General features: G+C 38.3%; 61 protein-coding genes (2 of these 61 running past the window's edge). 20 read left to right on the forward strand and 41 right to left on the reverse strand.

The genetic code is table 11. From position 1 onward, the window contains the following. From B1R93_RS08460 to ctaG, 12 genes are all read right to left on the reverse strand, one after another. Positions 1-2,895, reverse strand: partial view of a carbamoyl-phosphate synthase (glutamine-hydrolyzing) large subunit gene (locus B1R93_RS08460; RefSeq protein ID WP_088103549.1) — the 5' portion only. 261 nt of this gene lie to the left of the window's left edge; the window shows 2,895 of its 3,156 coding nt (coding positions 1-2,895); the start codon lies at positions 2,893-2,895; its stop codon lies beyond the left edge, outside the window. Next, a complete protein-coding gene (locus B1R93_RS08465; RefSeq protein WP_088103550.1) occupies positions 2,888-3,964 on the reverse strand; it encodes a carbamoyl phosphate synthase small subunit in 1,077 nt (358 codons plus the stop codon). The genes B1R93_RS08460 and B1R93_RS08465 overlap by 8 nt, the downstream gene beginning before the upstream one ends. A 138-nt stretch (positions 3,965-4,102) precedes the next feature. Then, entirely contained in the window at positions 4,103-5,272 is a 1,170-nt protein-coding gene (locus B1R93_RS08470) for an acetylornithine transaminase (RefSeq protein ID WP_088103551.1), read from the reverse strand. A 16-nt stretch (positions 5,273-5,288) separates the two neighbouring features. After that, the gene (argB, locus tag B1R93_RS08475) at positions 5,289-6,071 is read right to left on the reverse strand and encodes an acetylglutamate kinase (protein WP_207634139.1); all 783 of its coding nucleotides are present in this window, start codon (positions 6,069-6,071) and stop codon (positions 5,289-5,291) included. A gap of 29 nt (positions 6,072-6,100) precedes the next feature. After that, on the reverse strand, positions 6,101-7,333 hold the full coding sequence (gene argJ / locus B1R93_RS08480; RefSeq protein ID WP_088103552.1) for a bifunctional ornithine acetyltransferase/N-acetylglutamate synthase: 1,233 nt from the start codon (positions 7,331-7,333) through the stop codon (positions 6,101-6,103). A 16-nt stretch (positions 7,334-7,349) separates the two neighbouring features. Then, the gene (argC, locus tag B1R93_RS08485) at positions 7,350-8,387 is read right to left on the reverse strand and encodes an N-acetyl-gamma-glutamyl-phosphate reductase (RefSeq protein ID WP_088103553.1); all 1,038 of its coding nucleotides are present in this window, start codon (positions 8,385-8,387) and stop codon (positions 7,350-7,352) included. A gap of 516 nt (positions 8,388-8,903) precedes the next feature. Beyond that, positions 8,904-9,338 carry a hypothetical protein gene (locus B1R93_RS08490; protein ID WP_088103554.1) on the reverse strand — a complete coding sequence of 145 codons (435 nt, stop codon included), beginning with the start codon at positions 9,336-9,338 and terminating at the stop codon, positions 8,904-8,906. A 133-nt stretch (positions 9,339-9,471) separates the two neighbouring features. Further along, entirely contained in the window at positions 9,472-9,618 is a 147-nt protein-coding gene (locus B1R93_RS22970) for a hypothetical protein (RefSeq protein ID WP_165763772.1), read from the reverse strand. 313 nt (positions 9,619-9,931) lie between these two features. After that, positions 9,932-10,252: a redoxin domain-containing protein gene (locus B1R93_RS08495; protein WP_088103555.1), complete on the reverse strand. Its 321-nt coding sequence runs from the start codon at positions 10,250-10,252 to the stop codon at positions 9,932-9,934. A 12-nt stretch (positions 10,253-10,264) separates the two neighbouring features. Next, positions 10,265-10,459, reverse strand: a complete 195-nt coding sequence (locus B1R93_RS08500; RefSeq protein ID WP_088103556.1) for a hypothetical protein — start codon at positions 10,457-10,459, stop codon at positions 10,265-10,267. A 13-nt stretch (positions 10,460-10,472) separates the two neighbouring features. Continuing rightward, positions 10,473-11,066, reverse strand: coding sequence for an SCO family protein (locus B1R93_RS08505; protein WP_088103557.1), 594 nt, complete (start codon positions 11,064-11,066; stop codon positions 10,473-10,475). Between the two features lie 24 nt (positions 11,067-11,090). Beyond that, on the reverse strand, positions 11,091-11,984 hold the full coding sequence (gene ctaG, locus B1R93_RS08510) for a cytochrome c oxidase assembly factor CtaG (protein ID WP_088103558.1): 894 nt from the start codon (positions 11,982-11,984) through the stop codon (positions 11,091-11,093). 135 nt (positions 11,985-12,119) lie between these two features. Between ctaG and B1R93_RS08515 the strand changes: the two genes are divergently transcribed. The 5 genes from B1R93_RS08515 to B1R93_RS08530 all read left to right on the forward strand — a co-directional run bounded on the left by B1R93_RS08515 (position 12,120) and on the right by B1R93_RS08530 (position 14,893). Then, positions 12,120-12,932 (forward strand): Cof-type HAD-IIB family hydrolase, encoded by an 813-nt coding sequence (locus B1R93_RS08515; protein WP_088103559.1) that lies wholly within the window; start codon positions 12,120-12,122, stop codon positions 12,930-12,932. A 64-nt stretch (positions 12,933-12,996) separates the two neighbouring features. Next, complete coding sequence (locus tag B1R93_RS22975; protein WP_165763773.1) at positions 12,997-13,161, forward strand: hypothetical protein; 165 nt, start codon at positions 12,997-12,999, stop codon at positions 13,159-13,161. Beyond that, positions 13,158-13,382 carry a DUF3813 family protein gene (locus B1R93_RS08520; RefSeq protein ID WP_088103560.1) on the forward strand — a complete coding sequence of 75 codons (225 nt, stop codon included), beginning with the start codon at positions 13,158-13,160 and terminating at the stop codon, positions 13,380-13,382. The genes B1R93_RS22975 and B1R93_RS08520 overlap by 4 nt, the downstream gene beginning before the upstream one ends. A gap of 148 nt (positions 13,383-13,530) precedes the next feature. Next, entirely contained in the window at positions 13,531-13,986 is a 456-nt protein-coding gene (locus B1R93_RS08525) for a GNAT family N-acetyltransferase (protein WP_088103561.1), read from the forward strand. A gap of 307 nt (positions 13,987-14,293) precedes the next feature. Further along, a complete protein-coding gene (locus B1R93_RS08530) occupies positions 14,294-14,893 on the forward strand; it encodes a hypothetical protein (RefSeq protein ID WP_088103562.1) in 600 nt (199 codons plus the stop codon). 74 nt (positions 14,894-14,967) lie between these two features. On the opposite strand, the gene B1R93_RS08535 is transcribed toward B1R93_RS08530, so the two are convergent. The 4 genes from B1R93_RS08535 to B1R93_RS08550 all read right to left on the reverse strand — a co-directional run bounded on the left by B1R93_RS08535 (position 14,968) and on the right by B1R93_RS08550 (position 19,637). Next, positions 14,968-16,416, reverse strand: coding sequence for a carbon starvation CstA family protein (locus B1R93_RS08535; protein WP_088103563.1), 1,449 nt, complete (start codon positions 16,414-16,416; stop codon positions 14,968-14,970). 123 nt (positions 16,417-16,539) lie between these two features. Further along, positions 16,540-17,292, reverse strand: coding sequence for a LytR/AlgR family response regulator transcription factor (locus B1R93_RS08540; RefSeq protein WP_088103564.1), 753 nt, complete (start codon positions 17,290-17,292; stop codon positions 16,540-16,542). A 16-nt stretch (positions 17,293-17,308) separates the two neighbouring features. Continuing rightward, the gene (locus B1R93_RS08545; protein ID WP_088103565.1) at positions 17,309-19,042 is read right to left on the reverse strand and encodes a sensor histidine kinase; all 1,734 of its coding nucleotides are present in this window, start codon (positions 19,040-19,042) and stop codon (positions 17,309-17,311) included. Positions 19,043-19,061: 19 nt separating this feature from the next. Beyond that, complete coding sequence (locus tag B1R93_RS08550) at positions 19,062-19,637, reverse strand: helix-turn-helix domain-containing protein (RefSeq protein ID WP_088103566.1); 576 nt, start codon at positions 19,635-19,637, stop codon at positions 19,062-19,064. A 128-nt stretch (positions 19,638-19,765) separates the two neighbouring features. On the opposite strand from B1R93_RS08550, the gene B1R93_RS08555 reads away from it, so the two are divergent. The 3 genes from B1R93_RS08555 (at position 19,766) to B1R93_RS08565 (ending at position 21,014) form a co-directional block, all read left to right on the forward strand. Continuing rightward, on the forward strand, positions 19,766-20,467 hold the full coding sequence (locus B1R93_RS08555) for an AzlC family ABC transporter permease (protein ID WP_088103567.1): 702 nt from the start codon (positions 19,766-19,768) through the stop codon (positions 20,465-20,467). After that, positions 20,464-20,769 (forward strand): AzlD domain-containing protein, encoded by a 306-nt coding sequence (locus B1R93_RS08560; protein ID WP_088103568.1) that lies wholly within the window; start codon positions 20,464-20,466, stop codon positions 20,767-20,769. Before B1R93_RS08555 ends, B1R93_RS08560 begins: the two co-directional genes overlap by 4 nt. Positions 20,770-20,867: 98 nt before the next feature. Then, on the forward strand, positions 20,868-21,014 hold the full coding sequence (locus B1R93_RS08565) for a YfhD family protein (RefSeq protein WP_088103569.1): 147 nt from the start codon (positions 20,868-20,870) through the stop codon (positions 21,012-21,014). A 49-nt stretch (positions 21,015-21,063) separates the two neighbouring features. Here the strand turns inward: B1R93_RS08565 and B1R93_RS08570 are convergent, their stop codons facing one another. From B1R93_RS08570 to B1R93_RS08580, 4 genes are all read right to left on the reverse strand, one after another. Next, a complete protein-coding gene (locus B1R93_RS08570) occupies positions 21,064-21,261 on the reverse strand; it encodes a hypothetical protein (protein WP_088103570.1) in 198 nt (65 codons plus the stop codon). A 127-nt stretch (positions 21,262-21,388) separates the two neighbouring features. Then, positions 21,389-22,108, reverse strand: a complete 720-nt coding sequence (locus B1R93_RS08575) for a YebC/PmpR family DNA-binding transcriptional regulator (RefSeq protein WP_088103571.1) — start codon at positions 22,106-22,108, stop codon at positions 21,389-21,391. A gap of 215 nt (positions 22,109-22,323) precedes the next feature. Continuing rightward, positions 22,324-22,461, reverse strand: a complete 138-nt coding sequence (locus B1R93_RS22980) for a hypothetical protein (RefSeq protein WP_165763774.1) — start codon at positions 22,459-22,461, stop codon at positions 22,324-22,326. Positions 22,462-22,651: 190 nt separating this feature from the next. Next, positions 22,652-23,188: a Rossmann-fold NAD(P)-binding domain-containing protein gene (locus tag B1R93_RS08580; RefSeq protein ID WP_245308243.1), complete on the reverse strand. Its 537-nt coding sequence runs from the start codon at positions 23,186-23,188 to the stop codon at positions 22,652-22,654. 156 nt (positions 23,189-23,344) lie between these two features. Between B1R93_RS08580 and B1R93_RS08585 the strand changes: the two genes are divergently transcribed. The 3 genes from B1R93_RS08585 to B1R93_RS08595 all read left to right on the forward strand — a co-directional run bounded on the left by B1R93_RS08585 (position 23,345) and on the right by B1R93_RS08595 (position 26,494). After that, positions 23,345-24,367 (forward strand): ABC transporter substrate-binding protein, encoded by a 1,023-nt coding sequence (locus B1R93_RS08585; RefSeq protein WP_088103572.1) that lies wholly within the window; start codon positions 23,345-23,347, stop codon positions 24,365-24,367. 80 nt (positions 24,368-24,447) lie between these two features. Further along, complete coding sequence (locus tag B1R93_RS08590) at positions 24,448-25,461, forward strand: FecCD family ABC transporter permease (protein ID WP_088103573.1); 1,014 nt, start codon at positions 24,448-24,450, stop codon at positions 25,459-25,461. Then, positions 25,454-26,494: a FecCD family ABC transporter permease gene (locus tag B1R93_RS08595; protein ID WP_088103574.1), complete on the forward strand. Its 1,041-nt coding sequence runs from the start codon at positions 25,454-25,456 to the stop codon at positions 26,492-26,494. Before B1R93_RS08590 ends, B1R93_RS08595 begins: the two co-directional genes overlap by 8 nt. 79 nt (positions 26,495-26,573) lie before the next feature. Here B1R93_RS08595 and B1R93_RS08600 read toward each other — a convergent pair whose 3' ends face one another. From B1R93_RS08600 to B1R93_RS08640, 9 genes are all read right to left on the reverse strand, one after another. Continuing rightward, complete coding sequence (locus B1R93_RS08600) at positions 26,574-27,668, reverse strand: diguanylate cyclase (protein WP_088103575.1); 1,095 nt, start codon at positions 27,666-27,668, stop codon at positions 26,574-26,576. A gap of 105 nt (positions 27,669-27,773) precedes the next feature. Continuing rightward, a complete protein-coding gene (locus B1R93_RS08605) occupies positions 27,774-28,502 on the reverse strand; it encodes a nucleotidyltransferase domain-containing protein (protein WP_088103576.1) in 729 nt (242 codons plus the stop codon). Positions 28,503-28,530: 28 nt separating this feature from the next. Continuing rightward, the gene (locus B1R93_RS08610) at positions 28,531-28,959 is read right to left on the reverse strand and encodes a GNAT family N-acetyltransferase (protein ID WP_088103577.1); all 429 of its coding nucleotides are present in this window, start codon (positions 28,957-28,959) and stop codon (positions 28,531-28,533) included. Positions 28,960-29,020: 61 nt separating this feature from the next. Further along, positions 29,021-29,452: a DUF4871 domain-containing protein gene (locus B1R93_RS08615; RefSeq protein WP_088103578.1), complete on the reverse strand. Its 432-nt coding sequence runs from the start codon at positions 29,450-29,452 to the stop codon at positions 29,021-29,023. Between the two features lie 5 nt (positions 29,453-29,457). After that, positions 29,458-30,102 (reverse strand): hypothetical protein, encoded by a 645-nt coding sequence (locus tag B1R93_RS08620; protein ID WP_088103579.1) that lies wholly within the window; start codon positions 30,100-30,102, stop codon positions 29,458-29,460. Beyond that, a complete protein-coding gene (locus tag B1R93_RS08625) occupies positions 30,089-30,595 on the reverse strand; it encodes an RNA polymerase sigma factor (protein WP_088103580.1) in 507 nt (168 codons plus the stop codon). Before B1R93_RS08625 ends, B1R93_RS08620 begins: the two co-directional genes overlap by 14 nt. Positions 30,596-30,715: 120 nt before the next feature. Beyond that, a complete protein-coding gene (locus B1R93_RS08630) occupies positions 30,716-31,252 on the reverse strand; it encodes a P-loop NTPase family protein (RefSeq protein ID WP_088103581.1) in 537 nt (178 codons plus the stop codon). 590 nt (positions 31,253-31,842) lie between these two features. Further along, positions 31,843-34,788, reverse strand: coding sequence for an EAL domain-containing protein (locus B1R93_RS08635; RefSeq protein ID WP_165763775.1), 2,946 nt, complete (start codon positions 34,786-34,788; stop codon positions 31,843-31,845). Positions 34,789-35,154: 366 nt separating this feature from the next. Continuing rightward, on the reverse strand, positions 35,155-35,625 hold the full coding sequence (locus B1R93_RS08640; protein WP_088103583.1) for a GyrI-like domain-containing protein: 471 nt from the start codon (positions 35,623-35,625) through the stop codon (positions 35,155-35,157). A 332-nt stretch (positions 35,626-35,957) separates the two neighbouring features. Between B1R93_RS08640 and B1R93_RS08645 the strand changes: the two genes are divergently transcribed. From B1R93_RS08645 to B1R93_RS08670, 6 genes are all read left to right on the forward strand, one after another. Continuing rightward, entirely contained in the window at positions 35,958-37,220 is a 1,263-nt protein-coding gene (locus B1R93_RS08645; RefSeq protein WP_088103584.1) for an L-lactate MFS transporter, read from the forward strand. Between the two features lie 121 nt (positions 37,221-37,341). Next, positions 37,342-38,442, forward strand: coding sequence for a thermonuclease family protein (locus B1R93_RS08650; protein WP_245308244.1), 1,101 nt, complete (start codon positions 37,342-37,344; stop codon positions 38,440-38,442). A gap of 160 nt (positions 38,443-38,602) precedes the next feature. Further along, on the forward strand, positions 38,603-39,616 hold the full coding sequence (locus tag B1R93_RS08655) for a LacI family DNA-binding transcriptional regulator (RefSeq protein ID WP_088103585.1): 1,014 nt from the start codon (positions 38,603-38,605) through the stop codon (positions 39,614-39,616). A gap of 21 nt (positions 39,617-39,637) precedes the next feature. Then, positions 39,638-40,798 (forward strand): Gfo/Idh/MocA family protein, encoded by a 1,161-nt coding sequence (locus B1R93_RS08660; protein WP_088103586.1) that lies wholly within the window; start codon positions 39,638-39,640, stop codon positions 40,796-40,798. Positions 40,799-40,843: 45 nt separating this feature from the next. After that, entirely contained in the window at positions 40,844-41,593 is a 750-nt protein-coding gene (locus B1R93_RS08665) for a ThuA domain-containing protein (RefSeq protein WP_088103587.1), read from the forward strand. Positions 41,594-41,609: 16 nt separating this feature from the next. Further along, entirely contained in the window at positions 41,610-42,707 is a 1,098-nt protein-coding gene (locus B1R93_RS08670; RefSeq protein ID WP_207634140.1) for a Gfo/Idh/MocA family protein, read from the forward strand. A 255-nt stretch (positions 42,708-42,962) separates the two neighbouring features. On the opposite strand, the gene B1R93_RS08675 is transcribed toward B1R93_RS08670, so the two are convergent. Together B1R93_RS08675 and B1R93_RS08680 are read right to left on the reverse strand one after the other, a co-directional pair. Next, on the reverse strand, positions 42,963-43,511 hold the full coding sequence (locus B1R93_RS08675; protein ID WP_165763776.1) for a chloramphenicol phosphotransferase CPT family protein: 549 nt from the start codon (positions 43,509-43,511) through the stop codon (positions 42,963-42,965). 21 nt (positions 43,512-43,532) lie between these two features. Next, positions 43,533-43,937 carry a GNAT family N-acetyltransferase gene (locus B1R93_RS08680; protein WP_088103590.1) on the reverse strand — a complete coding sequence of 135 codons (405 nt, stop codon included), beginning with the start codon at positions 43,935-43,937 and terminating at the stop codon, positions 43,533-43,535. A gap of 396 nt (positions 43,938-44,333) precedes the next feature. Here B1R93_RS08680 and B1R93_RS23380 point away from each other — a divergent pair, with 396 nt between their 5' ends. Continuing rightward, entirely contained in the window at positions 44,334-44,594 is a 261-nt protein-coding gene (locus tag B1R93_RS23380; RefSeq protein WP_245308245.1) for a VOC family protein, read from the forward strand. A gap of 863 nt (positions 44,595-45,457) precedes the next feature. On the opposite strand, the gene B1R93_RS08690 is transcribed toward B1R93_RS23380, so the two are convergent. The 10 genes from B1R93_RS08690 to B1R93_RS08735 form a co-directional block, all read right to left on the reverse strand. Continuing rightward, positions 45,458-46,468, reverse strand: coding sequence for a DUF3231 family protein (locus B1R93_RS08690; RefSeq protein ID WP_088103591.1), 1,011 nt, complete (start codon positions 46,466-46,468; stop codon positions 45,458-45,460). Positions 46,469-46,663: 195 nt separating this feature from the next. Next, positions 46,664-47,764, reverse strand: coding sequence for an MBL fold metallo-hydrolase (locus B1R93_RS08695; RefSeq protein ID WP_088103592.1), 1,101 nt, complete (start codon positions 47,762-47,764; stop codon positions 46,664-46,666). Between the two features lie 223 nt (positions 47,765-47,987). Beyond that, positions 47,988-48,647 (reverse strand): DUF1801 domain-containing protein, encoded by a 660-nt coding sequence (locus B1R93_RS08700; protein ID WP_088103593.1) that lies wholly within the window; start codon positions 48,645-48,647, stop codon positions 47,988-47,990. Positions 48,648-49,117: 470 nt separating this feature from the next. After that, positions 49,118-49,858, reverse strand: a complete 741-nt coding sequence (locus B1R93_RS08705) for a sugar phosphate isomerase/epimerase family protein (protein WP_088103594.1) — start codon at positions 49,856-49,858, stop codon at positions 49,118-49,120. 12 nt (positions 49,859-49,870) lie between these two features. Then, positions 49,871-50,899, reverse strand: coding sequence for a Gfo/Idh/MocA family protein (locus B1R93_RS08710; protein ID WP_088103595.1), 1,029 nt, complete (start codon positions 50,897-50,899; stop codon positions 49,871-49,873). A 30-nt stretch (positions 50,900-50,929) separates the two neighbouring features. Further along, complete coding sequence (locus B1R93_RS08715) at positions 50,930-51,898, reverse strand: sugar phosphate isomerase/epimerase family protein (protein ID WP_088103596.1); 969 nt, start codon at positions 51,896-51,898, stop codon at positions 50,930-50,932. Next, positions 51,895-52,989 (reverse strand): Gfo/Idh/MocA family protein, encoded by a 1,095-nt coding sequence (locus B1R93_RS08720; protein WP_088103597.1) that lies wholly within the window; start codon positions 52,987-52,989, stop codon positions 51,895-51,897. The genes B1R93_RS08715 and B1R93_RS08720 overlap by 4 nt, the downstream gene beginning before the upstream one ends. A 109-nt stretch (positions 52,990-53,098) precedes the next feature. After that, positions 53,099-54,067 (reverse strand): LacI family DNA-binding transcriptional regulator, encoded by a 969-nt coding sequence (locus tag B1R93_RS08725; protein WP_088103598.1) that lies wholly within the window; start codon positions 54,065-54,067, stop codon positions 53,099-53,101. 163 nt (positions 54,068-54,230) lie between these two features. After that, entirely contained in the window at positions 54,231-55,253 is a 1,023-nt protein-coding gene (locus B1R93_RS08730; RefSeq protein WP_207634141.1) for a Gfo/Idh/MocA family protein, read from the reverse strand. A 37-nt stretch (positions 55,254-55,290) separates the two neighbouring features. After that, positions 55,291-55,806, reverse strand: coding sequence for an acyl-CoA thioesterase (locus B1R93_RS08735; protein ID WP_165763777.1), 516 nt, complete (start codon positions 55,804-55,806; stop codon positions 55,291-55,293). A 233-nt stretch (positions 55,807-56,039) separates the two neighbouring features. Here B1R93_RS08735 and B1R93_RS08740 point away from each other — a divergent pair, with 233 nt between their 5' ends. Together B1R93_RS08740 and B1R93_RS08745 are read left to right on the forward strand one after the other, a co-directional pair. Beyond that, positions 56,040-57,305, forward strand: a complete 1,266-nt coding sequence (locus tag B1R93_RS08740; protein ID WP_088103601.1) for a hypothetical protein — start codon at positions 56,040-56,042, stop codon at positions 57,303-57,305. After that, a protein-coding gene (locus B1R93_RS08745) for a DEAD/DEAH box helicase (RefSeq protein WP_088103602.1) crosses the window boundary here: on the forward strand, positions 57,295-57,671 show its beginning. The gene runs 2,617 nt beyond the window's last position; the window shows 377 of its 2,994 coding nt (coding positions 1-377); it begins with the start codon at positions 57,295-57,297; the stop codon falls past the right edge of the window. Before B1R93_RS08740 ends, B1R93_RS08745 begins: the two co-directional genes overlap by 11 nt.

The raw sequence follows: 57,671 nt of genomic DNA on the forward strand, positions 1-57,671 counted from the left end.
CTCTAGTGTCTTTGCATAAGAAGCAAATGCCTCTTTATGAGTAGGATCCACTTCAACGAAAATCGTTCCTGTCTCACGATACAGGGCTGGCTTTTGACCTTGAGACCAAGCAAACGCTTTGTAAAAACCTTCTGCTAAGTCATGACTAATACTAATTAACTCACCAGTTGATTTCATTTCTGCTTCTAGTAATGGATCTAATCCCGCAAGTTTTTGATGCGAGAAAACTGGTGCTTTAACAGTATAGAATGATGATTCTTTTGCAAAACCTGGAACAAGTCCGATCGACTCCATTGATGTACCTAATAACAATTGAACAGTATAATCGATAATCGGTTGATTCGTCACTTTACTGAAGATTGGAACTGTCCGTGATGCACGAGGGTTAATTTCAATAACAAAAAGCTCACCTTCATGTAAAACGAATTGAATATTAAAGACGCCACGGAAATCCATTCCTTTTGCGATACGCTCTGTATACTCAAGGACAAGATCCTTCACCTGTTGACTCAATGAAAACGGCGGGGTAACAGCCATACTATCGCCTGAGTGAACACCAGCCTTTTCAATGTGTTCAAACAAACCAGCAATAAATACGTTCTCACCATCTGTTAAAGCATCAACCTCAAGCTCTGTTCCCGGATAATACGCATCAATTAATAATGGGAACGCAACCTCATGCTCTTTATCGTTTAAATATTCAACAAGTTCCTCTTTCGATGAGAAAATCATCATTCCTTGCCCACCAATTACATAAGATGGACGAATCAAAATCGGAAAGCCAATTTCTTCGGCCTTTTCAACGGCATTTCCTTCATTCAAAGCTGTCACTCCTGGAATATGAGGGACATTTACGTTTTGCATAAAATCGTAAAAGCGGCCGCGGTCTTCTAGTTGGTCAATCGTATCTTGATTAGTTCCATACAATGTTACACCGGCTTTTTCTAATCCCTCTACTAATGAAATAGCCGTTTGACCACCTAATTGAACGATAACCCCTTCGACTTGCTCTAATTCAACAACGTTAAGAACGTCCTCCACTGTTAATGGCTCAAAATAAAGACGGTCTGCTGTCGCATAATCGGTACTAACCGTTTCAGGATTATTATTCATGATAATCGCTTCATAGCCTAAACGGTGCAAACTATGAGCACCATGCACAGAGCAGTAATCAAATTCAATTCCTTGACCGATACGAATAGGGCCTGAACCGACAATTAAAATCTTTTTCTTGCCACTCGTCGGGTCAACATCATTTTCCCCAGCCCAACTAGAATAATAGTAGGCAGTTGAAGCAGTAAATTCACCTGCACACGTATCAACCATCTTATACGAAGGCAAAATCCCAAATGCTTTACGCTTTTTACGAACATCCGCCTCTTTAACGTTCCAAGTTGATGCAAGCCAATTATCCGCAAATCCATATTTCTTTAGTTGATAAAAAGTCTCTTTCGAAATCGTCGAAAGCTCTTCTTCTTTCGCTACATTTTCTAAGTTTACTAGTTTTTCGAATGAAGACAGGAAGAAATCATTAATCTTCGTTTCTTCGTGAATGTCTTGACGATTGTAGCCTCGACGAAGTAATTCAATGATCGCAAAGAAACGACGATCCTCAGCCTTTTTAACAATTTTCCATAGCTCCTCATCCGTCCATGAAATGAGAGAAGTAAGGACTAGTCCGTCGGTTTTTAATTCTAAGGAACGGACAGCCTTTTGTAACCCGGCTTCTAGGTTCCGTTCAATCGCCATGACTTCACCAGTTGCCTTCATTTGTGTTCCAAGCTTCCGATCAGCATGCACGAATTTATCAAAAGGCCAACGAGGGAACTTTACAACAACATAGTCAAGGGCTGGTTCAAAGCTTGCATACGTGTGACCTGTTACCGGATTTAATAGTTCGTGTAAGTGATAGCCAAGACTTAATTTCGCAGCCATACGAGCAATTGGATAGCCCGTTGCTTTTGAAGCAAGTGCAGATGAACGACTAACCCGTGGATTTACTTCAATTAAGTAATATTGTTTACTATATGGGTCAAGCGCGAATTGAATATTACAACCACCGACAATTCCAAGTGCACGAATAATTTTTACTGAGACAGAACGTAGCATTTGATATTCAACATCGGTTAATGTTTGTGATGGCGCAACAACAATGGAATCCCCTGTATGAACACCTACTGGATCAATATTTTCCATATTACAAACGGTAATACATGTGTCATTGCTATCACGCATCACTTCATATTCCACTTCTTTATAGCCTGCAATGCTTTTCTCAATTAAACATTGGTTGATTGGACTAAGCTCAAGGCCACCTTTAATAATTGGAAGCAGCTCCTGCTCACTTTCTGCAATTCCGCCACCTGCTCCACCTAGCGTATAAGCCGGTCGAACAATAATCGGATAGCCAACCTCATTTGCAAACAAAACAGCCTGTTCTATCGAGTTCACGATTTCACTTTCTGGCACGGGCTCGTTTAATTCACTCATGAGCGCACGAAACAGCTCACGATCCTCGCCTTTTTTGATTGATTCGATTGGAGTACCAAGAAGTTCAACACCTAGCCGTTCTAAAACTCCCTCATCATGTAGAGCAAGAGCTAAATTTAAGCCAGTTTGACCACCAAGCGTCGCAAGGATTCCATCAGGTTTTTCTTTCTTGATGACTTTCTCGATGCTTTCAACAGTTAACGGTTCAAAATAAACGACATCTGCACACGCCTCGTCGGTCATAACGGTTGCCGGGTTATTATTCACAAGAATGACCTTAACCCCTTCTTCCCGAAGCGCTAAACAAGCCTGTGTTCCCGCATAGTCAAATTCGGCCGCTTGCCCGATAACGATTGGTCCTGAACCAATAACGAGCACTGTTGAAATTTTTTCATTCTTAGGCATATGCTTTTTCTCCTTTATTGCTTAACATTTCGACAAATAGCTTAAACATTTGTTCACTGTCACTTGGCCCTGGGTGAGCCTCTGGATGGAATTGAATCGATAATATCGGATACGTCGTATGGTGAAGACCTTCGATTGAACCATCATTAATATTAAAAAAGCGCGCAGTGAATCCCGTTCCTTCAAGCGAATCTTCTTTCACCACATAACTGTGATTTTGAGACGTCATATAAACACGATTCGTCACGTTATCAATCACAGGCTGGTTGGCACCACGATGCCCAAAACGAAGCTTCTCGGTATCTGCACCAAATGCTAATGCAAGAAGCTGATGTCCTAAGCAAATTCCTAAAGTCGGATACGCCGTTGCAAGCTGCTTCACAGTTGGTAAGACCTGCTCAAGCTGCTTAGGATTTCCTGGTCCATTAGAAAGTAATATTCCATTTGGTTCAAGTTTTTCAATTTCAGCAAACGATGAATTATGAGGAACTACGGTTACTTTACAGCCCTCATTTACAAGAGAATCGACAATCGATTTCTTATAGCCGAAATCAACAAGAACAACGTGGTGATCACCCTTTCCAAACTCTTCTACCTTCTTAACAGATACGGCAGAAACAACTTCCTGCTCTCCAAGTGGTGTCGTTGCATTAAAATCTACCTGTTCTGGATTCTTTGTTAATATGGCACGCATATCTCCATGCTCTCGGATTCGTTTTACGATCGCTCTCGTATCAACTCCACTCAGTAATGGCAGGTCATTTGATTCACAGCAAGCCGCTAATGGAGAATGCGATTCATAATGATACCCTTCACCACTTAATTCACTGACGATAAGAGCTGATGCTTGTGGCTTGATACTCTCAAAATCACCTTCATTTATTCCATAGTTACCGATTAACGGATACGTAAAAACAACCATTTGTCCTTTAAATGATGGGTCACTTAACACCTCTTGATACCCTGTCATTCCTGTAAAAAAGACAATTTCCCCGTGAACCTCTTTACTATCTCCGCTTAACGTTCCTTCGAAGATCTCCCCTGTTTCTAGTACGACGTAGCCTTTCATCATATACCCTCCATCCAATGGCGAATCTTTATTCTATCTAAAGCATTTTTATGCATTCAATGCATTTTTGAAACTCGTCTTTCAACGAGTTTCTTTCTTCTTTTATCGTAATAAATTGGTAAAGGTTTAACCTTCTTTTTATTGTATTTGTGCCCCATTTATTACTAGCTTTTCAGCCATTACTTCTTTAATGATATCCACTGCTTGTTGAAGCTGTTCCTTAGTTGCAATAAGAGGTGGAAGGATACGAATAACTTTTGGACCAGCCTGTAAAATAAGCAACCCTTTTTCGCGACAAGCTTGAATCAGTGAAGCGACTTCTTCCTTGCATTCAATTCCGACCATTAATCCGAGTCCTCTAACTTCCTCAATAAGGTCGCAATCCTTGAGTGCTTCCTCTAGCTGGGTGAGGAATAGTTGCCCCTTCACTTTTACATCTTGCAAAAATGAATCTTGAAAAACCTCGTCAAGAACTGCTTTTGCTGCAGCCATCGCAAGTGGGTTCCCGCCGAATGTTGATCCATGACTTCCTGCTTCAAAGGAAGACTTCAAATGTGCCTTTCCAATAACGGCACCAACAGGGAATCCATTACCTAACCCTTTTGCTAACGTAATAATGTCTGGTGATAATTGATATTGCTCATGGGCAAAACGTGTACCAGTGCGTCCAATTCCTGTTTGAATTTCGTCAATTATTAATAAACAATTCATTTCCTTACAAAGAGCTGCTAATGCATCTGCATACTCTTGATTCATTAAACGAACGCCACCCTCGCCTTGGACGACCTCTACAAAGACAGCTGCAGTTTCTTCTGTTACAGCTTCTTTTAACGCTGCACTATCATTTAAAGGTACATAAGTGAATTCTGAGAGTAGTGGACCGAAGCCTTGATGAATTTTATCCTGGCCTGTTGCTGACATACTGCCAAGTGTCCGACCGTGAAACGAATTTGTTAAGCTTACCATTTTATGTTTTCCCGTTGCTTTACGAGCAAGCTTAATCGCAGCCTCATTCGCCTCAGCTCCACTGTTACAGAAGAACACATAATCTCCTACACTTTGCTCGGTAAGCAGCTGTGCAACCTGCTCTTGACCCTCTAAATGGAAAAGGTTTGAAGCGTGCCAAAGTGTATCTACCTGAGCTTTCAGTGCTTCATTTACTTTTGGATGGCAATGCCCTAAATTACAAACTGCAATTCCTGAGACGAAATCTAGGTATTGCTTGCCATGTTCATCTATCAAAAGGGCGCCTTCCCCCTTTAATGCTTTTACATCCCACTTGGCATACGTTGGAAATAATGCACTCATCCTATTCACTCCTTTCTTATACCTTTGTTGCAACTGGTGCTTTCATGATTTTCGTGCCAACTAATTGACCATTTTCAGATAAAGAGCTTCCTTTTCCGTTCATAATTAATACAGATTGAAGCGTACCTGACAAGCTTTTAATAGCTCCCTTAACCTTTGGAATCATGCCACCATAAATTGTTCCGTCTTCAATATAGTTTTCAATCTCTACCGTTGTTACTTCATCGAGTCGAACGCCATCCTTTAAGATTCCATCAACGTCTGTGACAAAGACTAATTCTTGAGCCCCAAGTGCAAACGCAATCCAAGCAGCAGCACTATCCGCGTTAACATTAAAATGCGTTCCTTCGTTATTCACACCAACTGGAGCAATAACCGGAATATAGGTCTGAGAAATTAGTGAATGTAATAATGCCTCATTAATCTTCACAGGTTCACCAACAAAGCCTAGCTTTGCTTCATCAACGGCTTTTACCTCGATTAACTTCCCATCACAGCCAGATAAACCAATCGCCTGACCGCCTACCTTTTGTATACTTGTGACAAGCTGCTTATTTACTTTCCCACAAAGGACCATCTCGACTGTATTTAAGACATCTGTTGTCGTTTTACGTAAGCCATCAACAAAAACAGACTTAATGTTTAGTTGTTGTAATAACTGATTAATGTCAGGACCGCCACCATGGACAAGAATTGGGTGCTTGCCAGATTTCTTTAGATCAACAATGCTTTGAAAAAAAGAATCAGAAAGCTCTGCTATTGTACTTCCGCCACACTTTATGACTACAATTTCACTCATTTTGTTCCCCTCTCTCCATTCTCTTTAGATCACGTACGGTATCCTGCATTAATCCGAACATAGTCGTACGTCAAGTCACATCCCCATGCTTTACCGAAGCCTTCTCCAACGTGAAGGTCTACTGAAATAAGAACATGCTCTTCTTTCATATAATTCGTCGCTTCCTCCTCAGAAAAAGGAAGAGGACGGCTATTTTCTAATGTTTGAACTGGACCAATCGCAATATCAATTGTATCTGGGTTAATGTCACAGCCACTATAACCAATGGCACAAATGATTCGTCCCCAATTCGCATCTGTACCAAATACGGCTGATTTGACAAGGTCTGAGCCAACAATTTTTTTCGCAATCATACCTGCCTGCTCGTCGTTTTTTGCTCCATTTACTTGTACTTCAATTAATTTCGTTGCACCTTCTCCGTCACGCGCTATTTGTTTTGCTAAAGACTCACATGTTAGCGTTAAAGCTTCATAAAAACGTGACCAATCTGGATGCTTAGGGGTTAATGACTCATGCTCTGCTAATCCAGAGGCCATCACAACAACCATATCATTCGTAGAAGTATCCCCATCAACGGTGATACGGTTAAATGTTTTATTCGTAATTGACGAAAGGGCTTCTTGTAATACGTTTGGTTCAATGACCGCATCAGTCGTCACAAATGAAAGCATCGTTCCCATATTCGGATGAATCATTCCCGATCCTTTAGCTACCCCTGCAACCGAGACACTCTTACCATTTATCTCAACAGTATGACATACACGCTTTTGTGTTGTATCTGTTGTCAAAATTGCTTCATTGAACGCCGTAGCGCCTTCAATCGTTTTTTCGGGCTTGAGCATATCAATACCAGCACGGATTTTATCCATCTGAAGAAATTCACCAATGACCCCAGTAGACGTTACAGCCACATAATGATCCGGAACATTAAAATGCTTCGCACTTAAATGTCTCATTTCATATGCATCTGCCATTCCTTGTTCTCCAGTACATGCATTGGCATTCCCACTATTAACAACAACCGCTTGAACCTTACCTTCTTTCTGAATGCTTTCCTGTGTTACCTTTAATGGAGCTGCTTGTATTTGATTTCTAGTATAAACAGCAGCTGCACTTGCCGGTACGTCACAAATAATGGCTCCAAGGTCTAATCGTTTTCGTTTTACACCTGTATATACACCTATGGCAGAAAACCCTTTTGGTGTCGTAATGCTGCCATCCTCAATTTCTACTACTTGGTTTTCTTCACTTACTATCTTCACTAAAAGACACCTCTCTCTATGGATACACAGGTGAAAAAGTTAGCCCTGCCTCTTCATTCAATCCATTCATAATGTTTAAATTTTGAATCGCTTGCCCTGCTGCCCCTTTTACAACATTATCAATGACTGATACAACCGTAATCCGACCTGTACGCTCATCATAGGTCACACCAATGTCACAGTAGTTACTTCCGAACACTTCTTTTGTTGCTGGATATGCGCCTTCTGGTCGAATCCGCACAAACGTTTCATTCTGATAACTTTCCTTATATAAAGAACGAAGCTTTTCCTCTGTTAGTGGTTGTTTGGCTTTCGCATAAATCGTTGCCATTATCCCTCGTACCATTGGCACAAGATGGGGCTGGAACGTAATTGTCTCTATTGATGAATCCCATGATTGAAGCATTTGTTCAATTTCAGGAATATGTTTGTGTTTATTAATTTGATAGATTTTGAAATTCTCATTCATTTCACTAAAATGAGTAATCGGTGTTGCACTTCTTCCAGCACCCGATGTTCCTGATTTCGCATCAACGATGATGGAGTCGACCTCAATAAGTTGTTCTCTTACGAGTGGTGCTAACCCTAGTAACGTCGCCGTTGGATAACAGCCAGGATTTGAAATAATTTTAGCATTCTTGATTTCCGCCCGATTCCATTCACTTAATCCATATACAGCTTGATTAATAATCGATTGACTAGCTGCTGGTCGTTGATACCAGTTTTCATATACATCGCGATTTCCAAGTCGTAAATCTCCGGATAAATCAATAACTTGACAACCTGCTTTAGCAATGGTCTCTGACCACTCTGCTGATACCCCTGGTGGTGTAGCTAAAAAGACTGCATCAACCTGCTCACCTATTTTTGATGCATTAATCTCCTCAAGGCGCTGCTCATAAATGTTTGTTAAATGTGGATAAGACTCATGAATATGCACACCTTGTTTTGAAGATGAATAAAGAATAACTTCATTCACCTCTGGATGTCCGTTTAGTAAGCGTAATAGCTCAGCTCCGCCGTATCCAGTTGCCCCAACAATACCAATCTTCATTACAATTCCTCTCCATTTCTTGCTCGCTCTAAATTGATCTTGGTTTTCATTATAAAGATGAATAAAAATAAATTCAACTGTATTTTTATTTTATTTTTCTTATTTATATTATTTCTGAAATAAACCTTCCAGAAACGAGCTTTATCGACTGTTTCGAAAGCATTTACGATTATGTAGCCTATTTATTCAAACAAGGACATTCACCCATTTATGCATCTCCCTGTTATCATAAGCGAAGCATTTGTCCGAAGTGAAAAAAAACTTTTTGCAATAGCACAATGTTATATAGGCCACTAACTCATGACTAAAATAGGGTGAGAATATATTATTTGAATACACATTCATAAAAATGTATATGTATAGCTTTAACAATTTCAGAAGCCGATGATGCTTCTAAAAATAAATGGATAAGGTTCGTAAACAATAGCATAAAAATAAAAGGTTGTTCCAAAGGTCAATTTTTCCCTGTTGGAACAACCTACTATAAACTTCTGCATTCATATCTACCTGCTACTATTAAGCTTCAAATGAATGATTGTGATTGTCCTCTTCGTACATTAAAAAGTGGTCGGCAACCGCGTAGATAAAACCTACAATCCCATATAGGATCATCGCCATTCCTACATTTAAATTGTATCCTTCAATAAACCAGTCCACATACATTGCATCGAAAATAAGTGTCCCCCCCCATGCAGCAAGTGTCGTAAACATGACTAGCTTAACAGCTAATATATTTAAAAACTTTTGGATGAAGAGAGTGAGAGGAAAGAAGGTAAGAAAAAACAGAAAAAAACCGAATAGTGCACCTAATCCGACAAGGAACAGACCAAAGTCAAGATGTTCACTTGTTGTGATTTTACTTCCTTCAATGATTTCTAGTAGCCAAAGTGCTAGACCAAATAGAATCGTGAAAAGAATACAAAGCCATACGTAACGTTTAGCATAATCCATTTCGTTCTCCTCCTTTGTTACTAAAACCATTATAGAATTCCTAATTACTTCTCACTTTACACTTCGATAGACTAGAAATAAAACCTCCTACAATTTCATAAGAGTGAGGTGGGCCACCTTTGGAATTACCCTTCTATTTTTTTTGCGCCTTCTCTTGTATCGCTATTAAAGTATAGTAATGTTTAACTGACAATATGTCCTTCATTCGTCTTTTCATTGCATGATTAGTCATTCGATACCCAAGCTCACCAATTAAAATTAACTCGTTTTCCACAGTCAAACATCGTCTCTTTTCGAATTATCAATGCTTCACACCCTACTATGTTCATTATTGCCAAACTAAAATACAGTTCATACATTAGGATGTTATGTCTCTATATCCACAGTGGAGGGCAGGACGTATAATCTTCTTCAAATGGCTTTATTACAGTTTATACATGTTCGTTTTCCAACCTTATAGTGCCGTTTTATCATTTCATTTTTTCGCTGTAACTCAGTCATAATCGTTTCTTGGTTATCGAGTATTTTTGCAAAAATTATGGATTTGGGAGAACGAAAACAAAGAGCACAACATTAGCTGTGCTCTTCATCGATTATTCACTTAGTTCCTTTAGATGTTCATGAATCTTTGAAGAGGTTTCCTCAATCTGTTCTCCCCAATGATCATTAATTTCATGATGAACATAATGCCCATTTTGATCTAGGATACTAAATCCTCGATAAGACAGGTCATCATTTTTCATATTTACGTACTCAATTACCTCCAAGTTTGGATCAGATAATAAAGAGAATGTTAACCCTAATCCGTTCTTCAAAGCTTGACTATCGGAAGAAGATTCCTTACTTATCGCATAAATATCCGCATCTATATCATCAAATAATGCGAGATTCTCTTGCAGCTCAACTAGCTGCATTTGACAAAGTCCTCAGCCAACCTCCGTAAAATGAAATAACACCGTTGCCCGCTCCTTATTCGTTAGCGTAACCTCTTCACCTAAATCGTTTTGAAGTGTTAAGTCTCCCTCTGGTTCTTCGCTTGATGAACCACAACCGGATAAAACGAAAAGAACAGAACAGACACTCAACAAAAGAATGAATAGTTGCTTCTTCATCGTATACATTGTTTCACCTCTCCTATTGAACTGTTTGTTTTAGATCTTTAATAATCCCTTCCTGGTTTGATTGCAGTCCATCATACTTGCGGATAATCTTACCTCCAGGATCTACTAAAAAAAAGCTTGTCGGATGGACAAAATCATCCTCTTCTTCTATATATTGAACCGTTGTTTTAAATGTCTCCATTGCAAAAGTTGCAATTTCTTCATTCGTATAACCGGTAATAAAATTCCAATATTTAAAATTTGCACCTACATTCGTTCCATACGCTTTTAATAGTTCAGGTGTATCTCTCTTAGGGTCGATTGTAAAGGTAACAAACTTCATATCAACTCCCTCATCAAGCATCGCATTTTGAAGGTTTCTCATATTAGGCGTCATAGTCGGACAAACTGAAGGGCAGTTCGTAAAAATCATGTTCGCTAGCCAGTAATGACCACTTAATTGCTCTGTTCCAAAAGCCTCTTCATTTTGATTCACATATTGAAAATCTGGCACTTCCATATCGGCTGCAGAAATATCGAATTCCGAGGAACTGTTGTTTCCCGTTTGGTAAAGCCAACCACAGCCTCCAAGTAATAGGATCGAAAATAAAACAAAAACTACCTTCATATAAAATTCCCTCTCCAATCAACGTTATTTCACAGTAGGGATGTCACTTATCGTAAGGTCCCCGTCCTGCTGCTTTTCCTTCGTTAACCATTGCTTGAATACATAGCCAATCGTTGCCCCATACATTAATTCCTGCATCACTTTCATAAGAACACCAGCAAGCTGTTGATCCATTTGTGGATTTAAAAAGGCAAAAGAGTTTGTGCCATTAAATAGCGACATCGGTACCTCGGCACCAGCTGGTAAGCAATAGGACATCACCGTTTCCCAAATTGTTGGGTCCGTATAGGTTTGATATAAGGGTTGTCCGGCAAAAATAATCAGTGCACAAGCAGGTGTAATTAAAATACCATTGGCAAAAATATAACCAATTCGACGTAAATCTGAGAGCTGAACTGTACTCGGTAGTGGTGCTAACATATGCCACCACATTAACGCGGCCGCAAACAGTAACAAATACTCATATAAGCTATGCAGCACAACAGATTGCATTAACGTATCAAACATAAATGGGACATGATAGAATGAAAACAAACCATTAAACAAAAATAAAGCAATAATCGGGTTCCAAATTACCTTTCCTGACTTCTTAATACTTGTTGGAAGACGCCTAAGAAGTGCTTCATAAACCCAAGTCGGAATCCCAAGTAACAGAAGTGGCGTTGCAACAAAATAAGCGAAAACCATTTGCGTCATATGAAAGGTAATCATCAAGTGACCAGCTACATATAATGGACTTCCCCACCCTAAATACAAAGCAATCAAACCAAAAGTAAAGAAAAGCTTTTGCCTAAGTGAAACGGGATTTCCTATTTTGTGTATCACATAAAAATAAAGCGCGCCAACTAAGACGAGCGGAATAATCAATTCTGGGGTCCACAATGTTCGAAAGCCAAAGCTTGAGAACAATGACTCCATACAAAACTACCTCCTTACAAAACTGTTTACGTATTTTTAGTTCAATACCCTTACTATACCACATCGAACGGTCAATTCTCTTGTTCGAATAAGGAGATTTTGTTACCTATTCTTAATCACGAAAGGATGTATCCAATGGCTGATCCATATTTAATTGCTCTAGACTTAGATGGAACACTATTAACTGATAACAAAACCATTTCCAACAGAACGAAAGAAACGATATCGAAAGCAAGGCAAGCAGGTCATATCGTTGTTATCTCAACTGGACGACCATATCGAGCAAGTATTCAATATTATCAAGAGCTTAACCTTAATACAGCGATTGTAAACTTTAACGGTGCCTTTGTTCATCACCCGTTTGATAGCAGCTTTGGAACCCATCACACACCGTTAGATCTTAAGACCGCGAAAACAATTATAGAGACATGTGAAGCCTTTCAGGTTAGTAATATCATGGTCGAGGTCATTGATGATTTTTACTTACGCTATTTTGACGAGGTCTTTGTTGATGCTTTTACAGCCGGACAAACTCCTGTTGAGCATGGTAATTTACTACATATCCTTAAGGATGACCCCACTTGTGTCCTTATCCATCCCCAAGACCACCATGTTAAAGAGTTAAGACAATTACTTGTTGACGCCCACGCATCGGTTATTGACCAACGTATATGGGGAGCCCCTTGGAATGTAATCGAAGTGATAAAAGCAGGAATGAATAAGGCAGTTGGTCTAAAGAAGGTTGCTGATTTTTACGGAATCCCCCGCGAGCGGATTATCGCTTTCGGTGATGAGGATAATGACTTTGAAATGATTGAATATGCGGGTCAAGGTGTTGCTATGGGAAATGGCATAGCTGAATTAAAAACGCTAGCGAACGCAGTAACAAAGACAAATGAAGAGGATGGAATTTCCATCTATTTAGAGGAAGCATTAAACTTATATTAAGTTGCATGTCCCGTGCAAGAAATGGACACCTTATCTGTGAATACTAAATCAGTGAGGTGCAATCATGAGTAAAAAATCACGTTCAAAGCGTGCAATCCAACAAGGAAAAGATGCAGTCCAGCCAGCTAATGAAACTGAAGGTTTAGAGTCGACATATGTAGAAGATCGTTCTTTAGAACAAGTGGAACGAATGAAGCATACGGAAAACCACCGAGGTGGACGTTCATGAATGATCTCTATCATCAAGCGCGAGAAGCAGTTGCTCGTGCTGAATTACTCTCTTTAGCTGCAGAAACAGACATTCAACGAGAGGCCGTTCAGAAGGAGATATCTCGTGCAAAAACACTCCTTTCCAATGCCTTTGACCAGTTAACGCCGGCAGAGCAAGACCAATTAATGGTTATGCAGGAACATCTACAGTCTATTGGCGATTTTGATTCATATTTATAAAAGCTATTTTAGTCTGAATCCCATTAATCGGGTTCAGACTATATTTTTTCAATTTTTCTAATTATAAAACCTACTACTCTCTTTTCGGCTTTTATGTTACGCTATGTTTATTAAAGTTAGGACGTTAGATTCATAGGAGGATGTAGGAATGGTAAAGGTTTTTGAAGTAACAAAGGATGCAGATGAGGCATTACTTTTGCGAATTGCAGACTTGCTAATGGGACAAATGGAACATATCGGACCACGTGATGCTCACTTGCAGGTTCTAAATACAATAAAATTGGCCATAGAAAATGATTCTCAAGCCTTTATCTATGTCGCGGAAAAAGATGGCCTTATTGTCGGTGCAGCCTTTTTTAATATCGGCATTAGCATCGAAAAAGGTGGTCATTACCTTTGGTTAAATGACTTATTTGTTCATAAAGAGCATCGTAACCAAGGGATCGCGAAAAAGATACTTCTGAAAATCATTTACTGGGCTGAACAGCAAGAGATAAAAGGTATAGAGTTAGAGACAGGGATTAACAATGAAGCGACAAAGTCACTTTATAACTCCCTCGGTTTTTACGACATTATCTCTAAGCGCTATGGCTTTCGCTTTTAGCTTTTCCCAGTACTCCTTATAACATATTTACGTTACGCCTGATGATGGAAACTACCGTTGTCGGGCTTTTTCATTTGAGCCGCCTATTAGCTCTAGGACAACACCGTCTGGCCCTTACAATGTTACCGCTTATAAAAAAAAGTGCCCATTTCACTGATAACTAGGCATTTTGCTTCTTTTTTCTGACTATTCTTCATATGATGTATTAAACCTAAATTTAGCCTTAACTAAAGATGAAACATTGTTTCAGTGTTACCTATCTTAAGAGCCTTCGGATGGTGGAGCAGACAAAGGAGTGAGCAAACTCATGAGGGATGCTTATGTAGAGGTGGAGTTTTCAGATGTTTATATTGAACTAACGAAACCAGCACTTCATCAGTTTATCAAGAGAATGATGAGTCACGATTACTCACTATTTTGGCGTTATGATGAGCAGACGATTTATTTAATGATTGAACTTGAGGATTCAGTACACGAACTCCCCTTCATTCGAAACGCCGAGTTTCTAACCTTAGCTGCTGAGAGCCTGCACATTTACGACGACATTCTTGCTAGTTCACTAGAAAAGCTACTGCAGCATGAGAAAGGCAATGGTATTGTTAAACGCGCAACGGATGGCCCTCTCTATATTACATCATACCAAGCGGGGGACATCGAATCTATGATTGAAATTGATGGGAGTGAAAAGGTCATGATGAACCGAAACGGATCGATGATTCAGTACAAGGATGATGGTAAGTCACTTGAGCCTCGCACCATTTTCAATATGATGAATCTTGAAATTGATTATGTGTTAATGGAATTGCATGAAGCCTTGCTAGATTCCGATGATTCTCAGATTGAAACCCATAAACGAAAACTAAAAAAGCTGATTTCCAGACGTGAACAAGTCAAACAGCTTCTTTAAAGCATCCATTTATTTCGTCGCATTAGACGACGAAAAAAGCAAGCACATGTTGTGCTTGCATTTTTTCGGGACTGTTACGCACTCTTTCGATAATCCCCTACTGATTCATCTACTTCAATTTCCAACTTCAACTTTTTCTTAGCCTCCAGTGTAAATAGGACAATAACAACCGCTGTTCCGACAGCAGCAACCGCATAGGATACTGGCATCGATAACCCAAACCCAATTTGAGCATTAGCGATATACGTAAAGGTTACCATTGTCATAAATGCAGCTGGAATACTTGAGATCCAGTGATTCTTTCGAGCAAGGATTAAATACATAGCTCCAACCCATAATGCAATCATTGCTGTAGATTGGTTTGCCCATGAGAAGTAACGCCATAATAAATTAAAATCAATCGTTGTTAAGAAAATTGAAATTGCAAACATCGGCAATGCAATATAGAAACGATTTTGAACCTTCTTTTGGGCAATGTTAAAGTAGTCAGCGATAATCATCCGTGCACTTCTAAATGCTGTATCACCAGACGTAATTGGAAGAACAATAACTCCGATAATCGCAAGCGTTCCACCAATTGCACCTAACATTGTTAGCGAGACATGAGACACAACTGCAGCCGGACCTCCTTCTGCAATCAGTGCATTTAAATCTGTACCATTAAATAAACTCATCGCAGCAGCTGCCCAGATCATAGCAATAATAGCCTCTGTAATCATCATTCCGTAAAAAATGCCTCGACCGCTTTTTTCACGCATTGTAGTACGAGAAATAATTGGTGACTGCGTTGCATGGAAGCCAGATAAAGCTCCACAAGAAATTGTTAAAAAGAGCAATGGGAAAATCGCCAAGCCCCCTGGATGCATATTTGTAAATGTTAGTTCAGGAATTGGTGCACCAGTAACAACTAAGCCACCTCCAACACCAATTGCACTGATTAATAAAAGCGCACCTAAAACCGGGTAAACCTTACCAATCACTTTATCAATTGGTAGCATTGTCGCTAAAATATAATAAACAAAAATAGCAAAAACAATCATTCCCATCGTAACCCAGCCAGGTGTTAAGCCTTGAATTAATGCAGCAGGTGCACTAACAAATACAGTACCTACAAGTAGAAGTAGTAAAACCGCGAATGCGTTTACAATATGTCTCATAGCGTTCCCGAGAAACTTTCCAGCAAGCTCAGGTAAATGGGCACCCTTGTTTCGAATTGAAATCATACCAGTTAAATAATCATGAACAGCACCGGCAAAAATAGCGCCAATAACAATCCAAATAAAAGCAACAGGGCCATACAAAGCTCCCATAATTGGACCGAAAATTGGGCCTACACCTGCAATATTTAAAAGCTGAATAAGTGAATTTCGTTTTTTCCCCATTGGGATATAGTCCACACCGTCCTGTTGAACGTAAGCTGGTGTTGGACGGTCTTCCTTTACACCAAAAACCTTTTCAACGAATTTGCCATACGTAAAATAACCGATAACTAAAAGGATAATCGCAACTGTAAACGTTATCATTTCTATCCACCTCTTTCGGTATTAGTCTTTTATCATTTTAACATCGTTAAAAAAGTGATAGGTTAAATGCTGTTTATCATGTTAATATTTATGATTTACATGCTCATTTAGAAGAGTAACATGCTATAATTCTAAACGCTCGCGCAGCTCCTTTACGTACATCCGACTAGCTGGGATTTCCTCTTCAATCCCTTTCATTTTAATTTGATAAGCTCCGTTAAACCATGGGATAAGCTCATCAATTTCAGCTACATTGACAAGATAGCTTTTATGCGTTTGAAAAAACGAATAGCCTTGAAGCTTTTGCTTCATCTCTTTTAATGGTGTCTTTACATGATAGCAATGCTCCCTCGTACAAATAACAGTTTCTCGCTCCTGCCGAAACAAATAAAGAATCGATTGCGGTTGAATATACCGTATTCGTCCCTCATCCTCAACTGCCAGTCTCGTCAGCTTCATTTCGGTTTGTTGACTACCTTCCTTCTCTCCCTGGTCCTTCATTAATCTAATTTGAGCTCTTACACGTTCAAGTGTTTCCCGAAGTTCCTGCTCCTCAAAAGGCTTTAGTAGATAGTCGATCGCTTTAATACGGAATGCTTTTGCAGCATAATCGGGATACGCAGTAGCAAAGACGATATTTGGAACATGCTTTCCTTTTGCTATAAGCTCCGCTAACTCCATCCCTGTCATTCTTGGCATATCGATGTCCAAAAATAACAAGTCCACTTCATGTTCGTACAATAATTTTAACGCTTTCTCACCTGAATCTGCCTCAGCAACTAATTCAATATCATTATGCTGTTCGAGCAAATGACGTAATTCATTACGACTATGAATCTCATCGTCGATAATGATCGTTCTTATCTTGAAGTTCAAAATCGCGATACCTCCTTTATCTTTCTAGATCAATCGTCCATACTGTTCCAACATCTTTTTCACTCGTTAATTCAAATGAATAGCGTTCACCATACATCATATCTAAGCGTCGTTTCACATTGTACAACCCTATTCCTGTACCTGTTTCAGATGTAACAGGTGATTCAAATAGCTGTTTTAATCGTTCTTGACTCATTCCAATACCATTATCAAGTATTTGAACACGAACCCCTTTCGGTTGTTTTTTTATTCTAATCCTTAATTGACACTCTCCTACATGATCCTTCAGCCCGTGCTTCATTGCATTTTCGACGATTGGCTGTAATGTCATCGGGGGAACAATCGCATCTAATACTAGCTGATCAACTTCATAAATAATTGATAGCCTGTCAGAAAATCGTGTTTCTTCAATAAGCAAATAGGCTTTTACGTGAGCTAACTCCTCTTCTAAACTAGCCTCCGTTTTATTCACACCACTTAAATTTTGCCTAAAGAAACGAGATAATGAAATTAATAATTGACGAGCTTTAGCCGGGTCTGTACGAATTAACGAAACAATCGTATTCAGAGCATTAAATAAGAAATGAGGGTGAACCTGGGCCTGTGGCGCTTTGATTTCGGCTTGTTTGGCTAGCTCTAAATGTCGATCCATTTCTGATAGCTCTAATTGGTGGCTAAGAAGTGTTGCAAGTCCTTTACTTAACTCAATTGTCGTCTCCGTCCTTTCCTTTTCCGTACGGAAATAAAACTTTAACGTCCCGATCGTCTCATGATTTTGCTTCAATGGTGCTATAACGGCGGCACGTAGCGGAAAGTTCTCTTCTTCGTTAAAGATATCATCCTCATTTGCTAGCTTTAATGTTCCTGTTTTCAACACTTCTTTCGTAGCCAATGTTTGGATGATTGGATTGTTTTGATGTCGCCACTTTCCTACCCCTACAAACGCTAACACCTCTTTACGATTGGTCATTGAAACCGCTGCTACATCAATCTCCTTTAGCAAGATCGAACAGGTTGCTTGCGCAGATTCTTTAGACAATCCTTTTCTCATATGCTTCAAAGTCTGATCAGCAAGTCGTAATGCTCGCTGAGCCTGGATCGTCCCCATCCTTTCCTCTTCAGATACGACGTTTCGAATGATTAAAATAAACAGCGCTGCTCCTATCCCATTGGCAAAAATCATCGGAAGACCTATACCTGAAACAAGTGACCATGCTTGTTCAAACGGTCTAGCGATCCCTAAAATAATAAACATTTGCACTGCCTCAGCTACCATTCCAACAACAAGGGCCGTTTGCCAAGAAATCATTCGTTGGTTTTCATTTCGCTTATAAAAATAACCTGCAATGGCGCCTGCAACAACGGTTGAAATTCCACAGGCTAAATCGGAGAAACCACCGAGAGTAAAGCGATGAAAGCCAGCTAATAAACCAGCCCCTATCCCTACCTTCCAACCACCTAAAAGTCCTGCTACAACAATTCCTACTACCCGTGAATTCGCAATCGCCTCATTATCTTGAAGGGTTAATGTCCAGCGACTATAGACACCTCCCTCTGTATCGACAGCAAGTCCCGTATACGTACCAATAATCCCAAAACAGCCAAATATAATCACAACAGCTAACCGCTGCCAAAAAGAAATATCCTTTTGTTCAATAATACTTCTCACAAAAGAAAACCGAGTCATTATAAACGCAACTGTCACAATAATCGCTAGGCGTTCAAGCATGACAAGCAACAGCTCCCACATCTCTTTAACCTCCTATCTACTATTCATGACTCGAATTTGGATAATAAATGAGCATCGTAAACGTACAAGCTTCTTTCTGATTATTTCCGTAGCGATGGTATGCTTGGTCTGTCACGAAATGGATCGCCTGACCCTTTTCAAGCGTGTAACTCTGTTCATTAATATATAATGTTAGCTCGCCCTCTTCTACAACAATGTATTCTTCAACCCCACGTGTATGAGGCTCTGAATGGTGTTCGCAACCAGGCTCTAATTGCACCGAAAAAATCTCAAATGGTTTGTTAAACGGTTTCAAAAATAGCGGATAAACCTTAAATGACTCTTGCTCCTCCGTAATTGGCTCAATGTTTCTACGATCAACAACTGTCACATTAGGCTTTTCCTCCTCTAAAAAGGCTGTAAATGAGACATTTAATCCTTTAGCTATTTTCCATAATGTACTTACAGTTGGATTGGATTCGCCTCGTTCAATTTGGCCAAGCATTGGTTTACTTACACCCGTTTGTTTAGCAAGCTGGTCCAAGCTCCAGTTTCGCTCAAAGCGAAGTTGTTTAAGTTTTTCACCAATCATTTGAGATAATTGTTCCTTATCCATAAAAAACTCCTTGTCGTTTTACTTGAAATGCAATACAATCGTATCATATAACATACATATGTATTATATGGAATCCAAAACGAACATTATTTTTCATTTTAACATAGTCAAAAAGGAGCGTTTCGAAAATGGCAACAACTGCTATCACTCAACATAAAACACCTTTTGTTTACGGCTTGCTTACAGGTAGTAGCATTGCAATAGGCTACCTCCCAGCAGCACTTACTTTTGGATTACTTGCAAAAAGTACAGGGTTGTCCTTTCTCGAGACCGTTGCCATGAGTTTGTTTGTTTATGCTGGAGCTGCACAATATATGGCTTTAAATTTAATTGCATTAGGTACAGGTGCATTTGAAATCATTTTTACTACTTTCATCGTAAACATTCGGCATCTACTTATGAGCGCCTCCGTCAGCGAACGGGTTGAACATGATCACCCAATCATTAAAGCGATCTATTCTTTCGGCATCACAGATGAAGTTTTTGCTGTGACAAGTACCCAAGAGGGAACCGTGAAAACAGGCTTTGTCTTTGGTGTTGCGAGTATTGCCTATGTCAGTTGGGTAATAAACTCAGCAATAGGCTATCTTGCTGGCAGCGCTCTTCCAGAGACATTGCAACAAAGTATGGCCATTGCATTATATGCCATGTTTATTGCTTTACTTATACCTTCATTAAAAAAACAGCGAAAAGTACTGTTCTTGGCAGCAAGTGCTGCACTTTTTAACAGCATCTTTTCATTTTTTATCCCGAGCGGGTGGTCGATTATTTTAGCAACATTATTATCATCGATCGGAATTGAACTCATTACAAGGAGGCGACACGAATGACGTTTACAATGATTTGGGTTATTGTAGGAATGGCTGTTGTTACTTATATTCCGCGAATGCTCCCCCTCGTTTTCATGAATGCCCAAACAATTCCTGTTTGGCTACAGGCCATTTTGAGAAACGTTCCTTATGCAGCACTTGGAGCGCTCATCTTCCCTGGAGTGTTAACTGTTCACGATAACCCCGCATTCGGTATCATTGGTGCGCTTGTCGCGATTACAGTTGCATTTTTAGGTGCTAATCTAATTATCGTTGTTTTGAGTAGCATCGTTGCCCTAAGCATTTTATCCCTTTTCATCTAACATACCAATCGTTTCCATTTATAATTTCCAAAAGGATGAGCCAAACTACTATTGATAAGTTTGGCTTATCATATTTTAATTAGAGGGGGCACCTTCACATGGGAAAAAAGAAGAAAAAGCAACTAGGCGCAAACGATGAAGTTGAATTCTCAAGAGAACTAGCCGACCAAGACGATCTTGAAGCAATGGAACGAATGGATGAAGCTGATAATCGTGCGGCAAAACGTAAAAAGAAAAAAAAATAGCCATTATTACAGACTCAGCTTGATAACTGCATATCTTGCTGAGTCTTTTTTATTTTTTTCTTTTCATTAATAAGCTTGGTAATACGATAATCCAAGCGAAAATAAACAGAAGATTATTTTTCCAATTTTCCTTTAATGTTTTTTTAATATCATCCCATCCATAATTCATTCTAGCTGCGGTTAAAATGGTAAAGGCCAACCATATGTTAAATCCAATTGAAAAATATACAATCAATAACTTGCTCATTATGCAAATCACCTTTCTGCTTTGTTAACTAAAAGAGAACAGACTAACAAAGCCTGTTCTCTCATTTTAACATCAATCGATATTAAAGGTAAAAAGCATAATAATCTTATTGAAGGTTAAACCTAAATTATTCACCTAAATCAACATTGTGGTACACTTGCTGAACATCCTCTAAATCCTCAAGTGCATCAATTAATTTCTCAAACTGCTCTTGTGCATCCTCAGGCAGAGCTACATCATTTTGTGCGAGCATCGTTAACTCAGCAACAGAAAAGTCCGTAATCCCAGCACTCTTAAACGCTTCCTGGACAGCATGAAATTGCTCAGGATCGGCATATACAATCACGGTCTCTTCTTCTTCGATAATATCACGTGCATCAACATCGGCCTCCATTAACAACTCAAGAACCTCATCTGCTGATTTCCCTTCAATGCCAATAACAGTCGTCGCATCAAACATATAAGCAACGGAACCACTTACTCCCATGTTGCCTCCGTTTTTATTAAAAGCGGAACGAACTTCGGCTGCAGTACGGTTAACATTGTTCGTTAAAGCATCTACGATAACCATAGACCCATTAGGGCCAAAGCCTTCATAGCGAAGCTCATCGTAGTTTTCTTCGGAACCACCCTTCGCTTTTTCAATGGCTCTATCAATAATTGTTTTCGGAACACTATATGTTTTTGCGCGCTCAAGTACTACTTTTAATGCGCGATTTGATTCAGGATCTGGTTCCCCTTGTTTTGCTGCAACATAGATCTCACGTCCAAATTTAGCATATATTCGACTCGTATTTGCGTCCTTTGATGCTTTCTTCTCTTTAATATTATTCCATTTACGTCCCATATAAACACTCACTCTCCATCAAACTCTTATAAAAATAAAGTAATCTGCTTACACAACCACTATTATACATTACTTCGGCATGTTGTTTCGAGTTTAACTATCTATCTCTTATGTATTTTTCATCAAAATAGGGGCAATCTCTAAAGCTTAAAGCGTGCAAGGCTGTGCCCAAAGGTTAAAAAACAACCTTTTGGCACAGCCTCTAAATGTATATTTTAACCTTTAATTCCTTCAAGCCAGTCTTTGTAGCAATCATAGCAAAGAGGCTTTTCAACATGCTCATTTTGTTGTATAAATTGTGCGTGATACACATCTTCAGTTGTGTCTTGGCAATAAAAGCATTGCTCATCCATCTTTCAATCCCCCTAAATGATAAGCTTGTTTATATCTTCTGCATTGTTTCGTAAAAATACGAAGGAAATTATATGACAAGCTTGTAAAATATTCATTTAAAAAAGATGAAGAGGGTGTTTTTTTATTCTTACTTTATGTTCAAAATAATCATGAATCATTGAACCGGCAGACTCACAAAAACGCGCAGAATTATGGTCTAAATTCTTCAGGAGAAATGGTTCCAACTATACTCTTTTTCTGACTCGAATAAATTGATTGAATTACACCTGCTACAATTTCCTGATGAGTTAACCATCTTGATGTTTGATTTTCAATTTTAAAACCAAGCTGCACTTGTTGATAATAACAATCACCTGGTAACAGAATGCTATTTTGGATTATCTCCATGTTTACTTGACTACTTAGCACATGAATAAGCGTCCAATTTTTCTCACAACAGAGCAAATGAAGCAAGCTATTTAAGGCACTAACTTCTGGATGAATCCACGCGACTACTAGCGAGAATCGACCATTATTGTTGACTGTATCGTCCAGTTCTTCCTTGAGCTTTTCCTTATCGTTATAATCAACTACAAGTGGTCTCAACTTCCCCGTTCCCCGTGAGATCAATTGCATCATTCTTTCCTTTCTCCGTCCAATTACGGACACTTTATAGCCGTTATTAACAAGCCATATTGACACATCGGCTAGCATTCCAGTTCCTCCAACAACTAATGCATGCTTCACTTTTATCACCTCAAAAAGTAAACCTCTTTTTCACCTAAATTTTACACAAGATGATAATTTTTAAAAATTATTGTTGCTTTTTTTTTATGTAGTATATACAATAACAAACGTAATATGATAATGAGAATCACAATCAATTAGAAGAGGGGATACTTTATGTCTACTACATACTTTTCAAAGAGAATGTTTTTTAGCCTTTTTGCAGCTGTAATGTTGCTCGCTCTAGTTCTTACTGGATGCGGTGGTAAAGAAACAAACGAACCTGTTGAGGAAGAAATAAGTTCAGAAGAAGAAACACAAGTTGAAGACAATGCAACTGAAGTCGAGTCAGAAACAAGAGAAGTTACACATGCTATGGGAACAGCAACCATTGAAGGCACACCAAAAACAATTGTTACCCTATATCAAGGGGCAACAGATGCCGCAGTTGCTTTGGGCGTTAAGCCTGCTGGTGTTGTTGAATCTTGGGTACAAGTACCAATATATGATTACTTAAAAGCCGACTTAGATGGTGTAACCATCGTAGGTCAAGAGACACAACCTAACTTAGAGGAAATTGCCAAGCTTAAGCCTGATTTAATCATTGCTTCCAAGCTACGTCATGAAGAAATTTACGAACAATTAGCTGAGATTGCTCCAACTGTTGCTCACGAAACAGTGTTTGAATTTAAGGGAACGGTTGAATTAATGGGGCAAGCTTTAAATATGGAAGAAGAAGCTACTGAATTATTAGCAAATTGGGACGAAAGAGTTGCTGACTTCCAAGCGAAGGCATCAGAAAAATTAGGCGATGAATGGCCTGTAAATGCGTCAATTCTTAACTTCAGAGCTGATCATGCTCGAATTTACTTTACTGGATTTGCTGGCTCTATATTAGAGGAGTTAGGCTTTACTCGTCCAGAAAATCAACAAAGCGACGAATGGGGCGTACAATTAACAGATAAAGAAAGCATTCCAGAAATGAATGCAGACGTCTTCTACATTTTTAACGAAGATGATGAAGCTGTTAAGAAATCATTTGAAGATTGGACGAATCACCCACTTTGGGCAAATCTTGATGCCGTTAAAAATGAGAAAGTATTCATGGTTGATGAAGTAACATGGAATATGGCCGGTGGAATTATTGCAGCAAACCTAATGTTAGATGATATCTATGATCGTTTTGAACTTGAAAAATAAACTTATAGTTGGGAGGGAGAAGCGTATATTCTTCTCCCTTTTCTTACTTTGTTACATTTTAAGGAATAGAGAGGAAAAACATGAAGAAGCTATTTTCTTACTTACCAAAAGGAATTGGATTAATAATCGTTTTTTTCCTATTCATCCTATCCTTCAGCCTAAGTGTATCTCTAGGGAAGACGTCAATCCCCCTTACCACTGTTATTGATGCATTTATTTATTATGATGAGACGAATACTGAGCACCTGATTATTACTACCTCTCGTTTAACTAGAGCTGTAATTGCTGCTGTGATTGGAGCAAGCCTAGCGATTGCAGGGGCACTCATGCAAGCATTGACAAGAAATCCCTTAGCTTCCCCTGATATTTTTGGGATTAATGCGGGCGCCCTATTTTTTATCGTCTGTTCTGCTACCTTTTTTTCATTAACCTCCCTTGTTCATTATATGTGGATTGGTTTTTTAGGAGCAGCAGTTGCAGGAATCTTAGTTTATATTCTTGGCTCATTTGGAAGAGACGGACTCTCTCCTATAAAAATTGTTTTAGCAGGAGCAGCCATTACCGCTCTATTTGTTTCATTTACTCAAGGATTACTAGTCATTGATGAACAAAATATGCAAAGTATTTTATTTTGGTTAGCAGGCTCGGTAGCTGGTCGCTCATTAGACATGCTTACTCCAATACTCCCGTTCATATTGGGAGCAGGAATCATCTCTTTATTTTTAGGTCGAGCTGTCAATATCCTCCTTACAGGTGATGATGTTGCCAAAAGCTTAGGACAACGAACGATTATAATAAAGATCATGATTGGAATTGTAACGGTTTTTCTAGCAGGAGGCTCCGTTGCAATTGGTGGCGCAATCGGTTTTATTGGCTTAATTGTTCCACATATCGTCCGCGGCCTAATCGGGATTGATTACCGCTGGGTCATACCGTACAGTGCATGTATTGGGGCTACGTTATTGCTATTAGCGGACATCGGTGCTCGCTTTGTCATCATGCCACAGGAAATGCCAATCGGTGTTATGACTGCTCTTATCGGTACACCATTTTTTATTTATATTGCGCGTAAAGGGGTGACGAAAGATGCATAGCCCTTTTGTATTTAGAACTAAATCAGGCAAAATCTCTTTTCAACTAGATTTGAAAATTGTCATCTTTACGCTACTTTTTCTATGTTTAACTGTCCTTCTCTTCTTTCTTGCAATATCGATTGGTAGCTCGTGGATTCACCCTATTACTGTTTTAAGCCATTTGCTTGGATTTGGAAATGGCGAGCATGATTATGTCATTAACACACTTCGGCTCCCTCGGGTTATCCTTTCACTTATGGTTGGTGCAGCATTAGGGGTATCTGGGTTAATTTTGCAGGGGATTGTTCGAAACCCACTTGCCTCCCCTGACATTCTAGGTATTACAGGGGGCGCATCGGTTGGTGCCATTATTTTTCTTGTTACGTTAGGTGGGGTTGTTAGTATTAGTTGGCTTCCAATTGCAGCTATTACCGGGGCAGGACTCGTTTCACTATTAATCTATGTTCTTTCTTGGAAAAGAGGGGTTACCCCAATACGTCTCGTGTTGATCGGTATTGGAGTTGCAGCTGGAATGAGTGCACTCACAACGATGATGATCGTTTTAAGTGAAATGACCGTGGCAACAAAGGCCTATATTTGGATGACCGGCAGTATTTATGGAGCTAACTGGACGGATGTGTATGGTTTACTTCCTTGGCTCTTAATCCTCCTTCCTATTTCGTACTTTTTCTCGAGAACGATGAACGTAAAAGAACTAGGTGATGAGATTGCTACTGGATTAGGAATCAAGGTTCAGCTTTGCCGAACACTTTTACTATTTTTAAGTGTGGCACTCGCTGGTTCAGCGGTTGCTTTTGCTGGCGGCATTGGCTTTGTTGGCTTAATTGCACCTCATATTGCAAAAAAGCTAATTGGACACTCGTTTTCTGGTTTAATTCCATTAACGGCCATAATTGGTGGGATAATCGTGTTAATAGCTGATGTTGTTGCTAGAACAGCCTTTTTACCGTTAGATATTCCAGCTGGAGTGTTTACAGCTGGAATTGGAGCTCCATTTTTCATTTATTTATTATTTAGTAAGAGGAACATATAGAAAAAGATGGTGTCCCAAAAAAGTCCTATTTTCGACGTTTTTTTGGGACACCATTTAATGAGCGAATTTACCTTTAGCTTTATGCGATTTCAATGCGGTTTCTTCCATTCGCTTTTGCCAAGTACAATGCTTTATCAGCTTGTTCAATGACTTCTTCTAATGTTCCATCACCATTAGCGTAACTAATCCCGATAGATATTGTCACTTTCTGATTCGGCTGAGTTTTTTCTCCGTAAAAAACAAACTCTTCTACCTTGCTCCTTAATTGTTCTGTCAATGTTAAAGTCATATCTGGAGACCGTGAAGTATCAAAGTAAATAATAAATTCCTCACCGCCATACCTTGCAAAAATTGCTTTGTCACTCATATTTTCTTCTAAAATCTGACCGATTATTTTTAACACGACATCACCAGCCTGGTGCCCGTTTGTGTCATTGTATTGTTTGAAATAATCAACATCGAACATGGCAATAGCTAGCTTTTTTTTTGAATTCATGCGTTTTCGAACCTGCTCTTTAAAGCAACGAATATTTGGTATTTGAGTTAAATCGTCGTTATTGGAGATAAACTCCAGCTCAATTTTCTGTTGAGACGCACGATTAAAATCATTAATCATTAAACACATTCCTAAAACAGCAAACGTATGAAATATCATCATTAGGAAAACGATGGGAAACGTAGCCGGTGTTGTCAAAAGGATTAACGTGCCTTGAATGATTTCGAATAACATAAGAACAGAAATGATTTTCTTCATATTAATAAGCGTTTCGCACGCTTTAAATTTTCCAATACTATGAATCATATGAAACAGTGAACCTATGAAGAAAGGGAGAAAAACCCCTTGTGTAATTCCTTGAATGACAGTAGGTCCGCCCAACGAAAAGCGATAAATCGTCGTCGGAATAATGGCAACCAACCCGACTTGCCATCCACCAATATATGATACTAATAATAAAGGAGCACTTCTTAAATCTAAACGAACACCTTCAAATTGAAATGGGATAAACATCATAACCCAAATCGATATAAAACAAAAAAATAGCGGAATGATTAGCTTATTAAAAAAAGATGCAGAAATTCTTCCTATTAAAAAAGATTGTAGTTTCAACCCTAAAAATACAAAAGTAACGATAAAAGCCATATTTTCAAAAAATGTATAAAACATCAAATGCATCAAAAATTACCCCTTAGGAAAATATCCTATTAACTATACCAAACTTATTTAATATGTCTAGGGGGAGAAATGTGAATGTTTCAAGAAAATATGACTTACCTCTAACTATTTCCACTCCCTCTTTCCTATCGAAAATCCCTCAAATAATCGACCTCCGTACGGATCTACTACTTTTTCTGTGAAGGAAATGACTTTATCTTTTCCACCAGTTTTGTAAAATTCATCAAACACCTCAATAAACCGAGTCGCAAACGAATCATCATATTCCTTTAATGCCCGGACGACCCATTTTGAATCGCCTCCCCATTGTTGATTCGTCCTTAAATAAAATTCGCTAAGTAACTCAGTTAATTTATTCGCTATAAATAGCTCTTCCCCTCTATTAGAACATCCTATTAAATCATCTAGTGCATCAGTAATAAAATAACGCTTCATATTAATTGTTTCATCCGACCAAGGCTCAGGACCTTTATTTAACAGATGAGCTGCTTCTTTTTTTATTGAAGAGATAATTCCTTCATCTTTTAACACAACTCCTTCAAGAACCATTCTTGGCAAACAAGGTCTTGCCCGCTTACAATCACTTTCAAAAAAAGACTTGTATGACTGTAAATTGTAGACAAACAATTCTACCGGCCACTCGTTTTCAAAAAAAGATTCTCGGTACGCAAAATGTAGGTCTTCTTCAAACACAACAATGTCTAAATCTGAGGTTGCGGTTTGTTCTCCTCTAATGACACTTCCCGCAAGTAAAGCCCCTTGGCAAGTGGGGAAACGCTTTGATATCAATGAACGAGCTGCTTCAATCGGAGGTTGTCTTTTTATCTCACTCACAAAATCACCTTTTCATCTTTAATAAGCCCTAGCTTTCTTTCGTTCTTAAAAATTCCGGCAGTCGTGTCATCACCTTTTCTGATTCGACAGAGAAGTCAAATTGTTCATAAAGCATATCAGCATCTTTCGTACCTAAATAACCGAATAAATCTTTCAATTCATCTGAATGAATAATTGTGTCCACTAACTTTTTTCCGATTCCATTTCCACGATACGCTTCATCTATGAAAACATCGCAAAGCCAATACATCGTAGCCCCATCAGTAATAACGCGAGCAAACCCGATTTGCTCATGACCGTAATAAACTCCGTAGCAAAGTGATTGTTCAATTGATTTTTTAATTTTCTCTTTTGAACGTTTATTTGCCCAATAACTTCTTTCCATAAACGCATATATTGTTTCTAGATTTAATCGAGATTTATCGGTGCTAATTGTTATAACATTAATAAGATTCATCTGAACTATCCTCTCCTACAAAAGATATTTACCACTATTGGAAATATAACACAAAATCAAATTATAGATTGTAACTCTTTACAGTTTTAACAATAATTGTTCCAAAATGCTGTTCACCAATATATGCTTTAAGTTCCCACTCACCACTTGTCGGCAATGCCATTAACGTTGGAAGATGGGCATCTGCTCGATTATTAGCAGGGCCTAATGAAGCCGCTTGCGTCACTACAACCTCTTGATTAGTCTCTATATTAGTGGCTCTTACTACAAAATGACCTTCTAGTTCATCCGGCTTTCCCCAAAAATGCCACATATATTTTTGTTTCTGATTCGGAACAAAAGGGCTATATATAAAACCGACTCGATTCTCCTCTCCGACCATCGTATAAGGACCAACCTCAAACATTGGACTAAGTATTGTATCTGTGCGTTTTTCGTTAGAAACACATGATGTTAAAACAATTAGCAACAAGCATAGAAGTATTTTTTTCATCCACTTTACTCCTTTATGTTAATTTTAAACGCTTCACTCTTTAAAATTTCCTCTTGATTTCCACTCGGTTCTATTCTAATCTCAATTGCATTTGCTCCAGCAAACACTCTACTAGGATGTTCCATGGAAATAGAAAGTTTCCCGTTTAAGCTAGGACGAAAACTCGTTTCTCCAATGATTTCTCCAGCAAAAATTTCAACATTTTCTTTAGGTCCAAAGGTGACGCCGCCTTCATTATCCCTTACGAAGGATACCGTATATAGTTCTTTTGGATTTAAATGATTAACTGTCACATGAATATCGACTACCTGTTTTTCATCAAAGGTAACCGCCACCTTGCCACTTTGGTTCATGAGCGGGACTTCTGCTTGAGATCGCTCTCCAATTACCGTTATCTCATTTTCTTCTCCTTGATTCGTACCACGATGTTCATCAAGTACGTTCACACTTAATAAAAGAATAAAAAGAAGTAAAACCATGCTCCCTGTTATTCCACTCATAATGAGCTTCATCGACATTCCGCTAGTCTTCCTCTCCTCTTCTTCATTAGCTTTTTGTAAAAGTGACATATGAATTCGATTGTATACTTGTCGTTTTAGCTTTTGTTCAGGTAAGGATTTAAGCTCACGTTCAATATCACGGTCTCTCATCCTGTAGTCCTCCTCGCTGTTTTTTTAATGCTTTTAATGCCCGAGAGTAAGTCGTACGTACCTTATCTTCATTCCAATTTAATACAGCTGCTGTTTCAGCCACCGTAAATTCTTTAATTCCCCTTAGTATAAGGACGTCTCGATAGCTTTGCCTCAGTGACATAATGGCTCCATATAGCGCTTTATGTATTTCATGTTCAGCCAAGATATGTTCCGGTGAAGGAACTACAGTTTCTTGAAAGATTAGCGAATTCTTGATATGTCTTATTTTTCTTTTTCTTCCATCGTCGATGGCAATGTTACGTGCGATACTAAATAACCATGTTTTCGGACTTGATTGATGGTGAAATGAATCAAGCCCTTTTAAAGCCTTCATAAACACCTCTTGGACAAGATCCTCCACGTCTTTATTACCTGTATAATAAACAAGAAACCGATAAACATCATCACTGTATTGCTTGAACCAATTTGAAATGATACGCGCTTTTGACATAATGTTTCCCCCGTATTGAACTCTTACTTATTAGACGGTTCCAATGGTTATTTATGACACTTATTGTTCCAATTTGATAAAAAAAAGAGTTGTCCACTAAATAACTACAGACCACCCTTCTTACTTAAGCTCTTTTTTGTTTTCAATCTTATCTAAAAACTCATTTATTTCACGTCTACCTTTTAAAGTGATGATTTTCTTTGGAAAACCAAGCTTCTGAAGATCTTTTAACCTATCATCAGCGGAATGCTTACGCCGGTAATAGGTTGTTAGAATAAATTTTATAAATGGCCAATCTAGCTTTTCCTTACACCCCTCCCCCATGTCTATCCGTGTTTTTCCAATATTCGTAAGCCACCTTTTAACAACCCTGTATAAACAAACTGGTAATGAACGTTCGAGATAAATAATGGTGTCAGCCTGTTCTACTCGAATTCGGACAGTACTTTGATAATTCCCTTCAATAATCCAGTTTTCTTTCTTCATGATTTCTTTTTGTTTGTCGGAGAATTCTTCTAATGATGCCTGTACCCATTCAGGCTTCCAAAAGAGTGTATCAAGGTGATACACTTCTATATGAAGGGCATTCCCAAGTCGGCGAGCAAAAGTAGATTTACCGACTCCAGCTGATACACCCATAACCATAATCCGGTTCATCCAACCTCCTCCTTTTCTTTAACGTTTTTTTGACTATGAAGATTACTTACTTAGGTTGAGATTAATTGCACCCCTTTGTTACATTTAAAAAAGGAGGTATATAAATGTACATTACGAAAGAGGCATGTGACTTTTTAAAAAAGCTAGCTCATATGCGGAACAAGAGCGGCATACGGATTGGATATAATGAAAAGAGTAAATGAGGATTATCTAAATTTAAGCTGACTCTGGATGAGTTACATTCAAATGACCATTTCGTGGAAATACATGGGTTAATGGTTTTTTACAAAAGTGACCTTTTCCAACATATTGAGCGTCTACATATCTCTTATCATAAAGGAAGATTATCGTTAAGGGATACGGGGATATCCGGATGAATCCCCAATTCCCAAACAGGTCATGCCTGTGATGTTAGCCCTGTTTCATCCGGTATATAATGAAACGTAACTATTTTTGTCTGTTTATCAGCAAGCTTTGAAATCGGTTATCACAATTTGTACACAATTGCAGCTCGCTCTTATAATCCTTATCATGTTATCTCTAATCGAATCTCTTCATTGAAGTTCTGTTTCAAAACTCAGTTAGGCAAACTACAATTCCTCATAAGGTACCGGTTTGCTAATGATAAAACCCTGTACATAATCGACTTCTAACTTTTTTAGAACTTCCATTTGTTCAGCCGTTTCAACACCTTCTGCCACAACTTTTAATGACATAATGTGAGACATGTGGATGATTGCCTGTACAATGGTACTGTTTTTAAGGTCCGTTGCGATATCATCAATAAATGATTTATCAATTTTTATCATTTGTACAGGTAAGTTTTTCAACACAGAAAATGATGAATAACCGGTCCCAAAGTCATCTATACAAATATTTACTCCCATTTCAACTAACTGTTGAAGGGTTTTCGTACTGTAGGTAATGTCCTCAAGCATCGTGGTTTCTGTAATTTCTAAACATAACACTCCCGGAAAACAATCTGTTTCCTTTAAAATATCCTTTACACACTCTACAAAATTCGTGTCGTTTAACTGTCTGGATGAAATGTTTACAAAGATTTTAAATGAAGGTAACCCTCTGTTTTCCCAAAGTTTGTTCAATAAGCAAGCCTCTTTAACCACCCACTCGCCAATTGGGATAATTAAGCCCGTTTCTTCGGCGAGGGGGATGAAATCCATTGGCTTTACCATTCCCAATTCTGGGGAATCCCAACGTAATAGTGCCTCAACACCTAGGATTTTACCGTTGCCCATTTCATATAGAGGTTGATAATGTAAGATTAGTTCATCCCGGTCTAATGCTTTTCGTAAGAGGGTTTCCATATTCAAACGTTCAATATTATATTCATTCATTTCTTCACTATACAATTGGAGACGATTTCTTCCTTGTGCTTTTGCACTATACATCGCCATATCAGCCTGGAGCATCATTGTTTCGGCATCTAAACTGTTATCTGGATAAACACTTAACCCAATACTACTTGAAATGTGATACTCTCTCCCCTGATCTAAGAACGATTTGCTCAAGCATTCCACTATTTCAGAGCCAAATTCATACGCCTCTTTCACACTACTAATAACAGGCATAACGACAACGAACTCATCTCCCCCAAGCCTTGCTATTAGATAATCTTCTTTTGCAATGGAACGAACTCTGGCTGCCACAAACTGGAGTAATCTATCACCCGCTTGATGCCCATAGCTATCATTCACTATTTTAAAGCGATCTAGATCAAACAACAGTAAGGCAACTTTATTATTATTATGTTTCGCTTCCTCAAGTAAAATGATTAACTGTTCCTCAAAGTACAATCGATTTGAAAGGCCTGTTAATGTATCTCGATAGGCAAGTTCGTTTATTCTCTCTTCTGCTTTTTTTCTAGTAGAAATATCCATTATCGAGCCTAATATTTTCGTCATTTCTCCATAGGAGTTATACTGTGCCTGTCCTGTAATGTACATCCAAATATAATGTCCTTTAGCATGGAGAAATCTACACTCTACTTCAAAAGGAGACTTATGACTGATATGCTCTTTTAAACTTATTTTAACTTTTGCTTGTTCTTTTGGATGAATCAGTTTTAAAATTTCAGAAATGTGTAGCTCATAAGCATTTATTGAATAACCGAGAATATTGTTAATGCCACCTTGGCTTGTGACTTTTTTTGTTTTCCAGTCTAACGTCCAAATGCCGTCGTACATAATACTGGAGATAATCTCCAACTGTTGAGAATATGATTTGATTTCCTCATGCATAGAGGCGCGATGTAGTGCTGCTGCAAAAAAGTTCGCCAATTGATAAGTAGTATTTAAAGGAGTCGCTTGAGTTGTAATATCCGCTAAGCCAACAAAAGCAATAACGCCTAATTCCTTCCCTTCTTGTATAATCGGGATAATCATTATTTCATTATCATCTTGCATAAATTCCTCATTGTAAAGAACTCTCTTCAATGGAAATTGACTAGGAATACAATTCTCAACTTGAATATTTTCTTTTTTATTATTTTCTAAATCTAGATTAAACTGATGTACTTTTAGCTCATTGTCATTTCTCGAGTCCCATAAACCTAGCAATCCTTTGCGAAACGGGGTATGAATTAACCAATTCATTTCAATAATGTCTTTATAATTGCTTGACTGCAACAGTTGTCCTAAATTAAAATTTCTAGCTACCATATTTGATAGGTAATCAATCGTTTCAGAAGGAGTATCAATGGGTTTATTAAAAGTATAGCTACACCCACAACTCTCTCGAAATATTGGATAAGCTGTAATAGTAGATGTTGAGTCTTGATTCATTTCCCCTGAAAAATAATCTATTAATACTGATACAGCCTGCTCACCTATATCCTTAATAGATAAATGGATTGTAGATAAAGAAGGATTACTTGATGTAGCAGCAGGACTATCGTCAAAGCCAATAATAGCTACGTCATCGGGAACACGGATGTTGTATTTTTCAAAATGATGAATTAACTCCACTGCAATAAAATCATTTACAGCAACAATAGCCGTACATGGCAAACTGTTTTCAACCATACTTTTTACAATGTCGTATGGAGATAACTGGAGAGTGTTATAAACCAAAGTTTCTTGGTACTTAATTTGATTATTTTTCAATGCTTTAACATAACTAGTAAAGCGCTGATTTGCATCATAAAAATAAGAATCTCCTACGTAGGCAATTCGGTCGTGACCATGCTTAACTAAATGATTTACAGCACAAGCGATCATTTCCTCATTATTAATTGAAATCTTATAATCGCAGTCTAATAATGTATTTATTCCAATAATAGGTGTTCCATTTTTTCGTATTTTTTTTATATATTTATCGTCAACGGCATCCATGATCACAATCCAGCCATCAATATAATCTGAAGCATATGTTTTTGAATAATTGCTAGCCGATGTTCCAATTATCACAACTTTAAAATTGTTGTCTTTCGCTTTATTCGAAATACTTGTTAATAAGTTACCGCAATAAAAGCCGTCTAAAACAGGTGTTAGCACACCGATCGTCTTATGTGTCTTCATTTGTATCCCCTCTAGGTTTGTATTAAAAGGATTAAGGTAATTTGTGTTAGCTCTAAACAAGCCCATACTTTCATATACTTTTTTCCATATTAGTTGTTATAGAGTAAGTTATTGTAATGTCACACTTAGATTATTATAAATTTCTCTCTATCATAACATTCTTCAAAAGCAGAATAAAACCGCTTTCACATTTTTTCATTAAAAGCGATTTCTCCCTAACGAACCAAGAGGATAATAAGATATCAAAAACTTTAGGACGTAACCATCAAAGGAAGACACTAAAAATCATAAAAATCTATTAGTATCCTCCTAAAAAAATCGTTCCTTATTCTCTTCTTTATGTGGACTTGCTTTCGTATAATAGCTTTATTTTACCGATATATATAGATCCACTTGGCTATTATTAGGGTCGATACAGCGATCATCATATACTTCAAAATCAGTGGTATAGGCTCGTTCGTTTGTTTTAGACCATTCCCAAACATCCTGCCAAGCTTCGACAACCACCTCTTGAACAGGTCCTCTCCTTGACGTAAATACAACATATTTCTGCTCAGGGATTAAATATCCTCTCATCTTTTCAGGTATAGTGGCTAGTGTACTTACTTGCGTTCCTATGGCTATGGTGTAATGACCTGTGTCATTAGATTGATATTCAGTATATAGTGCTAGAATATGAGAGTTTTGTTTATTGGGAATATGGTTAATGAGTGAATCACGATAAACAGTTTCCCATAAAGCTGATATTACTCCCTCTCCGTTCATTTCTGCTTTATTTGTCGTTGTTTTAGCTACTCCGATAAAAGTAAATGCCTCTTTTTTCATTCGATTTATCATGTACCCTTCCCCATTCTTCGATAATTTACTGTATTACAGCTAACTTATTTCATCTTTTAAACTGTAATAATATTACCATTTTTATATTTTTTTGTAATGTGAAAACAGAGAAAATCATGATTTTAAAAATTTTTTTAGAATTGAAATCCCCTTTTATAAAGGCATAAACCACTAAAACACCTTTAAACTCCAAACATTTTTGTTTGACAACATCGTTTCTGTTATACAATAATAATTAGTAAATTATGAAAATATATGAATTGTTATGAAACAGGAATATTTTTTTGGTGAACTTGATAGGTATAACTGTAAAATACGAAGGAGGAGACACAATGAAGACAAGTAAAAACAGGTGGTTCATTGCATTGTCAGCAATTGCTATTCATCTTTCAATCGGGGCAGCATACGCATATAGCGTTTACAAAAACCCTTTAGTTAACACAATGGGCTGGTCAGAAACGAATGTAACACTAGCATTTACAATTATGATGGCGCTTGCAGGGATGTCAGCAGCCGTCTTCGGAAAGTTTGTTGAAAGAAGTGGGCCCCGAAAATCAGCGATCGTTGCAGCTTTATTATTCGGTTTAGGGCAAGCTGGATCGGGTCTCGCTGTTACACTTGACTCCTCCATCATGTTCTTACTTACATATGGATTATTAAGTGGTTTAGGATTAGGTATAGGCTATATCTCTCCGGTTTCTACATTAGTAAAGTGGTTCCCTGACCGTAGAGGTTTAGCGACAGGAATGGCCGTACTTGGGTTTGGTTCAGGAGCCCTAGCTACCGCCCCACTGGCAGCAAGATTAATTGAGTCCGTTGGTATTTCAACAACCTTTTATATTCTAGGTGCCTGTTATATAACGCTTATGTTATTAGGAGCTTCCTATATTGCTCCACCGAAAGAGGGCTGGCTTCCTGAAGGAATGAAGCAAGCCATGGCTTCAGGCCAAAAAACAGTAAAAAAGGATTTGAGACAACTCACATCAAAGGAGGCTGTAAAGACAAAGCATTTCTGGATGCTTTGGGTTATGATGCTTATCAATACGAGTGCAGGTATCATGATGATTTCAGTCGCCTCTCCTATGGCCCAAGATGTTGTCGGTTTATCAGCGGCGGCGGCAGCGGCTATGGTTGGAATTATGGGGATTTTTAATGGTGGTGGTCGACTAGGATGGGCAGCAGCCTCAGATTACATTGGTCGCCACAATGTTTTTTTGATTTTCTTTGTCATCCAAATTATTGCCTTTGCAACCTTACCTTTTACGGTCAATGCCTTATTATTTCAAATCCTCATTTTGCTTGTAGTTAGCTGCTACGGTGGTGGATTCTCCAACCTACCAGCTTTTATCGGGGATTTATTTGGAACAAAACAATTAGGAGCAATACATGGATATCTTCTAACAACATGGTCCCTCGGTGGTATTATCGGTCCAATGCTTGTTAGTAATATTAAGGCGGCAACAGGTAGTTACATTCCAGTTTTCCATGTTTTTTTAGGCCTAATTGCATGTGCCTTTCTTGTTTCAATCTTGCTTCGTGCAGATATTAAAAGAATGCAAAATCAACAAAAACAGCAAGAACATAACGTCGCTTAATTGAATATTAATATACAAGGCTTTATCAAAGTTATTCCGTCAGGAGATTAACTTAAGATAAAGCTTTTTTTATTTCATGGTATGATAGGTTAAAAACATATAGCATCAGGAGGAGTTATCGTTGAATAAGTACTTTTTTCTTGGAATTATGACATCACTCATATTTTTACTATCACTTCCATCGTTCATTGAGGCCCACAATGGAAGTAGAGATGAACTAGGTGGTCATTTCCGTACTAATGATTGCTATTATTTATTACATGAACCAACCGAACTCGCGAAAAGCGCGAATAACAAACAAGAACTAGTTGAACTAATTAAAAAGTACAATAGCAATACAACCTGTAAATCTACGTTTAATGAGGAGAAACTCGATGTAGAAGGATATTCTTTTAACAATAGTTCGGAGCCTACACAATCTGAGGAGATTCAAGCACCAAATTCGGATGATACAAATGAACTCGAGCTAGGAAAAACGTATTCCGCTACATTAGAAAAATGTACAGATGGAGATACGGCCAATTTTATCATTAATGATACTACGTATAAAACGCGATTCCTCTATATTGATACACCCGAAAGCACAAACACAGTCGAACCTTTCGGTAAAGAAGCAAGCGAATTTACTTGTCAATTTCTCAAACAAGGTAAGATCACCATTGAAACCGATGGCCCCTCATTGTTTGATAAGTATGATCGACTATTGGCTTGGGTATGGGTCGATGAGCAATTGCATCAAGAAGTAATTACTGAAGCAGGACTTGTAGAGAAATTTTATGATTACGGCGACTATAAATACGAAGAACGTTTAATTGCGGCAATGGAAGAAGCAAAAGAGCAAGAAAAAGGATTGTATGCTTCCGAGCAGTCAGAGCAAGTCGAAAATGTAACCAAAAATCAACCTGACCATAACAGTGAATCTCCAAAGGACACGAAGTCAAATGATACGGAAGGGAACACAGAGGAAACCGAAGAACCTACGCAATCAGAAATAGGTCTCGTGATTTTCGCCGCTATTCTTTTACTATTATTCTTCTGGTTACCAACTTTAAAATCAAAAGCAGGCGTGAAGCTATTAATCGTGCATCGACTGCGAACAAAAAAAGTGTGGCTGAATCTTCTATTGGCTATTCTTTACTTAGCTTTTTGGTATTTACTGCTTATTGTTGTACTCATCGAGTTGATTCATCTAGTTATAAATTTAAAAATAAGAGCTAAGTAGTCAACAATCTCGTAAAGGGAAGTTGGATAGATTTATCCCAACTTCCCTTTAAAAATAGTTCATAAGGTAATTTATCATCTAAGTAAAAAAGGATTGACAAACGACCTAAAATCACACAAAATGAACACGTGTACATATATTAATTAAGGGAGAGAGCAGCTTGTCTAAACGTAAAGATGTTGCAAAGTTAGCAGGTGTATCAGAGGCTACGGTTTCACGTGTCTTTAATAATGTTGACCCTCTTCGTGAAGAAACTAAGCGAAAGGTACTTGAAGCAGCAAAACAATTAAATTATCAACCAAATGCAATTGCCCAAAGCTTCGCGAGAGGAAAAAGTGGAAATATCGGAGTCATTGTCCCCTATCTACCCAAGGTTCGTTTGCTCTCTACTCATTACTTTTCTGAAATTCTTAGTGGGATTGGTGTCAAACTAGCAGAACATCATTATAATCTGCTCCTACTGTTTCAATCACCTAATGAACCAAAAGATTATGTTCAGCTTTTCCATTCACAAAAAGTAGATGCCTGCATTATTTTAGGTTCAAGTGACACCCCTGGAGAAAAAGAAGAAATTCAAAGACTCCATGGCTTAGAGCATCCCTACTGCCTAGTGAATCAGACATTTTCGGGTGAACCCTTTCATTCGATTGATGCCAACCATTATGAAGGAAGTTATGAGGCTGTGTCTCTCCTTTTACAAAAAGGGTTTAAGCGAATTGGCTTTTTGAATGGACCTCCTGTTTTTTCCAATAGTTATGAACGTTTAGCAGGCTATCAGGCTGCCTTGATTCAAGCAGGTGTAACAGCAAAGCCTGAATGGATATTTCAAGGAAATTATAGCCGTACAAGTGGATTACAAAAAGCCAAGGAAATTGGTCCACTTATCGGAGGAGAAATCGACGCTATTTATGCAGCTAATGACCGAATGGCCATCGGTCTTATGCAAGGGTTACAGGAACAAGGTTTGATTGCCGGAAAGGATTATGCTCTTATTGGTTATGATGATTCCGATGTCGCAAAAATTGTTCATCCACAGCTAAGTTCAGTTCATGTACCTCTGTTTGAAATGGGACAATTGGCAGCAGATACGGTCTTAACAATGCTCAAACAAGGTGTGACTGACACGATTCACAAACGGCTTCCCGTTACAGTTATTGAGCGCACATCGATATAAAGCCCAAAGGAGATGATGACGATGAAGAAAATGAATGTTGGCATGATCGGCTATAAATTTATGGGAAAGGCACACAGTCATGCTTATCGTGACCTTCCGATGTTTTTCCCTAAAAGCATAAAACCAATAATGAAGGTCATTTGCGGGCGTGATCCATTAGGGGTTGCCGAAGCAGCAACACAATTTGGTTGGGAGGAATATACGACCGATTGGAAGCAGCTGATTGAACGAACCGATATCGATTTAATTGACATCAATGCACCTAGTGATGTTCATAAGGAAATTGCTATAGCTGCCGCTAAAGCTGGAAAGCATGTTTTTTGCGAAAAACCGTTAGCGCTTACATTAGCCGACTCACGTGAGATGCTTAAAGCAGTCGAAGGGGCTGGTGTTAAGCACATGGTTGGCTTTAATTATCGGTTCACTCCAGCTGTCATGCTAGCAAAAAAACTAATTGACGAAGGTCGATTAGGTGATATTTATCATTTCCGTGGATGGTTTTTACAGGATTGGGTTATCGACCCTAACTTCCCTCTCGTATGGAGACTTCAAAAAGAAGTCGCTGGCTCTGGTTCACTTGGCGACTTAGGTGCTCATACCATTGATTTAGCTCATTACCTACTCGGTGATATTTCTGACGTCATTGGGATGAATGAAACCTTTATTAAAGAACGTCCTCTCCCTTCAAACATGACTGGCTTATCAGCAACAAGCGAACAAACCTCTGAAAAAGGACCAGTCACCGTTGATGATGCCACTCTATTTATGGCTCGTTTCGCCAATGGAGCACTTGGAAGCTTTGAGGCTACCAGATTTGCTACGGGGCACCGAAGTACCAATTCATTTGAAATTAACGGAAGTAAAGGAAGTGTCATTTTTGACTTTGAACGTATGAATGAATTACAGGTCTATTTCACAGATGACAAAGACGATGTCCAGGGCTTCCGTCGCGTCCTTGCTACGGACCCAGCACACGCATACTCCGAAGCTTGGTGGCCGGCTGGACATACAATTGGTTATGAACATACGTTTATTCACTCTTTAGTTGAACTAATGGCATCATTTGAAGAAAACCGTCAGCCTATTCCAAGTTTTGTTGATGGAGTGAAGTGTCAGCAAGTTCTTGAAGCTGTTGATTTATCAATTGAGAAAAGACAATGGATTCGCGTATCTGATTTATGAATAGAATTCACTTGAATCTATCAATTATTAAAAGGAGTGGTAAAAATGAGTAAAAAAGCATTGATCGTATGGGGTGGCTGGGACGGCCATGAGCCTGAGCAGGTTGCTTCTATTTTTAAAGGAATTCTCGAAGAAGAAAACTTTTCTGTTGACGTCTCTAATACATTAGATGCCTACGCCGATCCAGAAAAACTAAAAACCCTTGATCTAATCGTGCCTCACTGGACAATGGGAGAAATTGAAAAAAAATACGTCAACAACGTTTCAGAAGCTGTTATGAGTGGTGTCGGATTAGCAGGCTGTCATGGCGGGATGTGTGATTCATTTCGCAACAATGTTGATTGGCAGTTTATGACTGGTGGCAACTGGGTCTCTCACCCTGGCAATGATGGCGTTGAATACATGGTCAACATTAAACATTCTTCTAGCCCCCTTTTAGAAGGGATTGAAGACTTTAAAGTTGTCAGTGAGCAATATTATCTTCATGTGGATCCTGCGGTTGAAGTATTAGCTACAACTCGTTTTCCTGTTGTAAAAGGTCCACATTCACTTAATAAAGCAGTTGATATGCCTGTTGTTTGGACGAAGCGCTGGGGACTAGGACGTGTTTTTTATAGCTCATTAGGTCATGTTGCCAATATTGTGTCAATGCCTGAGGTAACAAGCATCATGCGAAGAGGCTTTCTCTGGGCAGCGGAAGGAAAAACATTATACAGCGGAATGGAAGCACCAACTTTCGCAACGTCAGGAAATGGAAATGGGCGTGTTTATTCTGGTATGGGAGATAGTCAATAATTGGTAGGAGGATATTATGAAAAAATTAAATGTAGGCATTATTGGCTGTGGAAACATAAGCTCAATTTATATGAAAAATGCTCAAACATTTGAATCATTTGACTTGATTGCTTGCGCTGACTTAGATATTAACCGAGCAAAAGCTCAGGCTGAAGCTCATCATATAGCAAAGGCTTACTCTGTGAATGAGTTACTGAACGATCCTGATATTGATTTAATCATTAATTTAACAATACCAAAAGTACATGCTGACGTTTGCATCCAAGCTCTTGAAGCAGGCAAACATGTTTATACTGAAAAGCCATTAGCGGTCACTCGTGAAGAAGGTCAGAAAATCCTCGACGTAGCAAATGCAAGGCAACTACGTGTCGGAAGTGCTCCTGATACTTTTTTAGGGGCTGGTATTCAAACAGCAGTTCAAATAATAGAAAATGGCGAAATTGGGACTCCAATCGGGGCATCTGCCTTTATGATTTGTCGTGGACATGAGCATTGGCATCCTGATCCTGGCTTTTATTATGATGCGGGCGGTGGACCAATGTTTGACATGGGTCCTTACTATTTAACAGCTCTCATTTCCCTCCTCGGTCCCATTAAGCGTATTTCAGGTTCTGCTCGAATTAGTTACCCTGAACGGACAATATCTAGCGAACCGAAGGCGGGTACTATAATGAACGTTACTGTTCCGACTCATATTACAGGAACTCTTGATTTTGCTTCAGGTGCAATTGGGAGTCTTACGACGAGCTTTGATGCCTTCGGTGGCACGAGCCTTCCTCCTATTGAAATTTACGGTAGTGAAGGAACACTACTTGTTCCGGATCCTAATACATTTGGAGGACCCTTAAAGATTAGAAGGAAGGGCGAAAAAGAATTTATTGACATCCCCCTTACACACGGCTACGAGTTAAATAGTCGTGGAATTGGTGTCGCTGACATGGCGCTTGCTATCCTTAATGGGAACGAGCATCGTGCAAACAGCTCCCTAGCCTACCATGTTCTTGAAGCGATGCACGGCTTTCATGATGCATCTGATTCAGGAATTTTCTATCAGATGCAAAGCACATGCAAAAAGCCACTGCCACTGCCTTTTACGCTAACTCAAACGAAATAAAGAAAAGAAGCTCTTACCTACTCAACCAGCCAAAAGGGCTGTATCAAAAGCTTAAAAGCGTGCATAGCAACGGCTCCGTTCACTACGCTCATTGCAGACTGTGCCAAAATGAAAAAAACCTTTTGGCACAGTCTGCATCATTAGACCAGACCAACCATCAATATAAATCCAAATATAACTACGATAATCGTATCTATATTGTTCAGACAGCCTCCCGCTAGTTCTTCATTGAACGATTTACTGCAAATACATGTATCACTGGCTTTTCTCTAAAAAATTCTTAATCGCCTTGGCACATTCTCTTGCACTGTTATTCGTCGTGTCTATTTCTAGGTCATAGTTTGCATACTGATGAACATGGTCCAATTGTAATTTTGCTAATCCCAGCTTCCTGTCCCCTCTTTCTTTTTCTCTGCGCTCTAGCTCCTCAATAGAACAATAAATGCCTACAAATAATACAGGCTCGTCAGCTAACAGACCCAAACACTCCTCCAACCATTCCTTATCAAGGATGACATGGTCGACAATAATACGATGTTCTAGCATAGCTAGCGTTTTAATAGTGTGATGAAAGAGCGATACCATCGACGGTCTAATAAAGTGAAAAGCTTCAGTAAGTTGTTTATCTTCATTTTGTTTATTTGGTGTGTACCCTTCTGGTAAATAGCTTTCAAGAAATTCTGCTAACTGATCAATCGCGATATACGTATAGGGCTCCTCTAATACAGTTTGAAGCTCCTTTGCAATGCTTGTTTTACCAGAGCTTGATGTTCCATTTAAGACAATGATCTGTTTTTTCCCCACGCCATTCTTCCTCTCAATATTTTAGTGCCTCGGCCTTCTCATACATTCACTCGTTTTAAATTGAAAAGCCTCATAAAAACCGTGTGCATCCGCTGTTGCTAAAGCGATATTTGTTTTTTGAATATCTGGATGGTCTAGTATACAACCAATCAACCATTTCCCTAATCCTCTTTGCCGATAGTCTTCATCAATGACAACATCTAACAACCAAGAGAATACCGTTTTATCTGATATGACTCTGGCAAAACCAATTTGTCTATCATGATGATATAAACCGAATGCAATCGAATGTTCAATACTCATTTCAATCGTTTCCTTTGAACGCTCTGCTGCCCAATAGGTTAATGATAATAACTGATAAACTCTATCAAGATTGATTTTTTGTTGGTTATCACTAATGACAAACTCGCCTTTTGACCACTCCATTCTCTTCACCTCTATCTTCTCTATTCTCTATTTCCCTAACTATTCGGTTTATTTTACCATATACTACTATCCGATTATTGTCCCTATTCACAAAAAAACCCATGTGAATTTTTGTTATTTGTAAAAGGAAAAACGAATAGAGTGTCGAAAATGGAGTTGGATAAATGTTCAACATTGAACTCCTTTAGGATAGTGAAAGGAACGTGATTGTATGAATCATAAATTTGCATTTACTCAGATTGGCTATGTTTATGTTCCAACAACTGACATTGACACTTCGATTGATTGGTATACAAAGCAATTTAGAATTTATGTTAGTGAATAAATTTCAGGACCGCGGTTCCTACTTGGCTGTATTACATCATCCCCATAAACATTCAATTGCCTTATTGTTAGTTGAAACCGAGAATAAACAGCAGTGTAAAATCATCAGAAATGGGAAGCCCTTTCCGATTATGGCCATTAATTGCCCAGACATTGAGTACACCACACCGGTCTTTAAAAGATAGCGGTGTCGAAGTTGATGAGTTACATACACTTGGGGACGGTGAAGCAAAGTATTTTTATTTTCGTGATAATGAAGGGAACTTACTAGAAGGAGCATGGTCTATTTGGGACCCCGTCGATGAAATAAAAGAAGACTTTATGAAACAGTAGACAACTAGGTAAAAAGTGATACCAAGTAGTTAATTTAAATGTACTTAAGCCACATTCTTTCATTGCTTCAATGTGGCTTACATAAATGATGTTGGAATTAATAGTATTCGACGGGGTTTAACTATGAAAATGGAGATAATATCGTGTGTTATTTAAAAAAGCTCCCTTTTCGTAGTTGCACATGCCATGCTTCGAATCACCTATTAGTTCTTAACTCGAAAAGAAATGTATGTAGACCTTTGCGAAGACTACTTCGATAAACAGAAACAAGTATCCATTGTCCAACACTCTACCCGTCGATTAGAAAACCTTGGTTATACCGCTACAGTAACTGCTCCCGAAGCTTCCTAATCCTACGAATAACTACGTAAAGTACTAACCCATTAAAAAAACGATTAAAGTGGGTCTTATTTAGAGTTGCCTTTTTTCGAAGTTCAGCTTTTTTAAATTTTCATGGGAGTTGAATAACAGAAATCCCTTGCTTTTAGTCAAAGTGAAACATATTTTCTACTTCTTCCCTTGCTTTAGGTAAATCTATTCCTTGTTTCCAAATCAAAATATTATCTTCTGGGGTTCCATAATACAACGCTCTAATTTCGACTGAAATGTTTAAATATCGAAGTTCTGTAAAGATAGAAGTTAGGTCAAAATCCTTTATTCTTCTTAATATACATATCCCTCTAAGTCAATTTCTTTAACATCGTTTACGTTGTTCATTAAGAACTCATATTTTTTTCAAACCGATGAGTTAGGGCTTCTTTTTTACTTCTTACAAGTGTCAAATATTTTCCTCCTATCTTAGTCCTTCTTCTAATAACCTGTGTCTTTAGTGCAATGAGCAAAGGATTTACTTCTCGACAACTTTAGTTATTAATTATTTGCTTTCGTTCTTCCATCTGAGGCGGCTCTTCCATCCAACCATTGTTAATCATTATTTTTGCTCCTTTATGAGCATATTCAAAGGTATCTTTCATAAAAATAACCATTTTTGCTGGTATATCATTTCGTAAACTAAAAGCCGTTCCTAATGAGTTACCACCCAACGCAAAACTACAAAAAAGACTTATGCAATACATCATCAATTTATCAGAAAATGGAGCCACCGTTGAACGGGTTGCATTGCCCCCCGACGGTTCAGGCGATTGTATACCATTTTGTAGTAAGGTTTCGCTTAATTCTTTTATAATACTCTTAGCAAGTTCTGCGCCTTCATTAAAGAAGTTTTTTACTTCTCCTTTATTTGCACATTGAGCAAAACCTGTAATCATCCGCATTCCAACGAAATTTGTTTCAATTATATGATGAAGATGAGCAACTTCTACCGTATTTAATGTTCGTTTTTCACTAAATGGATTAATGGCGAGTCCGCCTAAATAGTTTGTATCTTTAACAAACTCAACTGAATTTGGCATTGAAACATAAGGAGGCCGAGCAAGCATCCCTTTTTCAAGCAAATATTGTGTGCATAGATTGTAATACTTTTGAGTAATGGCAGTAAGTTCATCAAAAATCATTACAATATCTTCTCGATATGCCATCGTTATATTTAATGAATGCAATGCCATACTAATTTCTTTTAATAGACGAATAAACATTATGTCGAAACCATTATCATATAATTTCGGCACATCTTTGTTTACATCTTGAGCTGAAAAAGCAACTGGTATTACAGCACCTTCATTTTGAAAAGTTTCTGTTATTTTACCAACATAAAGGTCAATTTCTCCATATAAATTTGTCATAATATCCTTGGCTTTTTCATCATCAGCTTTTTCTATAAAATATTCTAACATTCGTAAAATCATTGTTTTCTGTTGATATGTAAGCCATAACGTACCTAGTTCTGATGACGTAATTGCAGGTTTTTCCGGCATATAGCATCCCTCCCTAATATTTTCTTATTTTAGGTTGAACATAAAATGCCATAGTAATCCTGAATTTTTTAAGGTATATTATTCCATCCGTTCATCTTCGTCTAAACTATCCGTTCCTATTATGAGGTCAGTCAGATAAGTAAATATATCTGATTGACGTTTTTCTGTAATTCTAAAAAACGATTAGCTTTTTTATTATTCAATATTCCACCAAAATGAATCTGAAATGGAGAACGATCCTTTTAATGGGACAGTTTCACCAATTTTAGGAGCGATTATTTGTACTTCCTCTCTATTTGTCTCTTTTAAAGCTCGTTCAATAGGTTCTGTCCAACCATGATATGCAAGGGTAAATGCTCCCCAATGAATTAACATCATATTCTTCCCGTTAACATCTAAATGTGCCTGTACAGATTCTTCGGGTGTCATATGAGCCCAAGACCAACGACTATCATATTGGCCACCTTCAATTAAAGTGATATCAAAAGGTCCGTATTTTTCTCCTATTTCCTTAAAATGTACATCATATCCCCCATCTCCGGTCGTATAAAAACGAATATTTTTTCCTAGGATGACCCAACCTCCCCATAAGGTTGTATCTCGATTAAAAATCCCTCTTCCAGAGAAATGTTTGGATGGAGTCAATGCAACGGTTAGACCTTGGAACTTAGTTTCATCCCACCAATTGAATTCTGTAATTTTTTCTTTTTCCACTCCCCAGCGAATCAAATGAGCACTTACACCATAAGGAACGAAGAAATGACCAACCTTACTCTTGAGCTTTAGTATAGATGAATAATCCAAATGATCATAATGATCATGTGAAATAAAAACAGCATCAATTTTCGGCATTTCATCAATAATATACAATATGTCTTCACTGTAGCGTTTGCTTCCTACAAATGAAATTGGAGAAGCAACTGGACCTAGCATTGGGTCTACAAGGATCTTTTTATTATCAATACACAGAAAAAATGCAGAATGCCCAAACCATGTTAAACTATCTACTTTACTATTAATTTTTTTCCAATCAATCTCGGAAACTGGAATTTGCCCAGAAGGGGTGCGGTCTTTACTACCTGAAATAGAGTCTATTAGCATAGAAAAGTATCCTAATACACCTATGTCCGTTTTTGTTGGTACTAGATTTATAAATTTACCATTAACATGATTATCAAATCCTTCATAAACCTCTTTCTGCTCTTTACTTGGATTTCCACCGAACACAGGATGGATTGTTAAATATAATAAAGTGATTGTTAAAACTGCAAATAAAAAAATAACTATATACAACATTTTTCCCTCATAATTCCTCTCTATAGTAAACATTAATTTTACTATCTATGAAACTAATCTATTTTAAAACGTTGTCCTTCTTTGTTAAAAATATTTTAATTTTGATTGAATTAGGATTCTTAATTAAGTAAAAGGTATGACTAAACTAACGAGGTTTTTAGTTCCCACTATAACAAGGAGTTCGAATAAATACAAAGTAAGGTGAAATCTTAAAGTTTATTTATTATCGAATGTACTTGTGCGAGCCGTCACAGTTGGGCTGCTTTTTAGATAGTCCACAAGTGCAATCATTTAATCCCTTTCCATTGAGAATTTGCTGCATATATTTTTCAACCCTTGACTCTCGGGTTTTTGATTTTTTTGCATTAGAAAAATAAAGAATGTATGCTCTTTGTCGTCCCGGCGTCAATGCTTCAAAGGCAGTTTTCAAGGCAGGAATTTCATCGAATTTATTTTGAAGTTCTTCGGGAATTATTATTTCAGTATTCTTTTTTAAATTCACTTCCAAACCAGCTTTTTCAACTTCGATGGCTTCATAAATATAGGCTTTCAAGATGGTTTCCATTTCAACTATTTCTTGAACACTGGTGAACCGAATTTGGCGCGCCGCCTGTACATTCTCCGTTTGTTGGATTAGAATCCCTTTTGCATCCTGTAACAATGCACCTTTGTGAAACAGAAGCGCACAATATTCTTTAAATCCATGTATTAAAACTATGTTTTGTTTCTCAAACGTGTAACAAGGATGCATCCACTTAAATTCTTCGGTCAACTCACAGTCAAGAACGATATTTCTCAACTTCTCATATTCTTCCTTCCACTCTTTGGCTTTACTTAAATATTCATCAACCATAGGATTCATTCTTTTATTTCTTTTAGTCATGCTATTTCCCCCTATTGTTTTTACAATAAATATCCTAATGTAAATTACCGTATCCCTTTGAAAGTACGGAAACTATTCTAACCGAAGACCGAACAGATGAAATCATTTCCAATGAAGTTTAGTTACCTCTTTTCAACTAACCATTTCTTTAAATACAATCTTTCATAATCTCACCTTCATTTTAACATAAATATCCATTTATTTTTCGCATTCCCTGCAACAAGCTTGTCCAATTGTGGAAGAGCCTAACTGGCGTTGTTATTTTACTTCAAGAGATTTTAGTGTATGGGAGCTTTTTGAAAGAGAATTTAACGAATACATATACTAAGACAAGCACAAACGAATGAAGGCAAAATTAAAAAACCTAAGTCCAGTAGAATACCGAACTCAGGTTAGAAGCAACCTAATTTTTTGTCTAACTTTATTGGGTCAGATCAAAAACCAGAACATAAGGCTTTTAAAGTAATTGTTTATTTCATTACATTCGAATAGCTAATTTGAATGCTTTCAAGTGGTGGACGCTCGCATACGTCTTGTTCAACAATTAACCATGTCGCACCAATTTCTTCGGCAGTCTTGATGACAGCATCAATATCGATGACACCCGTCCCAACTTCCGCAAAGGTCTTTTCAGGCTCTAGCTTCATGTCTTTTAAATGTACAAGAGGGCAGCGACCACTGTATTTTTTCATATAGTCTGTTGGCGAAAGCTTTGCATACTCAACCCAATACACGTCACATTCTAGCTTCACTAGTTCCGGATCTGTATTGGCTAATAAGATATCCAATGCATATTCACCATCAAAGATTTCAAATTCGAAAGCATGGTGATGATAACAAAATTGAAGTCCAGACTGTTTACATGCTTCACCCACCTGATTGAAAAATGCAGCTAGCTTTACGTATTTATCTTTTGATGTCCAATATTCTTCAGGAATAAACGGACAAATAATCGTATCGATTCCCAATGTCACGTGATAGTGAATGACGTTTTCGAGGTCATTTTCTAATTGGTCTAATGGAACGTGGCTTGAAATTGCCTGCAGCTCTAATTTATTTAGAATCTTCTTCATTTCCTCGGCAGAGTGCCCTCCAAAACCAGCAAATTCGACCCCTTCATACCCAATTTCTTTTACTTTCTTTAACGTGCCAACAAAGTCTTTTTCTGTTTCATCACGCAACGTATATAGCTGAACACCTAAAGGTAACATCGTCTATACCTCCTACTTTTTTAATGAAATAAACGTTCTTTTTTCAGCAGATTCCAAAGCAGCTAATACCACTTGTAATGACTTCATTCCTTCTTCACCGGAAATACAAGGCGGTGTATTCGTAACAATTGAAGTAATAAACTCATCGATTACACCACTTGCTACTTGGCCACCTTCTTCATTTGTGGCGATGGCCCCAACTTTATATTGTTCAATCGTTCCATCACGTAATTTCACAATGACTTGAACATCTTCCCGATCCTTAATTTCTAACACGCCATTTTCTGCAAAGATGGTTGTCGTGTTATCTTCTCCTTTGTAGTACGTCCAGCTCGCTGCCATTGTGCCAATCGCACCACTTTCCATGCGTAAGATACACGTTGCATTATCGTCTACATCACCGTGCTTATGTAATGTTTCCACAAAAGCACCGACTTCAACAACCTCTTCATTAAACAGCCAGCGAATTAAGTCTGTTTTATGAACTCCTAAATCACCCATTGCCCCTACGATTGCTTTATCCTTTTGGAAGAACCAGCTTTCCTCACCTTGAATACTCCAACCCTCAGGACCGCCATGGCCAAATGTCGTTTTGAACGTTAAAATCTTGCCTAGTTTTCCCGATTGTAGAATTTCCTTTGCTTTTACGTGTGGCGGCATTAACCGTTGGTTATGACCAATCATTAAGTACACATTGTTTTTGTTAGCTGCTTCAATCATTGCTTGTGCTTCCTCTACTGACGTTGCCATAGGCTTCTCACACAATACGTGAGCGCCAGCATTTGCGGCGGCAATCGCTACCTTTGCATGGTCGGCGTTTTGGGTACAAACACTAACTGCATCAACTGTTTCGTTTGCTAACAGCTCGTTATAATTTGTATAGGCTTTTGCGTTATATTTTGCAGCGTACTCCTCCGCAAGCTCGAGGTTAAAATCACAAAAAGCAATGAACTCAACCTGTGCATTGTTTGCATACTCTGGAATATGGCGAAACTTTGCAATACTTCCACATCCAATAACAGCTACTTTAATCTTTGACATTATATATTCCCCTTTCATTTATCTGAAATCTTATACCCACCACATTTTTGCAATGGGCTCGTTCATCATAAGCGGCTTTAAGTTTTGGACCGCTTTGTTGAAGCCTTCTTCAATCGACATTAGACCGTCCTCATGCTCGATACTTACAGCCCCATCATAACCAACGAGACGAAGGGCACTTAAAATGTCGGCCCATGTTTTCAAATCATGACCATACCCTACTGTTCTAAACGTCCAGGCACGATCCTGCATGTTCGCATAAGACTGCATATCTGTTAGTCCATGCATGTTTACATTATTTTGGTCAATGTACGTATCTTTTGCATGGAAAAAGTGAATCGCTTGCTGCTTGCCAAGAATTTTGATCGCCTCTACCGGATCAATTCCTTGCCACCATAAATGACTCGGGTCTAGGTTGGCTCCAATTGCATCTGAGGTTGCTTCTCTTAACTTTAATAATGTTGCTGGCGTATGAACGAGAAAGCCACCGTGGAGCTCTAGTGCTACCTTTACGTTATGGTCTTTAGCATAGGAACCCCACTCTCTCCAATATGGAATTAGTTTTTCTTCCCACTGATATGTTAAGATCTCGGCATATTCTGTTGGCCAAGGTGCCATTGACCAGCTTGGTACCTTAGCTCCTTCATATGCCCCAGGTGTCCCCGAAAATGTCGTGACAACTGGCACTTCTAGCTTTTCTGCTAATTGCACCGTTTTTACAAACGTTTCGTGAGAGTGCTTTGCGAATTCCTCATCAGGTGTTAAGGCGTTGCCATGACAACTTAAGCTACTAATTGTTAAACCACGATCATCAACAGCTTTTTTAAATGCTTTTAATTTTGTAGTATCATTTAAAAGCTCGTCAGGATTGCAATGCGCATTACCGGGGTAGCCACCAGTACCGAGCTCAACGGTTTCGATCCCCGCCTCTTTCACGTAATCTAGCATTTCTTCAAATGGTTTTTCCGAAAATAATACAGTAAAAATACCTAGTTTCATGAACATTCACTCCTTTTAGATGGTAACGACTTTGGAATTGTACATGTACTTGTTAGCTTATAATGCTGTTGTGTTTTAGAGGACGTTAACATTCCTTGCATAATTTCAACAACATGGTATGCCATTTCCTTTGATGCACGATGCTCTTCACCATTCAAAATAGCAGCAGCCATATCGTTTAAACCAATGCCACGGCTATTTGCGGTATTTCCGTGGGTTAACGTCACCTCCTCCCAGCTTTCATTTCTAGCTTTTTTTATTTGGATAGGGCCATCGAAGGTGTTAGGGTCCGGGACTAACATCGATCCTTGCGTCCCGTAAATCTCAATTCTCGGCAACGTAGATCCGCCAAAAATGTCAAAGCTTGTGATTAATGTTCCGACAGCACCACTCTCAAAATCTAGGATTCCTGCTACGTGTGTCGGAGTGTTTACACGTATTTTGTCTCCATTTCTTACATCATTAGTAATTGTTCGTTCTGCCAGCGACATTTGGGCTGAGCTCGTTACACGTTTGACTGGTCCGATTAAATTAATTAGTGCAGTTAAATAATAAGGTCCCATATCAAAGAGAGGTCCTGCCCCTTCCTGATAAAAAAAGTCAGGATTCGGATGCCAGCCCTCTGGTCCTTGTGACATCATGAATGCCGTTGCTGCAATTGGCTTCCCAATTTCCCCAGTCTCAATTAACGTTTTACATGTTTGAATCCCACCTCCTAAAAACGTATCAGGTGCAACTCCAACTCGTAGCTTTTTCTCATTCGCCATTTCAATGACCTTTTTGGCATCCTCTAATGAAATGGACAATGGCTTTTCAAGATAAACATGTTTACCTGACTGTAGCGCTTTAAGCGAGACCTCAGCATGTGCACTAGGTATTGTTAAGTTTAAGATGATGTCAATCGATTTATCTGCATACATTTCATCCAGCTTGAGAGCGGAAATTCGATATTCCTTAGCTTTTTCTATTGCCTTTTCACGGTCTAAATCGCTACAAGCTATAACATTTAAATATTCATAATTAGGGCAATTTTTCAAATAAATATCGCTAATATTGCCACAGCCTATAATCCCAACGTTTAGCTTTTTCATATGTACCTCCCTTAAATAGTTTTATAGAATGTTAACGTTAACATTAAAGTTAAAAAAATAAAGGCTCAATGTTAACGTTAACATTTTTCGACAAAAGAAAGCAGTTTATTTAAGGTTGCTTTCTTATTTGTATAATTGAGTTCCTTACAATAAGCTCAGGGTCAAAAAGCCTATTTTCCCTTTGCTTTTGAGGATTTTCAATGATTTCAATAATTAACTTCGCCAATTCCTTCCCGATTTCATATACTGGGAGTCGAACAGTCGTTAATGAAGGTTCGGTCAATTGGTCAAGCCATACTCCGTCGTATCCACCAATTGAAATATCCTCTGGCACTTGTTTACGGAGGGAGCGAGCAGCTTGAATGGCGCCAAGGGCTAATATATCATTCATACAAAAAAGCGCCGTAATATCTGTACTCGAAAGAAGCTCCGTTGATTTTTCAAATCCATCCCTTTCTGTCGGCGTTGCATACCGGATATATTCTTGGTTAAATGGAATTCCGTTGCTTTCTAACGCTTGACGATAGCCTTCAAATCGTTCATCTGCAAATGGAGCGTTCACATCAACAGCAATCATCCCAATTTTAGTGTGGCCTTGCGAGATGATAAATTCAACGATTTTCCTTGCACCCTTCACATCGTCAACATTAATCCAATGGAATTCCGGTGAACGTCCGAAGAGGACACAGGGGACATCAATTTTTTCTTTTAATCTTTTATCCTCGCCATTCTCAAGTCCCATCGCAATCACACCATCACATTTGTATGGAAAATCCCAGTCCTTACGGAAAAGGAAGGAATAATAATGATTGCTAAGCTCTTCACTAATCCCGGCAACAAGCTTCATCATAAAGGGATCGGAGGAGTTTACAAGCCTTGGGTACCAAAGATGAACAGTTCTCGTGCGATTTGTGACTAACGCTCTTGCTGCATAATTCGGTTGAAAGTCCAGCTGCTCCATTACTTCTTGAACCTTTTTTCTTGTGGACTCCTTTACCTTCTCAGGATTATTTATTACTCTTGATACAGTAATAACCGAAACACCCGCAAGCTTTGAAACATCCTTCATCGTTGCCATGATTTATTCACTTTCCTTTTGAAAAAACAAAATGTTAACGTTAACATTTTATAATCAACTTTAAACTGTTGTCAATCCCTTTTTAAAAATTATATAACAAATTCCAAGTCCACTAAAAAAGGGTGCTTTTCCCTTTTTCAATGGACTCTTGGTTTTACCTTTTTCAGCAGATTCCAATTTCTACCTTTTTATTTGTCTTTGCACTCTCCACTGCAGCAAAAACCATGGCCATGCTTTTAATATTGTCAGAGCAATCCGTTTCTGCTAAGCGATTCTCTTCTAATGCTAAGAACATTTCGTCAAGACATCCTAGATGTCCGACCTTTCCCTTCCATGTTATCGGGAGTCCTATCTGCTGATGCTGATTCATAAATTCAGTTGGGATGGCTTCATCAATAACCTCTGCTTTTAGTTGATTAGTTCCATCCCATAAGGCTGTACCTTTACTACCAACCACCCTCCATGAGGAATCCCATGAAGTGTTAAGTCCTTCGGCACACCATGAACCATTATAATGAAAAACCGACCCGTTACTCATTTCAAAGATACATACAGCCGAAGCATTCCCTTTGTACCATGAGCCATGTGGATTAAACTCATGGCAATAAACTGATACTGGATCTGCCCCACTGAGAAAGCGTGCTTGATCAAAAGTATGGATAGCCATATCAATAATAAGTGGGTGTTCCATCTCATCACGAAATCCACCAAAATGAGGACCAAGGAAAAAATCAGCGTGAACTGCACCAACTTTTCCTATTGTATCCGCTGCTAAACATTCCCGAAAGGCTCTTATTTCTTTAGTATATCGGCGGTTTTGCATAACCGAATACGTTTTTCCTGTTTGCTTCGTGACTTGAAGAATACGCTTTGCATCAATCATTGACTCTGCCATCGGCTTTTCACCAAAAACATGACACCCTGCTTGTAATGAAGTGATAACAACCTCTTTATGACTAGCTGGAATCGTCACATCAAAGACTAGATTTGCCTCTGTCTCGGCCAGAGCGGTTGTTAAATCACTAAAAGTAGGAATATCTAACCCCTTTTTTTGAATCATTGCTTTTGCATTGTCCTCAAAAATATCAACTGCCCCAACAATTTCTGTGTTGCTTCTCTCAATAGCATAATCAAACCAAACATTCGACATGCCACCACAACCAGCAATCAGGATTTTATGTACCATTATTTAACACCTCACTCCGTCTACTTTACAATTCATACTACATGTCCCAAGGTCTATTTACCGTTAAAAATGCAGCTAATTCCTTACTATTTTGTTTTCTATCAAGTCGTACCCGAGCACGTTCTGGAGCGGTTTCGTGAAGCTTTTTTTCCTCTTCTGTTTCAGGGATAACCTTCGGAACAGGAATTGGTTTCTTATCATCATCTAAGGCAACAAACGTTAAAAATGCGGTCGCAGCAATTTTTCGCTCACCTGTCTTTAAATCCTCGGAGATTATTTTCACAAATACCTCCATAGATGAGCGACCTGTCCATGTTACATAGGATTCAAAGCAAACCGAATCTGTTGGTCGAATCGGATGTAGAAAATCAACGGAATCGGTTGATGCGGTCACAGATTCACTACGACAATGTCGGGCTGCGGAGATAGAAGCAATTTGGTCGGCATCGCTCATTAATTTTCCACCAAATAATGTATTATGGTTATTCACATCGTTTGGAAAAACACGACTTGTTCGAATGACTCGTGATTCTTTGCAAAATTTCTCTTCCAAGAAAATCTCCCCTTCTTATTCAAAATTCCTAACCCTTACTTAGTGATATAGATATTAAAGTTTATCAAACATAATAGATCTTCTTCATAAATCTAATTTCTCCTACAAAAGTGACTGTAATGGTTATACAATTTTTCAACTTCTTATTTAATTATAACCGTGTTTACTTTCTTTCTGATGCTGTTAACGATACAATGATAGAATGGAGTTTTTACATGAAGAGGTGACCGTACGTGAAAGAAACGATGAACAAAGATGAAGAGTATCTATATGCTGAGCTTGAAGAGGACGTCATTGATACGTATAAAAAAATTATTGCTTCGCGTTATTTTACGGCTAGTCATCTTGAAGAAGTAGCAGCTGAAGCAAAACAGCGTATCCATTTACATCGTTCAGTGGAAGCCCATACATTTTATCTGCTCTATATGAAAGGTGTCTATTCCCTTTCAATAAGCTGTTCGACATATGAAGAGTTTGATCGACGATTTCAACATTTCTTCACCTCTATGTCTGCTGCAATTGTGGAATCAGTAGAAGACATTAAACATGACAGTGAGTTGTACCAAGCGTTTCTAGAGCAGGTTTTGTTTCATTTTGTCTATGATATGGAAGGTCAACACGCTCCTTGGTCAAGACTACTTCAACGAATGCTTGCGACGATGCCAGTGGAGCATCTTGAACCACTTTACAGATTTTTAAATAACGCAATTACTACAAGGTATCCAGCAAGAGACGTCTCTCTATTATTTAGCTATGTGACCCTTATTGTTGGTAAAGAAAAAGAAGCACTAAGCTTATTAACAGAAAGTATTTTACCCGTAACCGAGCATGAGGTTACCATTCATTTTCAATGCTTAAAAAAGCGCGAACGTTGGGAGACAATGAAGCAGTGGTTTACTGAGCTTTTCTCTCATAAGCCAAATGGTCCATATGGTTCGCTTCAACCTTTAGCTGATGAAATGCAAGCCCACATACATCGGGACCCGGTGGAGCTCAAGCAAATATGGAATCGCTGGTTACTAGCACCGAGTTATAATCGGTTTCGTTCATTAACGCGCCACCTTGAACAACAAGAAGTCGAAAACATTGTAGATGAACTTTTACCGAAAATGCGTGAACGATTTCATCAAATTGAAACCGTTTCTACTTATATGAAATTACTTCACAGCTTCAGACGCTTTGACGAGGCGAGTCGGTATTTTTTACAGCATGAGCGCGATCCATTTCGTCTAAGACCAGAGAAAACGGATATGTTAGATTTACTTTTTAAGGAACGACCAGACTTAATTAAACCCATTTACCATCAATTTGTCGTTCGATTAGTTGAAAAGAAATCACGTGCTCATTATGAGCATGCCGTTCATTTTATCAAATTTCTAAAAAGGATTTATGAGAATAATAATGAACGTGATTTATTTCTTGCTTATGTTAAAAGGATGAAAAAAACTTATCGAACTTATCGTGCGTTTGTTGAGGAGTTGAAGACCATTGAACGCTAACATCATTGTTCATGGAGGGTGGCTTGACGATCGTTTTTTTATTTGGGGAGAAAAAGTGCCACGCTCAAGATTTGACCAAATTGTCAACTTTCAATATCCCTTTCTTTACTCACCCTTTGAATTAAAATTGGCTTTATTTCGCCATGATCCAGAAACATTTTATGGAACATTCGTTGATATTGAAAAAGCCGTCCTAGATGTGCCACTTTTAAAACGTATGTTTGAATCAACTGCAGGGGAAGTCACAGTTTATCAAGCGGAAGAACAGATGACCCATTACTCCTTTCCATTAGAAGGAATCGTTCTCTCTATCGATCAGCTCATAAGGCATTGGAACACCTTTTTAACATGGGAGAAAGAAGAGGA

It is taken from the genome of Halalkalibacter urbisdiaboli (assembly GCF_002156385.1).
GTDB classification, from domain to species: Bacteria; Bacillota; Bacilli; order Bacillales; family Bacillaceae_D; genus Halalkalibacter_A; species Halalkalibacter_A urbisdiaboli.

Coding starts and splice junctions, on each gene's coding strand:
- B1R93_RS22975 (WP_165763773.1), top strand. CDS start 12,997: ATGAGTAAAAAATCACGTTCAAAGCGTGCAATCCAACAAGGAAAAGAT.
- B1R93_RS22980 (WP_165763774.1), bottom strand. CDS start 22,461: ATGGATGAGCAATGCTTTTATTGCCAAGACACAACTGAAGATGTGTAT.
- B1R93_RS08560 (WP_088103568.1), top strand. CDS start 20,464: ATGACGTTTACAATGATTTGGGTTATTGTAGGAATGGCTGTTGTTACT.
- B1R93_RS08710 (WP_088103595.1), bottom strand. CDS start 50,899: ATGTCAAAGATTAAAGTAGCTGTTATTGGATGTGGAAGTATTGCAAAG.
- B1R93_RS08530 (WP_088103562.1), top strand. CDS start 14,294: ATGAGGGATGCTTATGTAGAGGTGGAGTTTTCAGATGTTTATATTGAA.
- B1R93_RS08635 (WP_165763775.1), bottom strand. CDS start 34,788: ATGAAGACACATAAGACGATCGGTGTGCTAACACCTGTTTTAGACGGC.
- B1R93_RS08610 (WP_088103577.1), bottom strand. CDS start 28,959: ATGAATCTTATTAATGTTATAACAATTAGCACCGATAAATCTCGATTA.
- B1R93_RS08575 (WP_088103571.1), bottom strand. CDS start 22,108: ATGGGACGTAAATGGAATAATATTAAAGAGAAGAAAGCATCAAAGGAC.
- B1R93_RS08630 (WP_088103581.1), bottom strand. CDS start 31,252: ATGAACCGGATTATGGTTATGGGTGTATCAGCTGGAGTCGGTAAATCT.
- B1R93_RS08660 (WP_088103586.1), top strand. CDS start 39,638: ATGAAGAAAATGAATGTTGGCATGATCGGCTATAAATTTATGGGAAAG.
- B1R93_RS08490 (WP_088103554.1), bottom strand. CDS start 9,338: ATGGATTATGCTAAACGTTACGTATGGCTTTGTATTCTTTTCACGATT.
- B1R93_RS08640 (WP_088103583.1), bottom strand. CDS start 35,625: ATGATAAATCGAATGAAAAAAGAGGCATTTACTTTTATCGGAGTAGCT.
- B1R93_RS08495 (WP_088103555.1), bottom strand. CDS start 10,252: ATGCAGCTAGTTGAGCTGCAAGAGAATCTCGCATTATTTGATGATATA.
- B1R93_RS08525 (WP_088103561.1), top strand. CDS start 13,531: ATGGTAAAGGTTTTTGAAGTAACAAAGGATGCAGATGAGGCATTACTT.
- B1R93_RS08620 (WP_088103579.1), bottom strand. CDS start 30,102: ATGAGAGACCGTGATATTGAACGTGAGCTTAAATCCTTACCTGAACAA.
- B1R93_RS08690 (WP_088103591.1), bottom strand. CDS start 46,468: ATGCCGGAAAAACCTGCAATTACGTCATCAGAACTAGGTACGTTATGG.
- B1R93_RS08555 (WP_088103567.1), top strand. CDS start 19,766: ATGGCAACAACTGCTATCACTCAACATAAAACACCTTTTGTTTACGGC.
- B1R93_RS08470 (WP_088103551.1), bottom strand. CDS start 5,272: ATGAGTGCATTATTTCCAACGTATGCCAAGTGGGATGTAAAAGCATTA.
- B1R93_RS08700 (WP_088103593.1), bottom strand. CDS start 48,647: ATGACTAAAAGAAATAAAAGAATGAATCCTATGGTTGATGAATATTTA.
- B1R93_RS08725 (WP_088103598.1), bottom strand. CDS start 54,067: ATGGCAACGATGAAGGATGTTTCAAAGCTTGCGGGTGTTTCGGTTATT.
- B1R93_RS08600 (WP_088103575.1), bottom strand. CDS start 27,668: ATGCATTTGATGTTTTATACATTTTTTGAAAATATGGCTTTTATCGTT.
- B1R93_RS08695 (WP_088103592.1), bottom strand. CDS start 47,764: ATGTTGTATATAGTTATTTTTTTATTTGCAGTTTTAACAATCACTTTA.
- B1R93_RS08705 (WP_088103594.1), bottom strand. CDS start 49,858: ATGTTACCTTTAGGTGTTCAGCTATATACGTTGCGTGATGAAACAGAA.
- B1R93_RS08520 (WP_088103560.1), top strand. CDS start 13,158: ATGAATGATCTCTATCATCAAGCGCGAGAAGCAGTTGCTCGTGCTGAA.
- ctaG (WP_088103558.1), bottom strand. CDS start 11,984: ATGGAGTCATTGTTCTCAAGCTTTGGCTTTCGAACATTGTGGACCCCA.
- B1R93_RS08545 (WP_088103565.1), bottom strand. CDS start 19,042: ATGTGGGAGCTGTTGCTTGTCATGCTTGAACGCCTAGCGATTATTGTG.
- B1R93_RS08670 (WP_207634140.1), top strand. CDS start 41,610: ATGAAAAAATTAAATGTAGGCATTATTGGCTGTGGAAACATAAGCTCA.
- B1R93_RS08590 (WP_088103573.1), top strand. CDS start 24,448: ATGAAGAAGCTATTTTCTTACTTACCAAAAGGAATTGGATTAATAATC.
- B1R93_RS08645 (WP_088103584.1), top strand. CDS start 35,958: ATGAAGACAAGTAAAAACAGGTGGTTCATTGCATTGTCAGCAATTGCT.
- B1R93_RS08625 (WP_088103580.1), bottom strand. CDS start 30,595: ATGTCAAAAGCGCGTATCATTTCAAATTGGTTCAAGCAATACAGTGAT.
- B1R93_RS08595 (WP_088103574.1), top strand. CDS start 25,454: ATGCATAGCCCTTTTGTATTTAGAACTAAATCAGGCAAAATCTCTTTT.
- B1R93_RS08550 (WP_088103566.1), bottom strand. CDS start 19,637: ATGGATAAGGAACAATTATCTCAAATGATTGGTGAAAAACTTAAACAA.
- argC (WP_088103553.1), bottom strand. CDS start 8,387: ATGAAGATTGGTATTGTTGGGGCAACTGGATACGGCGGAGCTGAGCTA.
- B1R93_RS08585 (WP_088103572.1), top strand. CDS start 23,345: ATGTCTACTACATACTTTTCAAAGAGAATGTTTTTTAGCCTTTTTGCA.
- B1R93_RS08715 (WP_088103596.1), bottom strand. CDS start 51,898: ATGAAACTAGGTATTTTTACTGTATTATTTTCGGAAAAACCATTTGAA.
- B1R93_RS08505 (WP_088103557.1), bottom strand. CDS start 11,066: ATGAAGGTAGTTTTTGTTTTATTTTCGATCCTATTACTTGGAGGCTGT.
- B1R93_RS08465 (WP_088103550.1), bottom strand. CDS start 3,964: ATGAAAGGCTACGTCGTACTAGAAACAGGGGAGATCTTCGAAGGAACG.
- B1R93_RS08680 (WP_088103590.1), bottom strand. CDS start 43,937: ATGGAGTGGTCAAAAGGCGAGTTTGTCATTAGTGATAACCAACAAAAA.
- argB (WP_207634139.1), bottom strand. CDS start 6,071: ATGAGTGAAATTGTAGTCATAAAGTGTGGCGGAAGTACAATAGCAGAG.
- B1R93_RS08720 (WP_088103597.1), bottom strand. CDS start 52,989: ATGAAAAAGCTAAACGTTGGGATTATAGGCTGTGGCAATATTAGCGAT.
- B1R93_RS08535 (WP_088103563.1), bottom strand. CDS start 16,416: ATGATAACGTTTACAGTTGCGATTATCCTTTTAGTTATCGGTTATTTT.
- B1R93_RS08565 (WP_088103569.1), top strand. CDS start 20,868: ATGGGAAAAAAGAAGAAAAAGCAACTAGGCGCAAACGATGAAGTTGAA.
- B1R93_RS08665 (WP_088103587.1), top strand. CDS start 40,844: ATGAGTAAAAAAGCATTGATCGTATGGGGTGGCTGGGACGGCCATGAG.
- B1R93_RS08500 (WP_088103556.1), bottom strand. CDS start 10,459: ATGTATACGATGAAGAAGCAACTATTCATTCTTTTGTTGAGTGTCTGT.
- B1R93_RS08515 (WP_088103559.1), top strand. CDS start 12,120: ATGGCTGATCCATATTTAATTGCTCTAGACTTAGATGGAACACTATTA.
- B1R93_RS08570 (WP_088103570.1), bottom strand. CDS start 21,261: ATGAGCAAGTTATTGATTGTATATTTTTCAATTGGATTTAACATATGG.
- B1R93_RS08615 (WP_088103578.1), bottom strand. CDS start 29,452: ATGAAAAAAATACTTCTATGCTTGTTGCTAATTGTTTTAACATCATGT.
- B1R93_RS08730 (WP_207634141.1), bottom strand. CDS start 55,253: ATGGTACATAAAATCCTGATTGCTGGTTGTGGTGGCATGTCGAATGTT.